The organism is Micromonospora sp. NPDC005707, from assembly GCF_040631005.1.
Lineage (GTDB): Bacteria > Actinomycetota > Actinomycetes > Mycobacteriales > Micromonosporaceae > Micromonospora.
The window spans coordinates 507,465-554,979 of sequence record NZ_JBEXYR010000002.1; the positions used below are offsets into that span (position 1 = coordinate 507,465).

The following is a 47,515-nucleotide window of genomic DNA, read 5'->3' on the forward strand; positions in this document are numbered from 1 at the left end:
AGTCCCGGCACGGGGCGGCCAACAAGGCCACCCTCCGGCCCGACGGCGTCGCCGCGCCGGAGATCGTCGGCGCCCCGCTGGACGGGCAGGGCGGCCGCTCCCGGATCCTCGACACCGACCAGGGGCAGCTCGACCACGACCCGGTCTACGACAAGGCGCTCGGCCCCATGCAGTTCATCCCGAGCACCTGGCAGGAGATCGGCGCGGACGCCGACAACGACGGCGTCAAGAACCCGCACGACATCGACGACGCGGCACTGGCCGCCGGCCGTTACCTGTGCAAGGGCGGCCGGAACATGACCATCCCGGGCGACTGGTGGGGCGCCATCCTCTCCTACAACGATGTACGCCGCTACGCCCAGGACGTCTTCAACAAGGCCGACGAGTACGGACGGCTGAGCGGTACGTGACGTGACCGGTTGCATACATTCGCGGACTGAACCCTTCCCCCGGGCTGCCGTTGACGGCAAGCTAGACGGGTGATGGTGCGCGAGTGGGACCCTCGGACCGCGTCGTCCGCCGAGATCGCGTCGCTCCTGGACACGCTGAACGCGGTGTTGGCGACCGACCTGCCGCAGGATCCGCCCTGGCGGGAGAGTTCCATGCGGGAATATCTCTCCGAGGTGATGCCGGGTGAGCGGCGGATCTCCTGGGTCTACCAGGGCGATCCCGCCCCCGACGGCACTCCGGGCGCGATCCTGGGCCACGTGCACGTGCTGCTGCTCGGCGGCATCGGCGTGCTGGAGGTGCTGGTGCACCCGGCCCTGCGGCGCACCGGGCTCGGCCGTGAGCTGGTACGGGTGGCCGCCCGCCGGGTCTGGGACGAGGGCTTCCAGTCGATCGGCGTCGAGGTGGTCGGCGACACCCCGGCCGTGGCGTTCTACGAGGCACTCGGCTTCACCCGGGAATACGTCGAGACCCGCAGCGTGCTCGACCTGGGCGCGGTGGAGTGGCCGGTGCTGGCCGAGATGGCCACCGAGGTGGGTGCCGGCTACCACGTCCAGTTCTGCCCGGGCGGGCCGCCGGACGACCTCATCGAGGCGTACGCGCGGGCCAAGGCCGAGGTGCGCGACGTGGACGACGGCGAGCTGCGGCCCAGCTCCTACGACCCGCAGCGGCTGCGGGACAGCCTCGACACGTTGCACCGGCGGGGCATGAAGCCGTACATCGTGCTGGCCCTGCACGAGCAGACCGGCGAGGTGGCCGGGCTGACCGAGGTGGTGGTGCCGGCGCAGCACCCGACGCGGGCCGACCAGTACGACACCATCGTGGTCCGCGATCACCGGGGCTACGGCATCGACCGGGCCATCAAGGCCCGGATGCTGCTGGAGCTGCGTTCCGCCGAGTCGGAGCTGGCCGAGGTGCAGACCTGGAACGCGCAGGCCAACGAGGCGATGCTGAAGGTCAACGCGGAGCTGGGCTACCGCCCCGACCGGGACTGGTGCGAATACAGCGTGGACGTGGCCGAGCTGGTGCACCGGCTCGACAGCCAGCGCTGACGGATATTCATCAAACGGCTGCCCGGGGGATGGACGGCGGACCGGGAGGGCACTTAACGTGCGTTAGTTCCTGTCCACCCATCGTGGAGGCTCCATGCGCCCGCGCCGCACCCTCGCCGCGCTCGCGACCACCGCCGCCGTCTCCGTCACGGCCATCGGGATCGCACCCCCCGCGGCCAGCGCCGCGCCCACCGACCTGTTCATCTCCGAGTACGTCGAGGGCTCGTCCAACAACAAGGCCGTCGAGCTCTACAACGGCACCGGCGCGCCGATCGACCTGGCCGCCGCCGGCTACCAGCTCCAGCTCTTCTTCAACGGCGCCACCACGTCGACCAACGTGCCGCTGACCGGCACGGTCGCCACCGGCGACGTCTTCGTCTTCGCCGCCTCGGCGGCCGTGCCGGCGATCCTCGCCCAGGCCGACCAGACCTACAGCGGCTCGCTCTACAACGGCGACGACGCGATCGTGCTGCGCAGGGGCACGACGGTGGTCGACTCGATCGGCCAGGTCGGCGTCGACCCGGGGAGCGAGTGGGGCACCGGGCTCACGAGCACCGCCGACAACACGCTGCGCCGGCTGCCCTCGGTGAGCGCCGGCGACACCGACCCGTCGAACGCGTTCGACCCGGCCGTGCAGTGGGAGGGCTTCGCCACCGACACTTTCGACGGGCTGGGCAGCCACCGCATCGACGACGGCGGCCCGGTCGACCAGGCGCCGACGCTGAACTGCGGCGGCACGCTGGTCCTGGAGGCGGGCGCCACCGCGACCCGCCAGGTCACCGCCACCGACGCCGACGGCACCGTCACCGACCTCGCGGTCACCGCGGTCGACCCGGCGCCGGCGAGCGGCTCGATCAGTCGTACCGCGTTCACGCCGGCCGCCGCGGCCGGCGGCACGGCCACCGCCACGCTGACCGCCACCGGCCTCCCGGCCGGCGCCTACTCGGTCACCGTGACCTCGACGGACGCCGAGGGCGGCACCGCGACCTGCACGCTGACCGTGCAGGCCACCACCGTGCTGTCGGTGGGCGAGGTGCAGGGCCGCACCGGTGACGACGAGGACGGCCGCACCGACCGGTCGCCGTTCGCCCCGGCCAGCGGCAACGGCACCAGCTCCACGCTCTACGACGTTCGCGGCGTCATCACCCAGAAGTCGCTGACCCGCACCTCCGCGGGGGCCGACCAGTGGGGCTTCTACCTGCAGAGCCGCACCGGCACCGAGGACGGCGACGCGCTCACCTCGGACGGCATCTTCGTCTTCATGGGCTCGTTCACCACGCTGATCGGCGGCTACGCCCCGACCGTCGGCGACGAGGTGGTGCTGCGCGGCCGGGTCTCCGAGTACTTCAACCAGACCCAGCTCTCCAGCGCCTCGCTGGTGCGCAAGCTCGACTCCGGGCTGGACGTGGACAGCGCCGTACGGGTGGACGACGCCCGGCCGCCGGCCGACGCGGCCGCCGCCGGGCTGTTCTGGGAGCGGCACGAGGGCGAGCGGATGCGCGTCCGTTCCGGCAGCGGGGTGTCCGCCCCGCGGCACATCTTCGCGTCCACCCTGGACTCCGAGATCTACGTGCTGGACCGCGAGGACCCGATCATGAAGCGGTCCGACCCGTACGCCCGCCGGGTGTTCCGGGACGCGCACCCGCTGGACGACATCCCGGGCACGCTCTTCGACAACGGCAACAACCAGCGGATCCTGCTGGGCGCCGGCGGGGTGAAGGCTACCGCCGGGGAGTCGACCGCGCTGCTGCCCGAGGCACGCACCTACGACACGCTGACCGAGGACGCCTACGGCGCCATCTCGTACGCGTTCAGCAAGTACAGCGTGCAGCCCGAGCAGCTCACGCTGACCGGCGGCGCGGACCCGGCGGAGAACAACCCGCCGCGGCCGGCCGACCGGGGCAGCGAGGTCGCGGTCGCCACCTACAACGTGGAGAACCTGTACGACTACCGGGACGACCCGTTCGACGGCTGCGACTTCGCCGGCAACTCGGGCTGCACCGGGGTCAACCCGCCGTTCGACTACGTCCCGGCCAGCGAGGCGGCCTACACCGAGAAGCTGGGTGTGCAGGCGCGGCAGATCACGGGCGCCCTGCACAGCCCGGACCTGGTGCTCGTGCAGGAAGCCGAGGACCAGGACATCTGCACGGTGACCGACGGCAAGCTGGTCTGCGGCGACACGAACAACGCCGACGGCGCGCCGGACACCGTCCAGGAGCTGGCGCTGGCCATCGCGGCCGCCGGCGGCCCCGCCTACGCGACGGCGTACGACCGGACGGGCGCGGACGCCCGGGGCATCGCCTCGGCGTTCCTCTACCGCACCGATCGGCTGACGCTCGACCAGGCGAGCGCCGCGGACCCGCTGCTGGGCTCGGCGCCGACCGTGCAGTACCGCTCGGCTGCCCTGCCGTCGAACGCCGACGTGCAGAACCCGAAGGGGTTCAACGCCGTGCTGCCGGCCGACGTCGACCGCTCGACCGGGGTGGACGGCAACAACGTCTACACCCGGGCGGTCCAGCTGGCCAGGTTCACCGTGGCGGCGGCGCCCGGCTCGGCGGAGCACTTCACGCTCTGGGCGGCCACCAACCACTTCTCGTCCGGGCCGGACAGCCGGGTCGGGCAGCGGCGGGAGCAGGCCGCGTACGGGGCGGCGCTCGTGCAGGCCGTCGAGGCGGCCGACCCGAACGCGCGGGTGATCTACGGCGGTGACCTGAACGTTTTCCCGCGCCCGGACGACCCGATCGCCACGGCGGCGAACCCGACGCCGTCGGACCAGCTCGCCCCGCTGTACCAGGCCGGCCTGCACAACCTGTGGGACGACCTGGTGGCGGACGTGCCGGCGGCGGCGTACTCGTACACCTTCGACGGGCAGGCCCAGACGCTGGACAACCTCTTCGTCAACGGCCCGCTGCACGAGGACCTGGTCCAGGTCCGCACGGCCCACATCAACGCCGACTACCCCACCGACGCCGAGGGCCTGGGTGACCGGGGTGCCAGCGACCACGACCCGCAGGTGGCCCGGTTCCGCTCCCGCGCGTCGCTGCGCGTCTCCGACGCGGCGGTGTCCGAGGGCGACAAGGGCGACACCACCATGACGTTCACGGTGACCGTCTCCCGCCCGCTCTCGGCGCCGGCCCTGATCTGCGCCACCACCTACGGCACGACGGCGCAGGCCGGGTCGGACTACGACCCGTACGTGGGCTGCAAGGTGCTGGCCGCCGGCCAGACGTCGCTGACCTTCCCGGTGACCGTCCGCGGTGACCGGAAGCGCGAGGCGGACGAGCAGCTCAAGCTGTACGTGGCGGGCGTGCCGGGGCTCCGGCTCGCCGACGTGACCGGCGTCGGCACCATCCGCAACGACGACTGACGGCGGTATCGCGAAGCGGCCCGTCGCCCGGCTCACCAGCCGGGCGGCGGGCCGTTGCGGTAGCCGCACCGCTGCCGGTCGGGCGGCGGCGGCACGCCCCGGTACTTGGCCACCCGCACCTCCCACTGGCTCCGCCTGCGGAGGTCGTCGCGGTGCGCCCGGTCCCGGTAGAAGGTTTCCGGTGGCCGGGCCAGCCCGTACCGGTCGGCCCACCACTCCCCCGGCTCCGGATCGGCGATCACGTCCAGGTGGGACGGGTACCGGCGCTCGGCGCCGTCTCGCAGGTCGTCGCGGTCGCGCATCGGGCTGAGCACACGGCCGAACTCGTCGACCACGGCGAGCCGGAACCCGGCCACGCCGATGATCCGGCGCAGCATGGCGATGCTCGGGGTCAGCGTGCCGGCCTCGATCCGCCCGATGGTCGTGGGATGCACCCGGGCGACCCGGGCGAGTTCCCGCTGGCTGACGTCGGCCCGGCGGCGGACCGCCCGAACGATGCCCGACGCGGGCCACGGGATGTTGAAGGGCTCGGTGAGCATCGTGGGCGGCTCGACAGGTTCATCGGTCGTGACCGCCGGTTCGTCAGGGGTGGCCGGGGCGCTCATGGACCCAGGCTCTTTCCACGCGCCTGAACGCGGCAACCCCGACCGGCCCGGCTGTGGACAGCCGAGGCGCCTGTGGACAGGTCGCGCCTCGCCGGCGGTCTGTGCCGTCCCCTGCCGGTACGCATGCTCATTCGCGTGGCCGCGCGAGGCGGGCGGGCCGGCGGGCGCCAGTAGTCCCGGCTCCTCTGGCGAGGCCGGATGCCGTGACCGAGCGTAAGGGGAGCGGCGCGTCACTCAACGTAACTCGACCTCGCTGCCGGTCGGCGCAGCCCCGGCGAAGAAAAGCCCTCTCTACGGACAAAGGAGGCACGAGCGCCGCGGCGGCCGCACCCCCTCCACCCCGCTTTGCTCTGCAGCCACATAGGCACCGGACACGGACGGTTGCTGCTGCGCCGGTGGCTGCAGAGCAAAGCCGGCGTCGGTGGGCGGTCGGGGTCGCGCAGGCTCGGTACGCACAGTGACAATGGCGCGCGGCGGCGCCGAGCGAACCGGCTCGGATACGGGCACCGGCCGATCCCTCCGTGCGACAACCCGGGAACGAAATCCGCCTCCGGAGCGTGTACCGGACATGGGAAGCCACCTCTCGGCCCCGCCCGGTCCGCCGGACGTGCTGCCGCGCGACCGCGACACGTCCCCGCACCTGCCGTTCGAGCAGTTCTACCGGGACCACGTGGACCGGATCCACCGCGCGCTCGCGCTGGCCGTCGGGGACACCGCGGTGGCCCGGGAGGCGACCGACGAGGCGATGGTTCGGGCGTACGCCCGGTGGGACCGGGTGCGCCGGCTGGACAACCCGGGCGGCTGGGTCTTCCGGGTCGGGCTGAACTGGGCCACCTCGTGGTGGCGGAAGGTGCGCCGGGAACGGCCGCCGGCCGAGGACCGGCACCCGGCGACGGCGGCGCCGGACCCGGCCGGGCTTGCCGCCCGGTCGGCCCTGGAGCGGCTGCCCGTCGGCCAGCGCACCGTGGTCGTCTGCCGCGTGCTGCTGGACCTCTCCACCGCCGAGACCGCCGCCGTGCTGGACCTGACCGAGGGCACCGTCCGCAGCCGCCTATCCCGTGGGCTGGCCGAGCTGCGGGCCGCGCTGGCCGAGGAGGAGTGACCGTGGACGTCGTACCCGAGGACCTGGCCGAGCTGGTCCACCGCGCCGCTCGCGCGACCGCGCCGTACCCGGCGGATCTGGCGGCGCTGCGCCGGCGGGCCCGGGTCCGCCGGCGCCGGCGGACCGCGACGGCCGTGGCGGGCCTGGTGGTCCTGGTCGCGCTCACCGGCGGCGCCGTGCCGCTGCTCGCCGGCGGGCACCGGACGGCGGCACCCCTGGCCGCGCCGTCCCCGTCGCCGGCCGTTCCCGGCGCGCCGTCGCCCACCGTCTCCGGCTCGCCGCCGCCGGCCTCCAGGCCGGCGCAGCGGCTGCTGCTCAGCGGCGATGGCGGCACCGTGGGACCGCACCGGGCCACCCCGGAGATCGGCCTGGTCCCCGGCGTCGCGGACGAGCTGCGCGGCGACGGCTCGGTGGTACGGCACCGGGTGCCCGCCGGCTGGGAGGAGACCGTGGCACTGCCCGACGGACGGCTGGTCGGCCTCAAGCTCACCGACCTCATGCCCGGCGTACGGCGGACGGACGGCCCGGGCGTGGCCGGCCTCTCCATCAAGCTCGTGGTGCTCACCGCCGACGGACGCGCCGAGGTCAGCCGGGAGGTCCGGGTCAGGGGCCAGGCCCTCGGACTGGCCGGCGCCGACGCGCGGTACGCCTACCTGGTCCGGGACGGGGTGGGCCTGGTGTCCCACGAGCTGGCCACCGGCCGAGAGAAGACCCTGATCCGGGTGCCGAGGAAGGTCGACGGCGAGCTGCCGTTCCGCGAGGCCGACGTGGCGGCCGGCCGCGTGGTGTCGGTGACCGGGGCAGCCGACATGACCCGCTGCCAGCTCGACGTACGCCGGCTGGCCGGTGGGAGCCGGATGTCGCGGCTGACGGTGGCCGGCGAGTGTGCCCCGTCGGTCCGGCTCTCCCCGGACGGCAGCCTCGTCGCGGTCCCCTACCGCCGCCCGAACGGCCGGAACCTCGATTACCGGCTGGCGATCCTGGACACGGCTACCGGTCAGCGCCGGGCCGACCAGCCACTCGGAACGGCCAGCCCGACCTACGGCCTGACGGGCGGCGGGACCTGGGGCGCCGCCTGGGTCGACGACACCACCGTGCGTGTGGTGTGGGCGCAGCTACCGGACCCGCCCCGGAAGGTCTACCGCGTGGCGGAGCTGGCCCGGGTGGTGACCGTCAGCGTTCAGTAGCGCTGGCGGAGCAGCTGGGCCGCCTCGACCGCCCAGTAGGTGAGGATGATCTGCGCGCCGGCCCGGCGGATCGAGGTGAGCGTCTCCAGGATCGTCCGCTCGCGGTCGATCCAGCCGTTCGCGGCGGCCGCCTCGACCATCGCGTACTCGCCGGAGACCTGGTAGGCGGCGACCGGGACGTCGACCGCGGCCCGGACGGCCGCCACCACGTCGAGGTAGGGCAGGGCCGGCTTGACCATCACCATGTCGGCGCCCTCGGCGACGTCCAGCTCGACCTCGCGCAGCGACTCCCGCAGGTTCGCCGGATCCTGCTGGTAGGTGCGCCGGTCGCCCTCGAGGGCCGACTCGACGGCGTCGCGGAACGGCCCGAAGAACGCGGAGGCGTACTTGACGGCGTACGCGAGCACCGAGACGTCCTGGTGCCCGGCGGCGTCCAGGGCCCGGCGGACGACGCCGACCTGGCCGTCCATCATCCCGGACGGCCCGACCACGTGGACCCCGGCGTCGGCCTGGGCGACCGCCATCCGGGCGTACTCGGTGAGGGTGGCGTCGTTGTCCACGGCGCCGTCGGGGGTGAGCACGCCGCAGTGCCCGTGCGAGGTGAACTCGTCCAGGCAGAGGTCGCTCATCACCACGGTGGCGTCGCCGACCTCGGCGATCACGTCCCGGATGGCCACGTTGAGGATGCCGTCCGGGTCGATGCCGCCCGACCCGGTCTCGTCCCGCGTCGCCGGCACCCCGAAGAGCATGATCCCGCCGACCCCGGCCTGGACCGCCTCGACGGCGGCCTTGCGCAGCGAGTCCCGGGAGTGCTGGAGCACCCCCGGGAGCGACGCCACGGCACGCGGCTCGGTCAGCCCCTCCTTGACGAACATCGGCACGACCAGCTCGGCCGGGTCGACGCGGGTCTCGGAGACCAGCCGCCGCACGGCCGCGTTACGGCGCAGCCGGCGGGGCCGGATCTCGGGGTACGACATGAGGAGCCTCCTGTCAGCGGAACCTCAGGGCGGTCGGGCCCTGCACCTTCGAGCCCCGGCGCTGCTTGGCCGGCATGGCGGCGAGCTTCTCGCGCAGCTCGACGGCGTAGGCGGCGAGCGCCTCCACCAGGTCGGGGACCGAGGCGTGCGGCGGCTGCACGTCGACCCGCAGGCCGAACTCCGTCGCGGTCTCCGCCGTCTTGGGCCCGATAACGGCAACAACGGTACGCGCGTGCGGCTTCCCGGCGATGCCGACCAGGTTCCGGACGGTCGAGGACGAGGTGAAGAGCACCGCGTCGAAACCGCCCGACTTGATCGCGTCGCGGATCTCGGCGGGCGGCGGCGCGGCCCGGACGGTCCGGTACGCGGTCACGTCGTCGACCTCCCAGCCCCGCTCGGTGAGCCCGGCGGCCAGGGTCTCGGTGGCGATGTCGGCGCGCGGCAGCAGCACCCGGCCGACCGGGTCGAGGATCTCGTCGTGCGGCGAGAACTCGGCCAGCAGGCCCTCGGAGGACTGCTCCCCGGAGGGGATGAGCTCCGGCTGGATGCCGAAGGCACGGACCGCCTCGGCGGTGGCCTCGCCGATGCAGGCGATCTTGACGCCGCCGAAGTGGCGGGCGTCCAGGCCGTGCTCGGCGAACTTCTCCCAGACCGCCCGGACCGCGTTCACCGAGGTGAAGATCACCCAGGCGTACCGGCCGTCGACCAGGCCCTTGACCGCCCGCTCCATCTGGGCCGGGGTGCGCGGCGGCTCGACCGCGATGGTCGGCACCTCGCACGGGATCGCCCCGTACGCGCGCAGCCGCGCGCTCATGGCGCCGGCCTGCTCCTTGGTGCGGGGGACGAGCACCTTCCAGCCGTACAGCGGCCGGTTCTCCCACCAGCTCAGCTTGTCCCGCTCGGAGACGCCCGCGCCGACGGTGAGCACGACCCGGCCGGTGAAGCCGAGCGCCGCCGCGACGAAGGAGTCGACGGTCGACGTGGTGGTGTACTGCGTCTCGCCGGTGCCGTCACCGGTCACCCCGACGGCGGTGGTGCCCTCCACTCCGGCGGCCAGCAGGCCGTCCCGGATGGCGGCCAGGTCACCGGCGTCCACGGCGACGGCCAGGGAGCCCCGGGCCACGGCGGCGGCCAGCGCGTCGAAGTCCAGCGTGGTGACGTCCTCGACGTCGGCGGCGGTGCGCACCCCGGGCAGCGGCACACCGGCGTAGGTGGCCACACCCTCGGCCTGGCCGACGCCCGGCACCACCTCGAAGTGCGCGGCGGTACGCGCGACCGCCTGCACCTCCTTGACCACCGAGTCGTGGCCGAACGGGTCACCGGCGACCAGGTGCACGGCGTTCTGGCCGGACCGGGCCGCCGAGATCAGCACCTTCGCCACATCCCCCGGCACACCCTCGGCGGGGCTGAACTCGGCGTCGGGCCTGGCCTGGGCGCGGACGTGCTCGAGCAGCGACTCGGGGACTCCCCGGTCGTACACCACCTGGTCGGCGTCGACCAGGGCGTCCAGCGCCCGGCGGGTCAGCAGGCCCGGGTCGCCGGGACCGGCCCCGACGAACGCGATCCGGCCTACGGGCTTACGGGTGCGGGTCATTCTGTGCTCCCAAATTGCTGGGTCCCCGGGCCGGCGTGTCCTTCTTGGCCGAGGATCGAGTCGGCGCCGAGTTCGAGGAGTTCGGCGGCGAGTGCCTTGCCGATCTCCGCCGCGTCGGCGGGCGTTCCGGTGCGGGACAGCCGGAGGTCACGGGTGCCGTCCGGGCTGATCACCGCCCCGCGCAGGTAGATCTCTTCACCGGCGTCCCCCTCGGCGAGTTCGCCGTAGGCGGCGACGGGTGCGCTGCACCCGGCCTCCAGGGTGGCCAGCAGTGCCCGCTCCGCGACGACCGCGGCGCGGGACGGTGCGTGGTCGAGCACGCCGAGCAGCTCGACCAGGTCCTGATCGTCGATCCGGCACTCCACGGCCAGTGCGCCCTGGGCGGGCGCCGGCAGCATCAGCATCGGATCGAGCGTCTCGGTGATGGCGTCGGTCCGGCCGATGCGGGCGAGTCCCGCCCGGGCCAGCACGACGGCGTCGAGGTCGGCGTCCGGGCCGAGCACCCGGCCGAGGCGGGTGTCGATGTTGCCCCGGATCGGGGTGACCTCCAGTTGCAGGCCGAGGGCGTGCAGCTGGGCGATGCGGCGCAGCGCGCCGGTGCCGACCCGCGCGCCGGGCGGCAGCTCGGCGAGGGTGCGGCCGTCCTTGGCGATCAGCGCGTCCCGCGGGTCCTGCCGGGTCGGCACGGCGGCGATGTGCAGGCCGGGCGCCGCCGCGGTGGGCAGGTCCTTGTACGAGTGGACGGCGAAGTCGATCTCCCGGGCGGTCAGCGCGTCCCGCAGCGCGGAGACGAAGACGCCGACGCCGAGCCGGTGCACCGGGGCCGTGGAGCGGTCGCCGGCGGTCACCACCTCGACCAGCTCGACCGGGCGGCCGGTGGCCGCGGTGAGCGCCTCGGCGACGTGGCCGGACTGGGCCATCGCCAGGGCGCTGCCCCGGGTGCCGAGGCGCAGGGGGGCGGTCATCGCGCACCTCCGGTGGGCGGGGTGGTGTCGGCCGGCAGGACGATCTCCGCCTCCACCACGTCGGGGACGGTGTCGACCGGGGAGGTCTGCGGCACCTCGAGGTCGAACAGCTCACGCAGCAGGGCCGCGTACTGGTCGCCGCCGGGCTCGGCCGCGAGCTGGCGGACCCGGACGGTGGGCTGGTGCAGCAGCCGCTGGACCACCCGGTGCACGGTGCGGGCGACCTCGGCGCGCTGGTCGTCGGTGAGGTCGGGGCGGCGCTGGGCCAGCCGGCGCAGCTCGGCGGCGACCACGTCGTCGGCGCGCCCGCGCAGGGCCGCCACGGTGGGCGCGACGTCGGCGCCGCGCAGCCAGCTCAGGAACGCCTCGACCTCACCGGCCACGATCCGGGCCACCTCGGCGGCGTCGGCGGCGGCCGGGCCGTCGGCGAGGATCCCCGCCATCCGGTCGATGTCGATCACCTCGACGCCGGGCAGCTCGGCCACGCCCTCCTCGACGTCGCGCGGGACGGCCAGGTCGAGCAGGACCAGCGGGCCCCGGGCGGCGTCCCGGCGGGCCAGCGCCCGGGTCACCACCTCGCGGGTGAGGACCGGCTCCGTGGCCGCGGTGGCGGCCACCACGATGTCCACCGTGGTGAGCGCGTCGACCAGCCCGGCCATGGGCACGGCGGACGCGCCGTAGGACTCGGCCAGCCGGACGGCCCGGTCGGCGCCCCGGTTGGTGACGGTGAGCGGGCCGGCGCCCAGCCGGGAGAGGGTGGCGACGCCCAGCGAGCCCATCGCACCCGCACCGACCACCATGGCGGGCCGGCCGGTCAGGTCGCCGTCGAGCAGGTCCGCGGCCAGGTCGAGGGCGGCGGTGACCACGCTCTGCCCGGCCCGGTCGATGTTGGTCTCGGCGTGCGCGCGCTTGCCCACGCGCAGCGCCTGCTGCATCAGCTCGTGCAGCAGCCGGCCGGCGGAGTCGGCGCCGCTGGCCGAGTGGTAGGCGTCGCGGAGCTGGCCGAGAATCTGCGCCTCGCCGACCACCATCGAGTCCAGCCCGGTGGCCACCCGGAAGGCGTGGTCCACGGCGGCGGCGTCGTAGTGCACGTAGAGGTGGGGGGCGAGCGCCGCCGGCGGGGCGCCGGCCTGGTCGGCCAGGACCGCGCAGATGTCACCGAGGCCGCCGTGGAAGCCGGTGACGGCCGCGTACACCTCGACGCGGTTGCAGGTGGAGACCAGCACGGCCTCGGCGACGTACGGCTGGGCGACCAGGCGGTCCAGGGTGCGGGTGAGGTCCGCGGGCGGGACCGCCAGCTGCTCCAGCGTGGCGACCGGGGCGGTGCGGTAGGACGCGCCGACGACGAGCAGTTTCACGTGCCGATCGCCTCCTGGGTGTCGGTGGCCGCGAGCCCGCCGGGTAGCGCGGTCAGCGACGCCTTGCGGTGTTCGTGGAAGGACAGGATCTGCAGCTCGATCGCGAGGTCGACCTTGCGCACGTCGACCCCCTCCGGAACCGAGAGTACGCAGGGTGCGAAGTTGAGGATGCTCGTCACGCCGACGGCGACGAGCTGATCCGCGACCGCCTGGGCGGCCGGCGCCGGGGTGGCGATCACGCCGATCGAGATCGACTCCTCGACGGCGACCCGGGGCAGCTCGTCGACATGCCGGACGACCAGCCCGTTGATCTCCTCGCCGACGCGCGACGGGTCGGCGTCGAGGAGCGCGGCGATCCGGAAGCCACGGCTGGCGAAGCCGTCGTAGCCGGCCAGGGCGTGACCGAGGTTACCCACGCCGACCAGCGCGACCGCGCGGCACTGGGTGAGGCCGAGCACCGACTCGATCTGCTCGATCAGCAGCGTGACGTCGTAGCCGACGCCCCGGGTGCCGTACGAGCCGAGGTGGGAGAGGTCCTTGCGGAGCTTCGCCGAGTTGACCCCGGCGACGTTGGCCAGCCCCTCGCTGGACACCGTCTCGTGGCCGGTGTCGGCGAGCGCGTGCAGGGCGCGGAGGTATTCCGGAAGCCGCGCGACGGTCGCCTCGGGCAGGTCCGGGAGCGCCGGTACGGCACCGGCGCGGCCGGGCGCGCCTGGGTGACGGTGCTGACTCATGAGACTCCGTGCGGTGCGATCCTCGACCAGCGACGGTGACCGGTCGTTCCGGGACTCCCGCTGGCGACCGTTGTTGCCGGCTGTGCTAGCAGGGCGCGTCGGAACTACAGAGTAGGCGCTTGTGAAGAGGTGCACAAATCGCGATCTTGCTAGCTCGCGACGCGCCTCCACCTGCCACTCCATTCCCGCAAGATCGATAGACGGAGCTCCCTCGGCACCGCGTGGCGATTATTGCTCAATCCCGACTTCTCTGACCAATCGCGCGCGCCCGGTAGCGCTGTGTCATCGCCGGGGAGAGGCGCGCATCACTCGGACGGTAGGGAGAACCCCACCCCGGAGAGACCCGCGCACGGGATGGGTCGGGCCGCCCCGGGCTCATAGCCTCGGAGCATGACCGCCGTACCGCTGGGCGCCGCGCCCACCCCCACCACACCCGTCCGGGGCCTCGTCGGCCAACTCCTGCGCGACTCCGGCTACGTGCTCTTCAGCCTCCCGCTGGCGCTCGTCGGCTTCGTGCTGGCCGTGACGGGGATCTCGCTCACCGCCGGCCTGCTGGTCACCACGCTCGGCCTGCCGGTCCTCGCCGGCACCCTGTACGTGGCCCGGGGGCTGGCCGACCTGGAGCGGCTGCGCCTGCGCGCCGTGCTGCGCCAGCCCCGGGTCCGCCCGGTCTACCTGACGCCGGAGCGGGGCGCCGGCTTCTGGCGGCGGGTCCTCACCCCGATGCGCGACACGCAGTCCTGGCTCGACCTGCTGCACGCCTTCGTCCGGCTGCTGGTGACCCTGCCCACCTTCGTGGTGGTGCTGGTCTGGTGGGCGCTGGCGCTGACCGGCACGCTCTACGGCGCGTACGACTGGGCCATCCCGCGCGGCCCCGACGACCAGGACCTGAGCCAGCTCCTCGGGATGGGCGACGGGGCCGGGGCACGGATCGCCCTGAACACCGCGATCGGGCTGTTCGCCCTGTTCACCCTGCCCCTGGTGGCCCGGGCCTGTGCCCGGATCCAGGGCGCCGTGGCGTACTCGCTGCTGACCGGGGTGGCCGAGATGCGGCAGCGGATCACCACGTTGGAGGAGCAGAAGCGGGCCGCCGCGTCCGCCGAGGCGTCCGCCCTGCGCCGGCTGGAGCGGGACATCCACGACGGGCCGCAGCAGCGCCTGGTCCGCCTCGCCATGGACCTCAGCCGGGCCCGCCAGCAGCTCGCCGCCGACCCGGAGGCGGCCCGGCGGACCCTGGACGAGGCGGTCAGCCAGACCCGGGACACCCTCGACGAGCTGCGCGCCCTGTCCCGGGGCATCGCCCCGCCGATCCTGGTCGACCGGGGCCTGCCCAGCGCGCTGGCCGCGCTCGCCGCCCGCGCCCTGGTCCCCACCGAGCTGCTGGTCGACGACGAGCTGGGCACCAGCGGCGGGCGGCTCGACCCGGCGCTGGAGAGCACCGCCTACTTCGTGGTGGCCGAGGCGCTGACCAACGTCGCCAAGCACAGCCGGGCGGACGCCTGCCGGGTCGAGGTGACCCGGAAGGTGGGCCGGCTGGAGATCACCGTGGTCGACGACGGGATCGGCGGCGCCCACCTGGCCAAGGGGCACGGGCTGAGCGGCATCGCCGACCGGGTCCGGGCCGCCGGCGGGACGCTCGAGGTGGCCAGCCCGACCGGCGGGCCGACCCGGATCCACGCGGAACTGCCCCGGTGACGCCGGACGGCCGAAACCCGGCCGCCACGCCGCCGTACGGCGCTCCGGACCCGGTAAGGGCCGCCTCGTGGATCCAGGACGTGATAGACACCGGACCCATGCGGGTGGTGATCGCGGACGACGCCGTGCTGCTCCGGGAGGGGCTGGTCCGGCTGCTGACCGAGTCGGGACATGAGGTGGTGGCCGCCGTCGGTGACGGTGACGCCCTGGTCGAGGCGGTGGTGACACACCGGCCGGACATCTCGGTGGTGGACGTGCGGATGCCGCCGTCGCACACCGACGAGGGGCTGCGGGCGGCCGTGGAGGCCCGCCGGCGGGTGCCGCGTACGCCGGTCCTGGTGCTCTCCCAGTACGTCGAGGTGTCGTACGCCGACGACCTGCTCGCCACCACCGGCGGCGGGGCCGGCGGGGGCGGGATCGGCTACCTGCTCAAGGACCGGGTGGCCGCGATCGACGAGTTCCTGGACGCGCTGGCCCGGGTGGCGGGCGGCGGCACGGTGCTGGACCCGGAGGTGATCAGCCAGCTCCTGGTCCGGCGCCGCCGGAACGACCCGCTGGCCGAGCTGACCCCGCGCGAACGCGAGGTGCTCGCCCTGATGGCCGAGGGCCGCTCCAACACCGCGATCGCCCGCGCCCTGGTGGTCAGCGACGGCGCCGTCGAGAAGCACGTGCGCAACATCTTCACCAAGCTGGACCTGCCGCCGGACGCCACCAACCACCACCGCCGGGTCCTGGCGGTCCTCACCCACCTCCGCGCCTGAGGCCGCCCGCGCCGATCAGAGCGCCCGGGCGAGGGTGACCGCCTCGGTGAGCGTGTCGGCCACCGGGTGGCCGGAGGTGCGCAGGCGGGCCGGGTCGGAGAGGCCGCCGGTGTAGAGGACGCAGCGGGCGCCGACGGACAGCGCGGCGTCGGCGTCGTCGAGCGAGTCACCGATGAGCACCACGTGCCGGCCGTCGAGACCCAGCTCCGCGAGGTGCTTCTCCAGCCACTCCGCCTTCGGGCCGCCGCCGACCGCGGCGCGCAGCCCGTCCACCCGGCTGAAGTGCGGGGTCAGCCCGTAGGTCCGCACCGTGGGCACCAGCTCGTCGTGGAACCACATGGACAGCAGCGACTGGCTGCCCGGCCAGGAGGCGATCGCGGCGGTGGCGTCGGCGGCCAGCGCGCAGCTCGTCAACCCGGCCCGGTACGCCTCGTGGAAGACCCGGTCGAGCCGGCCGAACGCCTCGTCGTCGATGGCCTGGCCGAGCATCTCGGCGTAGTAGTCGGCGATCGGGCGGCGGAACCGCACCCGGTGCTCGTCGGCCGTGACCGCCGGGCCGCCGGCACTGGCGAAGGCGACGTTGGTGGCCCGCACCACAAGGTCGAGGTCGTCGAGGAGGGTTCCGTTCCAGTCCCACACCAGGTGGCGGCGCGCAGCGGTCATCGGTGCACTGTAAGGGGCCGTTCAGAGCTGCGGGGTGGTCAGGTCCCGCAGCAGCCGCTCCTCCTCCACACGCCAGTAGCCGTGCTCCTTGCCGTCGAGCAGCACCACGGGCAGCCGGTCGCCGTAGTCCCGCTCCAGTTCGAGGTCGCCCGTCACGTCCTTCTCGACCCAGCGGTCGCCGGTCACCGCCACCACCCGGTCGAGCGCCGCCTTCGCGTCCTCGCAGAGTTGGCAGCCGGGCCGGGTGATGAGGGTGAGCCGGGGGTCACTGGACATCGGATACCTCCGTGCGGATCTGGGTCGGCGACGCGGGCGCGGGCACCGGACGCGCCGCCGGGCGGAGCTCGGTCTTGCGTACCTTGCCGATCGCCGAGTGGGGCAGGTCGTCGACGAACTCGACGGCGGTCGGGCACTTGAACCGGGCCAGGTTACGCGCGCAGTGGCCGAGCAGCTCCTCCGTCGTCACCGTCGAGCCGGCCGCCCGCACCACGTACGCCCGGACAGTCTCGCCGGTCCGCGGGTGCGGCACCCCCAGGACGGCCGACTCGGCCACCCCGGGATGCGCCTGGAGCACCTGTTCCACCTCGTGCGGGTAGACGTTGAAGCCGTTGACCAGGATCAGCTCGCCGAGCCGGTCGACCAGGAAGAGGTCCCCGTCGGAGTCGGCGTACGCCACGTCGCCGGTGGGCCACCAGCCGTCGGGGTCGGGGCCGCCGCGCCCGTCCGGCCAGTAGCCGTCGAAGAGGTTGGCGCCGCGCACCACGATCTGCCCCGGGTCGGTGCCGGCCGGGTCGTCGGAGAGGTCCAGCTCGTCGTCGTCCTCCTCGGCCGCGGGTACCCCGTCGCGCCACAGCTCCGCGCCGTCGGCGCCGACCAGGCGCAGCTCGACGCCGGGCAGCGGGCGGCCGATGGAACCCGGCTTCGGCTCGCCGCCGACCAGGGTGGAGGTGAGCACCGGGGCGGTCTCGGTGAGCCCGTAGCCGACGTGCACCGGGTGCCCGGTCATCTCGGTGAAGCGTGCCCCGACGGCCGGCGGCAGTGGCGCCGCGCCGCACACCGCCACCCGCACCGAATCCAGCGCCGCGGGCCGGTCGCCCGCCGTGTCGGCCCAGGCCAGGAACATCGACGGTACGCCGACGAGCACGCTGACCCGGTGCCGGCCGATCTCGTCGAGCGCCCCGGTCGGGCCCGGCTCGTCGACCAGCACCCCGGTCGCGCCGTGGTGCACGACGGCCCCGAGCCCGGAGTTCAGCCCGTACGCGTGGAAGAGCGGCAGGGCGAGCAGCACGGTGTCGTCGGGGCCGACCACCGGCGGGTCGATCCGGTCGACCTGGGTGTGGTTGGCGGCCAGGGCCCGGTGCGACAGCATGGCGCCCTTGGGCCGGCCCTCGGTGCCGGAGGTGTAGAGCAGGACGGCGAGGTCGTCGCCACCCCGGGCCGGGAACCCGGCCGCCCCGTCACCGTCGGTGACCGGCGGGGTGGTGTGCACGGCGGTGAGGTCGGGCAGGTCGCCGGCGGCCACCCGGCCGGCCACCTCCGGGGCGGCGACCAGCACGGCGGCTCCGGAGTCGGCGAGCACGTGCCGCAGCTCCCGGGCCGTGAAGCCCGGGTTGACCGGCACCGCCACCAGGCCGGCCCGGAGCACGGCCAGATAGGTGATCACGAAGTCCGGGGTGTTGCCGAAGGCGATCGCCACCCGGGCCGGCCGGCGGGCCGGAGCGGACGGCGGCGCCGCCGCGGCCAGCGCCCGGGCGGTCGCGGTGACCGAGGTGTCCAGGGCCGACCAGGTCAGCGTCCGGTCGCGCCAGTGCAGCGCGGGACGGTCACCGTGGGCGGCGGCCGCCCGGCGGAGCCGGTCGGCGAGGTTCGGCGCGGAGCTGTCGGCTGCGTCCTGCACGGTGGCTGAGTCTGGCACAGCCGCGTCCGCCCGGCCACGCCCGAACGGCGGGCCGGTGCCGTGTGGCGGCGCACCCGCCCGCCGGACACGCCGGACACGCGTCCCCTGCACGGGACTGTCCACCCCGGCACTCGGGAATCCCGAATGTGGGAAGGTGGCCTCCACCGGTCGGCCGAGGGGGTCCCCCGGGCAGCCGGAACCGCCCCGGCCGGGCCGCCGCCACGACACGCCGAGGGCGCAAGAAAGTTGGCTCCGACCAGGACTTTCCACTCCGGACCAGGGATCGGCGCGAAAGTCAACCACACACGACGGACAAGGCGTCCGCCATCTGTGCGACGGGACCGGAAATACTTCCGCTCTGTGTAACGGACTTGCCACGCGCGGGTGACGTTGGCCCTATCATCACTCGGGTCGGCTCACCCCATTTGCCGTGAGTCGACACCCCTCAGCCCGAGGAGGCCCCCGTGCCTGTGAGCGCATTGGACCAGCACCTCAAGCGGACGTGCCGCCCGTCGGCACGTCCCGGAACCGCCGCGCCCGGCCGGGGCGTACCCGGTCCCGCCGCGACGCCGCGGCGGCCGGTGCGGCCCTGCCCCGTCTGGATCGGGGAGGCGCGGTGACCACCTTCGGTTACGCGGAGCGGCCGGCCGGCGTGACCGGCCCGACCCAGCGAACACCCCTCAACGAGCGCCTGGAGCCCGCTCCACGGGCGGCCGCCGACGGCACCCGCGGTCTCGCCGTACGCGGTGAGGGGCGGCGTGTCCGCAACCGCACGCACCACAACGAGGCGCCCCCGCGTCCGGCCGTGCCCGGCGGCAACGCGAAGCCCGCCGCCGGCCGCCTCGGCGCCCCGTCCCGGCCGACCATGCCGGCCCAGGGCCGGCGCGGCGAGGCCGCGGCGAACAGCGAGCCCTCGGCCGCCGAGACCGCCGTGCTGCCCGCGGTGACCGCCGGCGACACGGCCGTGCTGCCGGCCGTCCCGGCCACCGCCGCCCCGGCCACCGGCTTCCCGAGCCGCCCCGACCCGTCCGACCCGGCCACCGAGGTCTGGGCGCTGGTCGAGCGGGCGCAGGCCGGCGAGGCCGAGGCGTTCGGCCTGATCTACGACCGCTACGTCGACACCGTCTTCCGGTTCGTCTACTTCCGGGTCGGCAACCGGCAACTCGCCGAGGACCTCACCTCGGACACCTTCCTCCGGGCGCTCAAGCGGATCGGCAGCTTCACCTGGCAGGGCCGCGACCTGGGCGCCTGGCTGGTCACCATCGCCCGCAACCTGGTCGCCGACCACTTCAAGTCCGGCCGCTACCGGCTGGAGGTGACCACCGGCGACGTGCTCGACGCCGACCGGGAGGACCGGGGGCCCGAGGGCAGCCCCGAGGCCGCCGTGGTCGAGCACATCACCAACGTCGCCCTGCTCACCGCGGTGAAGCAGCTCAACCCGGAGCAGCAGGAGTGCATCGTGCTCCGCTTCCTGCAGGGCTTCTCGGTGGCCGAGACGGCCCGCACCATGGGCAAGAACGAGGGCGCCATCAAGGCCCTGCAGTACCGGGCGGTACGGGCCCTGGCCCGGCTGCTGCCCGACGGCTTCCAGCCCTGACCCGACCCGTCCCACCCGCCCGGCGACCCCGTCCGGGCGCGGACGAACGCGCCCTCCGCGACTCGTGACCGCGATCACTCTTGGTGATTTCGCCACCGACCGGGCCGTAACCGGCGACCGTCGCGAACCGTTTCTCCGGGTGCGACCAGTGGTTGTCCCGGCGTCCCCCGGGCCACCCGGTCCGGCGGGTCAGGTCGGCCGTCCCGGTCGACCCTCGGCCTCACGCTGCCACCGGTCGCTGGTGACGACGACGGCCAGCGCGGCCGTGACCAGCGAGAGGGGGTGCCTGCGGTGGACAGCGACCTCTTCTCCCGTCGGCGTGCCGAGCGCTTCGCGCAGCTCCTCGACGAGGCCAACGGCGGCCGGCGGCACCACGTCCGTTCCCGGGCCGACGACGAACTCACGGCGCTCGTCGCGGTGAGCCGGCGACTCACCGCCGACCGGCCCGACGTCGAGGTGGACGGCGAGTTCCGCACCGGGCTGCGGGCGATGCTCGTGGCCACCGCCGAGCGCGAGGGCGTCGGCGCACCGGCGAAGACCGGCACCGCCACCGGCGTCCGCGCTTCGCTGCTGCCGGCGATGACCGGGCGACGGGCCCGGGCCCGGGGCGCGATCCTGGTCGGCGTGGCCGCCGGCGCGATCGCCCTCTCCGGCATCTCCGCCGCCAGCGAGAACGCGCTGCCCGGCGACGCCCTCTACGGCATGAAGCGCTCGACCGAGCGCGCCCAGCTCGCCCTGACCAGCTCCGACATCAGCCGGGGGCAGCTCTTCCTCGACTTCGCCCGCACCCGGCTCGACGAGGCCGCCACGGTCCGCGACGACCGGCTGGGCTTCAGCGCCGTGCTCGACGACATGGACGCCGACACCCGCCAGGGCGTACGCCTGCTGACCACCGTGGCCGCGCAGCGCACCGACCCGGCGGCGCTGGACGCCGTCGACACGTTCCTCGGCGGCCAGCGCCGGGCGGTCAGCGGGCTGCTCGACCGGTCCGACCACGCCGACCGGGACCGCACCCGCCGCTCGCTCGCCCTGCTCGACGCGGCCGGCCGGCGCGCGGACGCGCTCCGCGAGGCGATCGCCTGCGGGCTGCCGGCCCCGACGGCCAGCGACGCGCTCGGGCCCGCGCCGGCCGCCTGCCCCGTCGACCGCTGAATCCGGGCGGAAGAGCCGTCCACGCCACACTTCTCCCGCCGGACACCCGTCCGTCACATCCCGCCGGATAGGCTCGGATCTGGCGTACGTGGTCGTCGAGGGGAGGTCGTCGTGACCCGGGACCGGAAGGTGACGGTCAGCACCGACGTCCACGGGCACACCGCCGGCTGGGCGGAGACTCCCGAGGCGCCCCCGGCCGCCGCCACGCCCGACCCGACGGCCGCCGCGTTCTTCGACGTGGACAACACGATGATGCAGGGCGCGTCGATCTACTGGTTCGCCCGCGGGCTGGCCGCCCGGAACTACTTCACCACCGGTGACCTGGCCCGGTTCGCCTGGCAGCAGGCGAAGTTCCGGCTGCTCGCCACCGAGCACGCCGGGGACATGTCGCAGGCCAAGGAGGCGGCGCTCGCGTTCGTCCAGGGCTGGCGGGTGGACGACGTGGAACGCCTCACCGAGGAGATCTTCGACGAGCTGATGGCCCCGCGCATCTGGGCCGGCACGCGCAAGCTGGCCCAGCGCCACCTCGACGCGGGCGAGCGGGTGTGGCTGGTCAGCGCCGCGCCGGTGGAGATCGGCCGGGTCATCGCCGCCCGGCTCGGCCTGACCGGGGCGATCGGCACGGTGGCCGAGGTGGTCGACGGCGCCTACACCGGCCGGCTGGTCGGTGAGCTGATGCACGGGCCGGCCAAGGCCGAGGCGATCACCCAGCTCGCCGCGGTGGAGGGGCTGGAGCTGAGCCGTTGCGCGGCCTACAGCGACTCCGCCAACGACCTGCCGATGCTCTCCACGGTGGGGCGCCCGGTGGCGGTCAACCCGGATCCGGCGCTGCTCCGGCAGGCCCGCGAGCGGGGCTGGGACGTCCGCGACTTCCGCACCGGGCGTCGGGCCGTGAAGATCGCCGTGCCGTCCACGGCCGCCGCGGGGCTGCTCGCCGGCGCGGTCACCGCCGGGCTGGCCCTGCACCGCCGCCGCCAGCGCGTCGACTGACGCCCACCCGCGGGTCAGGGGCCGAACGGGTCCGGGCGGCGTTCGAGCAGCCGGTGCAGGGTCTGCTGGATGGTCTCCCGCACCTGGTCGGCGAGGTTGAACACGACCAGCGGATCGTCGGCGGAGTCGCGCAGGTGTGCGGTCGGGATCGGCGGGCAGAACTCGATCAGCCACTTGCTCGGCAGCGGCACCATGCCCAGCGGCCCCAGCCACGGGAAGGTCGGCGTGACCGGGAAGTAGGGCAGCTTGAGCAGCCGGGCCAGCGGCTTGATGTCGGCGAGCATCGGATAGATCTCCTCGCCGCCGACGATCGCCACCGGCACGATCGGCGTGCCGGTGCGCAGCGCCGCCGAGACGAAGCCGCCCCGCCCGAAGCGCTGGAGCTTGTAGCGGTCGGCGTAGAGCTTGCCGACCCCCTTGAAGCCCTCGGGGAAGACGCCGACCAGCTCACCGTTGCCGAGCAGCCGTTCCGCGTCGGGATTGCAGGCCACCGTCCCGCCGGTCTTGCGGGCGATCTCGGAGACGACCGGCATCCGGAAGACCAGGTCGGCGCCGAGCAACCGCAGGTAGCGGCGCGCCGGGTGCTGGTCGTGCAGCGCCGTGGCGAGCACCAGCGCGTCGAGCGCCACCGTGCCGGAGTGGTTGCCGACCACGAGGCCGGCCCCGTCGGCGGGCACGTGTTCGACACCGCCGACCTCGGTGCGGAACCAGTCCCGGTAGAGCAGCCGGACGAGCGGGTGGACCACGGCGTCGGTCAGGTCCGGGTCGAAGCCGAACTCGTCCACCTCGTAGTCGCCGGCCAGCCGCCGCCGCAGGAAGGCGAGCCCCTTGGCGACCTTCCGGTCCCAGTGGTCCCCCGGCCGGTCGGCCACCGCCGGCCCGGGCGGGGCCGGATCGCCCGCCTCGGATTCGTCCGGCCCGTCCGCCGGCTTCTCGGCGGCTGCCTTCTTGGCGACGGCCTTCTTGGCGACGGCCTTCTTGGCCATGGCCTTTTTCGCGACCGGCGTCGTCGGGGCGGCATCGCCCGCCCTCGGGGCCGGCGCCGGCTCGTCGGTGGAGGTGTCCGGCTCGTCGCCGGCCGCCGGCGCCGCCGTCATCGCCGGCTCGGCGGCGGCCGCCGCGGCGCGCCGGTGCCCGTTGCGCCGCGCCGGCTCCGCGTCCGGCCCGGGCACGGTCAGCGGTACGTCGTAGCGCGCGTCGCCCCGCTCCTCGGCCGCGCTCACGGGCGCTCCCGCACGGCCGCCCGGACCTGCCGGATGCCCTCCAGCACCAACTGCTCGGCGGTGGCGAGCTGGTCCCGGGTCACGACCACGCCGCCATGGTGCGCACGGATGAAGTCCTCGAAGGCGGCCGCGGTCGAGCGGGGCGTGAAGCCGTACTCGCGCTCGAGTCTGGTGGTGTCCACCACCCGACCGTGCACGAAGAGGTCGACCTGGTCCAGCCCGTAGCGGCCGAAGCCCATGCTGCGGGCGATCGCGGCCACCCCGGCGAGGCCCGGCTCCAGCACCGGCAGGGCCACCCGGCCGGACCGGCGGATGGCCTGGGACAGCGAGAGCACCCCCGGCCCGGCGACGTTGTAGGTGCCGGCGTGCTCCTCGGCGACCGACCGGTGCAGCACCTCCAGGGCGTCGTCGAAGTGGACGAACTGCAGGCGCGGGTCACGGCCGAAGACGGTGGGCACCACCGGCTGGGCGAAGTATCGGGTGAGCGTCGTGTCGGCGGTCGAGCCGATGAACGGCGCGAAGCGCAGCACGGTCGCGGTGACGTCGGCCCGGCGGCGGCGGAACCCGCGGACGTATCCCTCGATGTCGAGGATGTCGCGGCCGAAACCGCCGCGCGGCACCTCGCGTGGCTCGGTCTCCTCGGTGAAGACGGCCGGATCCCGGAACGACACCCCGTACGCGGCGGTCGACGAGCGGACCACGAGCTTGCGCAGCCGGGGCGCCCGCTGGCAGGCGGCGAGGAGCTGCATGGTGCCGATGACGTTCTGTTCCTTCATGGCCGCCCGGCCGCCCTGCTGGGGGTCGGGGGCGGTGACCAGCGCCAGGTGCACCACGGCGTCGACGTCGAGGTCGGCCAGGAGACCGCCGAGCGAGTCGAGGTCGAGGCGGACCCGCTCGACCCCGGACAGCAGGTCGGCGAGCTCGGGGTTGGGGGTGGCCGGGTCGACCCCGATGACGCGGTCGATGCGCGGGTCGGCGGCGAGCCGGGCGGCGACGTGCGCGCCGAGATAGCGGCCGACCCCGGTCACGACGACGACCCCCGGAGCACCTGGGGTGCCACCGGGGGTCATGCCGTGCGCCTTGGCCGGCAGGCCGGATCGAGCCGGGACGTCCGCGGCCTGATCACCTGAGCCTCCGGGGGTCGACAGAAGGCAAGTGGTGCCGGTTGCCGGGCCGAGGCCCGGCCCCGGTCACTTGCCGAGACGGCGACGCTGGACGCGGGTCTTGCGCAGCAGCTTGCGGTGCTTCTTCTTAGCCATGCGCTTGCGGCGCTTCTTGACCACCGAGCCCATACGACAGCCTTTCGATGCAACGTGCGGGGCGGACCGGAAGACACCACGGGGGGTGGTGTCGGTGACCGCTTGCGGACAACGGACCGGACCAGCGTGGTGGGCAGGGCACACCAGGGTGCGGTCACGGTCGGGGTCCAGGGTAGCCGGAGTGCGTCAGCAGGACCAACGCGCCCCCGTCGATGCCCGTTACGTCGCACTCGCCGGCCTGGCCGGCGACGTGTCAGGCGGTCTCCTGGAAGGCGCCCCGGAGGTATTCGTGCACGGCGTGCTCGGGCACCCGGAACGACCGGCCGACCCGCACGGCGGTCAGCTCACCGCTGTGCACGAGACGGTAGACCGTCATCTTCGACACCCGCATGACCGTCGCCACCTCGGCGACGGTCAGGAACCTGACATCCGACAGTCGAGCGTCGGACTGCGACCCGGCCATGGCTCACCGACCCATTCCCATGCCCGGCGCGTGCCGCCGGACAGGTTGCTCCCGCCACGACGAGCGACGCGCGTGTTACCAGTACGGTAGCGGGACGGCTGTGACCGGCGCGATCCCTTCCTCCCTTTGATCATGGAAGGCGCCCCGTTCACCCCGTGTTGAGCTGGTCTTTTTCGCCCGGACGGGTGGCCCGTCCTGTTCACTCGGCGCGCAGCGCCACCACCGGGTCGAGCCGGCCGGCGCGCTGGGCGGGCACCACGCCGAAGACGATGCCGACGGCCGCCGAGACCCCGAAGGCGAGCGCCAGCGACCACCAGGTGATGGCCGCCGGGATCGGCGAGACCGCGTCCACCAGCAGCGCGGTGCCCACGCCGAGCGCCATCCCGGTCAGCCCGCCGATCGAGGTGAGCAGCACCGCCTCCAGCAGGAACTGGACGCCGATGTCCCGGGGGCGCGCGCCGACCGCCTTGCGCAAGCCGATCTCGCGGGTCCGCTCGCGCACCGAGACCAGCATGATGTTGGAGACGCCGACGCCGCCGACCAGCAGCGAGATGCCGGCGATGGCGGCCAGCACCCCGGTGAGCACGCCGAGGATGTCGCCGAGCACGCCGAGGATCTGCTGCTGGGTGACCGCGCTGAACTCGGTGTCCGGGTGCCGGCGGGACAGCTCGGCGACGATCCGGTCGCCGAGCTGGTCGATCCGCTCCCGGTCGGGCGCCTTGACCGCGATGCCGTCGATCCGCTGGGTGCCCCAGAGCCGCTGCGCGGCGGTCACCGGGATGTGCACCTCGTCGTCCCGGTCCACGCCGAGGCTCTGGCCCAGCGGGGTGAAGACGCCGATCACCCGGAACCGGACCCCGGCCAGGGTGACCTGCTGGCCGAGCGGATCCCGGTCGGGGAAGAGCGCCCTGGCCACGGACGCGCCGAGCACCGCCACCCGGCGGCTGGTGTCCACGTCCGCCCCGGTCAGGTAGCGGCCGCGGGCCAGCGAGCGGGTGAAGACCGCGGGGGTGGTCTCCAGCACGCCCTGCACGGTGGTGAAGTCGGACCGGGTGCCGGCCCGGGCGGTCGCGCCGGAGGCGATGGTGACGGCCACCCGGCCGGGGTCGCCGACCACCCGGGAGACGGCGTCCACGTCCTTGAGGTCCAGCGGCGACACCACCGGCGCGGTGCCGACGTCGAGCTTGCCGGGCACCACGAGGAGCAGGTTCGAGCCGAGGCCCTCCACCTGCTGTTCGACCTTCTGCTTGGTGCCGGTGCCGATGGCCACCAGGAGCACCACCGAGGCGACCCCGATGATCACGCCGAGCATGGTCAGCGCGCTGCGCATGCGGTTGGCCCGCAGCGCGTCCAGCGCCACCCGCCAGGCCTCGGCCAGCCTCACGCGGCACCCCCGGGCGTGCCCGGCCCGCCGTCCCGCGGAAGGCGTCCGGTGGCTCCGGTGGCGCCACCGGAGCCACCGGACGGGTGCCCCGGGCCGCTTCCGGACGCGGACCGGGGCTCCGCGCTGGGAGCGGCGTCCAGTGTCGCAGGTCGACCGTCGCCGCCCGACAGCGGTCGATCATGAACGGTGTCGGAGCGGATCAGCCCGTCCCGGACGGCGATCCGCCGGCGGGCCCGCGCCGCCACCTCCGGGTCGTGGGTCACCATCACGAGGGCCACACCGGACTCGGCGTTGAGCTGTTCCAGCAGCTCCAGCACCGCCTCGCCGGTGGCGCTGTCCAGGTTGCCGGTGGGCTCGTCGGCGAGCAGCACCGCCGGGTCGGTGACCAGGGCCCGGGCGATCGCCACCCGCTGCTGCTCGCCACCGGAGAGCTGGTTGGGGCGGTGGCCCAGCCGGTGCCCCAGCCCGACCCGGCCGAGCATCGCCGCGGCCCGTTCCCGCCGCTGCCGCGCCCCGACGCCCCGGTAGACCAGGGGCAGCGCCACGTTGTCCACCGCGGACGTGCGGGGCAGCAGGTGGAACGCCTGGAACACGAAGCCGATGGTCTCGTTGCGCAGTGTCGCCAGCTCCGGCGCGGTCAGGGTGGCCACGTCCCGGCCACCGATCACGAGCCGGCCGCCGGTGGGCCGGTCCAGCCCGCCCAGCAGGTGCATGAGCGTGGACTTGCCCGAGCCGGAGGGCCCGATCACCGCCACGTACTCGCCCTGCCCGATGGTGAGCGACACCCCGCGCAGCGCGGGCACCGACACCCCGTCCAGCTCGTACGTGCGGGACACGTCGACCGCCTCGACCGCGGCGACGGTCACCGGAGTTCCTGGCCGACGTGGACCTGGTCGGCGCCGCGCACCACGACCCGGTCGCCGGCGCGCACCCCGCTGACGATCTGCACGAGGTCCTGCCCCTGCACGCCCACGGTCACCGGCACCCGGTCGGCCTTCCCGTCCCGCAGCAGCCAGACCGCGTCCCGCCCGTCGGCGGAGAAGACCGCCGACGCGGGCACGGCCACCGCGTCGGCCGCCTCGCGGACCCGAAGGTGGACCACAGCGTTCATGCCGGGGCGGGGCGTCGGGGCGGCCTCCCCCTCACCGAGCCGCCCCGCGCCCAGCCCGAGGCGCACGCGGTAGGTGACCCCGCCCCGGGCCGAGCTGGTCGGCAGCACGTCCACCGAGCGGACCGTGGCGTCGTACGCCGCGCCGGTCACCGCGTCCAGCTCCACCGACGCGGTCAGCCCGGCGCGGACCAGCAGCACGTCGGTCTCGTCCACCTCGGCGAGCAGGCCCAGCTGCCCGGTGTCCACCACGGTCAGCACCGGCGTGCCGGCGGTCACCCGGCCACCGGCCGGCACCGCGTCGTCCACCCCGGCCGGCGGGCCGCCCTGCCCGGCCCCGCCCAGGGCCGACGGGTCGAGACCGGGCACCCCGCCCCCGGCCGCGCCGAGCAGCCCGCTGAGGTCGGTCGGGGTGGCCGCCCGGGTCCCGCCCGGCTGCACCACCCCGGCGACCGGGGCACGCAGGGTCAACGCGTCCACGGTCGCCTTCGCCAGGTCGTACGCCTGCTGGGCCTGGAGGCGCTGCGCGGTCGACAGCGCGCCGACGGCGCTGTTCAGCCCGGCCACCCCGCGCTGCACGGCGCTGACCGCCCGGTCGGCGGCGCGGGCGGCCGACGCGTACTGCTGCTGCGCCGACTCGACCTGGAGCAGCAGCGCGGACCGCAGCTGGGGATCGCCGACCTTCCCGGCCGCCTTGCGGGCGGCGGCGAACGCCTCGTCGGCGGCCCGGTCGGTGTCCCGCCGGCTCCCGCCCAGGTCGCCGGCGCCGACGCCCCGGCCGGCCCGCTTCGCCGCGCGCAGCGCCTCGCGGGCCTGCTTCAGCCGGTCCCGCGCGGCCGGGGAGTCGATCACGGCGAGCACCTGCCCTCGGGCGACCCGCTGTCCGGGCTGGACGCGCAGGCTGGCCAGGGTGCCGTCGGCGGGAGCGGTGAGGGTGGCGGCGGCGCGGGCGGTCACCGTGGCCGGCGCGTCGATGACCTCGGCAACCGGGGAGCGGCCCACCTCGGCCACGGTGACCGCGGGCGGGTCGTCGCCGCACGAGGCGGCGGTGGTGCCGGTCAGCGCGACGACGGCGAGCAGGGCGACGAGGAGGCGCGGGCGGCGGGCCGCGGGCAGCCGCGGCGAGGGGGTGCGGGCCACCCGGCCCATGCTACGACCCGTCGACCAGCGTCGACGTCTCAGCCGGTGGCCGCGCGGAGGTAGGCGACGCAGTCGTCGTGCAGCCCGGACCAGGGGTCGCCGAACACCTCGTCGGCGGCCTCGGCCATCGACCGCCGCTCGTGCACCACGGCCCGGAAGAAGTCCAGGACCCGCTGCTCCCCGTACCGGTCGACCAGGTGGCGCACCGCCAGGTAGCCGATGCCGTAGGCCCCGCCGACCCGGTCGTCGGCGGCGTCGTCGGCCGGGGCGAGGGCGTCGAGCCGGCCGTTCCACCCGCCGCGGACGAGCTTGCGGACCTCGGCCAGGCCCTCGTAGCGGTCGACCGGCTGGCCGTCCGCGCCCGCGTACTCGGCCAGCCCCTCCACGAGCCACCAGCTCGACCGGTCCGCGTAGCCCCGGTCGGGCAGCGAGGCGGCGTGGGTCAGCTCGTGCCGGAGCAGGTCGTCGACGCCGGTCGGGGTCAGGCTCTGCGCGTTGAGCACGACGTCGTGGTGCCCGCCCCCGACACCGACCGCGTATCCGGCGGTCCACTTCGGCCGGCCACCGCCGTACCACCGCTGCCACTCGGCCCGGCCGGCGTAGTAGACGAGGTAGCGGTCCGGGGGCGCGCCGGCCACCGCGTAGAGGTCGGCGACCTTGGCGGCGGCCTCGGCCTGGGCGAGCAGGCCGGGCAGCTTGGCCCGCAGCGCCGGGGTGGTGGCGACCACGGCCCGCTTCCCGACCGCCACGGCCAGGTCGCTGACCTCCCACGGCCGCGCGCCGGCCGGGGTCGCCCCGGACTCCTCGACGGCGACCAGCCGGGGCTCCGCCCCGTCGCCCGTCACCCGCCACCGCGTGCCCAGCTCGACGCTGCCCGGCGTGCAGCCCGGCACCACGAAGCAGTAGCCGACCGTCACCGCCAGCCGCCACTCCCCCGGCCGCCGGTCCACCGCCACCGGCACCCCGTCGGCCGCCGGCCGCCACGCGGTGACCCGGAGCGCGCGCAGCGCCGCGTACCGGCGGATCAGCGCGGGTCGGGCGGCGGGCTCGGCGACGGCGAGGAAGCCGGCCCGGTCACCGTCGAGCAGCGCGGCGGCCTGCCGGTCGAGCTGGGCCGCCATCCGCTCGCCGAGGCGGCGCTCGGCCGCCGTGCCGCGGCCGTCCCGCTCCGCCGCCGGCCGCCCGGCCGCGTCCCGCACCAGCCCGAGCAGAAGTACGCCGGGAACGCCGCACGCCACCAGCACGAGAACCAGCCCGACGGCGGCCCAGAGCCGCCACCGCCGGCCTCGCGTGGCCGGAAGCTGCGGCACGCCCTCCGGCGGCGGCCCGTCACCGCCGACGAGCGGGTGGACGCCGGCCGCCCTGGGCAGGTCATCGGTCGGGCGCGTCCCGGTGGCGGAGTCGCCGGCCCCGACAGCGGTCGGCTGCTCCGCCGAACGGTCGCCGTCCCGCGGCGCCGTGGCCGGCTGGTCGTCGCCGCTCGCCGCCGGCCCGGCGGGCTGCTCGTCACCGTCGGTCACCGGCGAAGGGTACGACCAATCGGGCGATCCGGGAAGCGCCTCGCGCGCCACCCCGGTCTCCGCGAGAGATCTTGGTAGGAAGTGGCCCCTATAGGGGCCGAAATCGTCCAAGATCCAGCGGCGACCGCGGCCGGGGCGGGTCAGATCTTTTCGCCGGAGAGGGTGAGGAGGGCCTTGTCCAGGGCCCAGAGGGCCACCAGGATCGCGCCCGGCACCGGCCGCCCGGCCAGGGCGAGCAGCACCCCGCCGGTGACGAAGCAGGCGGCCTGCACGCCCAGCTTGGCCGGTGCGGGCAGCGCCACGCTGGCCCGGGGCGAGCAGAACAGCCCCCAGACGACGGCGATCGCCAGCGGCGCGCCGAGCCCGGCGAGCAGTCGCACCGGCCAGCCGGCGTCGAGGGTGAAGCCCCACCAGCCGGCCGCCGCGAGCAGGGCCAACTCCAGCAGGAAGATGAGCACGGCCAGGGCTGCCTTCACCGGGACCTCCAGTTGCGGTACGCGGTGTCCAGCGCGGCCACCATCTCGTCGAAGGAACGGTCGATGTCCCGGGGCAGCCCGAACCCGCCGGCCGCCTCGAGGGTGATGAAGCCGTGCACGGCGGCCCGGAACATCCGGGTGGCGTCGACCGCGGCGTCGCCGCTGAGGTCGTACCCGCGCAGGATCGCGTAGATGGCGCCGACGGCCCGTTCGGCGGCGGCGAGGTGTTCGGGGTCGTCGGGGTCCGGGGCCCGCTGGGTGGCCGGGTAGCGGCCGGGGTGCCGGCGGGCGTACTCCCGGAAGGCGGCGGCGGTGGCGCGCAGGGCGTCGCCGCCGGCCCGGCCCGCGGCGGCGGTGGTCAGCTCCGTGGCGACCTCGGCAGTCGCCAGCACGGCCAGCTTCTGGTGCAGTGCGTCCACGCCCCGGACGTGCTTGTAGAGGCTGGGCAGCGCGACGCCCAGCCGGGCGGCGAGCGCGGCCAGGGTGAGCCGGTCGTAACCGACCTCGTCGGCGAGCACGGCCGCCTCGCGGACCACGGTCTGCGGGGTCAGGCCGGCCCTAGGCACGGGTGGTCACCGCCAGGAACTCCAGCAGGTCACCGGCGGTGGCCTCGGGCTGGTCGGCGTGCGGGTAGTGACCGGAGTCGGCGATCATGCGCGCCTCGGCGGTGGTGAACTGCCGGCGGGCGGCCCGCGCCTCGGCGCCCGGGTCCGGGAAGTCCGGGTCCTTCGTGCCCATGAGGACCAGCACCGGCTGCCGCACCTCCCGCGCCCGCGCGGTCCAGTGCGGGTCGACCGGCGCCACCACGCCGCGCACCGCGTCCATGCGGCCGCGCAGCCTGGCGACCATCTCCTTCCGGTACGCGGCGTCGTCGGCCGGCCGGCCGCACGGGAACAGGGTGCGGTGGAACATCCCGAACAGCCGCGGGCTGCGCAGCACGACCGCCTGGGCCGCCCGCAGCACCGGGTTCGGCTTCGGCGGGGCGACGAACGGGCTGATCTGCACGATGCCGTTGACCAGCTCGGGGGCGTCGGCGGCGGCGAAGACCACGGGCGCGGCGCTGGACGAGCTGCCGACCAGGGTGGCCGGGCCGCCGCCGAGCGCCCGGACCACGGCGAGCAGGTCGCCGCTCACCTCGGCCGGGGCATAGCTGGGCCAGCGCGGGCTGGAGTCGCCGTGCCCGCGCACGTCGACGGACGCGACCCGGTAGCCGGCCGACACCAGCCGGGGCACCAGGTGCCGGAAGGTCGCCCGGTTCTCCCCCATGCCGTGCGAGAGGACCACGAGCGGCCCGTCGCCGTGCACCTCGTACGCGATGGTTCCGCCGTCCCGCGCCACCTGGCTAATCGTCATAGCCACAAAGCTAATGGCCTTAGCTTTGCCTGTCAAGGATTGACCTCAAGTCGGGTGGAGGTCAGAGGATCTCGCCCATGCCGCTCTCCGCAGACACCCACGTACGCCTTGCCCGCCCCAGCCGCGACCTGGCCGCCGCCGAACGGTTCTGGGCCGACGGCCTCGGCCTGGACGTGCTCTACCGGAGCACCGCCGACGGGCCCGGCACGCACGACCTCGTGATGCTCGGCTGGCCGGGCGCGGGCTGGCACCTGGAACTGGTCGGCGGCGCCCAGCCGGCCGTCGCGCCGCGCCCCACCGAGGAGGACCTGTTCGTGCTCTACCTCGACGGGCCGGTCGACGACGAACTGGCCAACCGACTGGAACGGGCCGGCGGGACCAGGGTCTCCGCCGGCCCGTACTGGGACCTGTGGGGGGTGACGTTCGCCGATCCGGACGGCTACCGGCTGGTGCTCTGCACCCGGACCTGGTCGAACGACTGACTCACTTCTTCGACATCAGCGCGCGGCCGAAGAACACCATGTTGGCCGGGCGCTCGGCCAGCCGGCGCATGAGGTAGCCGTACCACTGGTCGCCGTAGGGGACGTAGGTGCGCACGGTGTACCCGTCGCCGACGAGGCGCTTCTGCTCCTCGGGGCGGATGCCGAAGAGCATCTGGAACTCGAACCGCTCCGGGCCCCGGTCGAACCAGCGGGCCCGGTCCTCGCCGATGGCGATCAGGCGCGGGTCGTGGGTGGCCAGCATCGGGTAGCCGTCGCCGGACATCAGCACGTTCATGCAGCGCACGTACGACTTGTCGACCTCGCGGGCGGACTGGTACGCCACCGACTCGGGCTCCTTGTACGCGCCCTTGCAGAGCCGCACCCGGGAACCGGCGCCGGACAGCTCACGGCAGTCCGACTCGGTCCGCCGCAGGTAAGCCTGGAGCACCGCGCCGGTCGACGGGTAGTCCTTGCGCAGCTTGGCCAGGATGTCCAGGGTCGAGTCGGTGGTGGTGTGGTCCTCCATGTCCAGGGTGACCGTGGTGCCCGCCGCGTCGGCCGCCGCGCAGATCGCCCGTGCGTTGTCGTACGCGAGCTGCTCGTCGAACATCTGCCCGAGCGCGGAGAGCTTGACGCTGACCTCGGCGGCCGGGGTGAGCCCGGCGGCGCCCAGCAGTCGCAGCAGCTTGAGGTATTCGTCCCGGGTGGCGTTCGCCTGCTCCGGGGTGACGGTGTCCTCACCGAGGTTGTCGAGGGTGACCGCTTGGCCGTCGGCGACGAGCGCGCGGGTCGCGCGCAGCGCGTCGTCGGTGCCGGCGCCGGCGACGAACCGGCGGACGACGTCCCGGGTGAACGGGGCCGTCGCGACGAGCCGCTCGACCTGGGATGACCGGGAGGCGGCGAGGATGACGGAACGGAGCATGAGCCGAGCGTAACGCCCGGCGGTGGGCCCGCGCCGGGGGGCGGCGGGCAACGTCACGCAGCGTTCCGGCGGGGCCGCGGGGCGACCCGGCTGGCGGCGATCCGTTACAAACGATCACGTGGAACGACGCCCCCGACGCCGGCTCCGGTCGGCCACCGTGCAGCTCGGCGCCCTGACCGCCCTGGCCCTCGCCCTGTCCGGCTGCAACAACGGTTACGACGACGATGACGACTGCGCCCTGGGTCCGGCGGGCGGGGGCGGCGACACGGTCGCCGTCACCCTGCGGGTCCCCGCGCCGGTCACCGCCGCCCGGGACATCGCGGCGCCGGTCGGCGCGGCGCTGCCCGAGCGCGGCGGCTTCGGCACCCACCTCGCCTCCTGCGGGGGCTGACGTGCGGCGGGAGGCCAGCACGCCGCGCCCGGACTGGGACGCCACCGTCCGGGCCCAGGGCCTGGTGTACGTCGACACCGAGCTGCCCGACGGCGGGGTCATGTCGTACTGGGACGAGACCGCCGCGTACGCCTTCGAGCTGGACGAGGTGCTCCGGCTGGAGGAGGCCACCGAGGAACTGCACCGGATGTCGGTGGCCGCCGCCGAGCACGTGGTGGCCCGCAACCGGTACGCCGAGTTCGGCATCCCGGAGTGGGCCGCCGAGGCGGTCGCCCGGTCGCTGCGGGAGGGCCCGCCGACCCTCTACGGCCGCTTCGACCTCTGGTACGACGGCAGCTGGCCGCCGAAGCTGCTCGAGTACAACGCCGACACCCCGACAGCGCTGGTCGAGGCGAGCATCGTGCAGTGGTACTGGCTGGAGCACACCCGGCCGGACGCGGACCAGTGGAACAGCCTGCACGAGCGGCTGGTCGGGGCCTGGGCGAAGATCGGCGCCGGCCTGCACGACCCGCGGGTGCACGTGGTGTGGTCCGCGGAGGAGGAGTCGGGCGAGGACCAGATCACCGCCGGCTACCTGGCCGAGACCGCCCGCCAGGCGGGGCTGGACGTCACGCTCCTGCCGATCCAGCGGGTCGGCTGGGACGGGCGGCGCTTCGTCGACGCCGCCGACCGGCCGATCAGCACCTGCTTCAAGCTCTACCCCTGGGAGTGGATGCTGGCCGAGCCGTACGGGCCGCCGGCGCTGGCACCGGGCACCCCGACCACCTGGATCGAGCCGGCCTGGAAGCTGCTGCTGTCGAACAAAGCGCTGCTGGCGGTGCTGTGGGAGCTCTACCCGGGCCACGAGTACCTGCTCCCCGCCTACCTGGACTCGCCCCGCGGGATGACCGGGTACGTGGCCAAGCCGCTGCTCGGGCGGGAGGGCGGCTCCGTGCGCATCGTCACCGGCGGCACCGAGATCACCAATCCGGGGATCTACGGCAACGAGGGCTTCTGCTACCAGGAGTTCCGGGCGCTGCCCGAGTTCGCGGGCAGCCGGATGGTCCTGGGCAGCTGGATCGTGGACGGCGAGTCGGCCGGGGCGGGCCTCCGGGAGAGCGAGAGCCTCATCACGGACGGTTACGCGCGGTTCCTGCCCCACTACATCGACGCGCCGCGTACCCCGTGAGTCGTCTACCGTTGGTGCCGTGAACTTCGACGCGTACGCCCGGACCGGTGTTGATCTCGTCAACGCCCGCCTGGACGACCTCGACGACCTGCGGGCCATCTTCCCCGACGACAACGCGTGGATGCGCGACGAGGTCGCCGACCGGGACCTGGCAATCTTCCGGCGGGCGCAGAAGCGCCTGCGCGACGTCTTCGAGTACGGCACCTCGGGCCGGGACGCGGAGGCGGTGACGGAGCTGAACACGCTGCTGGAGGCGTTCCCCGTCCAGCCGCGCATCTCCGGCCACGACTCCTCCGACTGGCACATGCACGTGACCAGCCGAGGCGCCTCGGTCAGCTCCGAATACCTGGCCGGCGCGGTCTGGGGGCTGTCGGTCTGGCTCTGCGAATACGGCAGCGCCCGGTTCGGGGTGTGCGCCGACGAGCGCTGCGGCAACGTCTACCTGGACACCTCGTCGAACTGCTGCCGGCGGTTCTGCTCGGAGCGCTGCGCCACCCGCTCGCACGTGGCCGCGCACCGGGCCCGCAAGCGGGCGGCCGTGGGCGACCAGGTGACCGTTCCGACCCAGCCGGAACCACTCACCCCGGTCAGCTGACCTCCGACGCTCCCCGGGCGTCAGGCGTCGACCGGGGAGGGGGCGGTCAGGTTGGCCCGGGCGAACTCGAGGGACTCGCGCAGGTCCGCCTCGCGGACCGCGCGGCTCTTCGCGCCCCGGGTGGTGACCTCGACCGCCACCGAGCCGGCGAAGCCCCGGCCCGCCAGCGAGCGGAGCAGCTCCCCGCAGGGCTGGCCGCCGCGCCCGGGCACCAGGTGCTCGTCGCGCCCCTCGCCGGTGCCGTCGCCCAGGTGCACGTGGGCCAGGGCGGGCCCCATCCGGTCGGCCATGGCCAGGGCGTCGGTGTGCGAGGCCGCGCAGTGCGACAGGTCCAGCGTGTAAGCGGCGTAGCCCGTGTCGGTCGGGTCCCAGCCCGGGACGTACGGGACGAACTGGCGGCCGGCCATCCGCACCGGGTACATGTTCTCGACGGCGAAGCGCAGCCCGCCGAACCGGCCGGCGATCCGGTCGAGGCCGTCGGCGAAGTTGCGGGCGTAGTCGCGCTGCCAGGTGAACGGCGGGTGCACCACGACGGTGGGCGCCCCCAGCGTCTCGGCCAGCTCGGCGGCCTTGCGCAGCCGCTCCCACGGGTCGGGGCTCCACACCCGCTGGGTGACCAGCAGGCAGGGCGCGTGCACCGACAGGACCGGGACGCCGTAGTGGTCGGCGAGGCCGCGCAGCGCGCCGGAGTCCTGGCTGACCGGGTCGGTCCAGACCATCACCTCGATGCCGTCGTATCCGAGCGTCGAGGCCAGCTGGAACGCCGCCGCGGTCCGCTCAGGGAAGACCGAGGACGTGGACAGGAGCACCGGAACGCGGGAAGTCACGCCCCTCAGGGTAGCGGCACCCGCCACCGCGCATCGGGACGAGCAGTCGCGAAAGACGTAAAACGGCCGCCGGGATCACATCGGCGCCAGCTGATCAAGCCGGCGCAGGATGACCCCCTCCCGCAGCGCCCACGGGCAGATGTCCACGCTGTCCACGTCGAGCCGGCGCAGCACCGCCTCGGCCACCACGGCCCCGGCGAGGAGCTGGTGGGCCCGCTGGGCGCTGACCCCCTCCAGCTCGGGCAGCTGGGCCGGCGGGATGTGCCGGATGAACCCGAGCACCTGCCGCAGCCCGGTGCGGGTGAGGCTGCGCCGCGCCCAGAGCCCGGCTCCGGAGGGTGCCGCGCCGGCCAGCCGGGCCAGCGTCCGGAACGTCTTCGAGGTGGCCACCGGACGCTCCCAACCGACCTCGGTGAGCTGCTCGACCACCGGATCGAGCTGGGCGTCGACGTACTCCCGCAGCTCCTCGACGGCCTCGGGGGACGGCGGGACGGTGCCGGACGCGTCGATCTTCAGCCGCTCCCGGCTCAGCCGCCCCGCGCCCAGCGGCAGCGAGACCGCCACGTCCGGGCCCTCGTCGATGCCGGCCGCCAGCTCCAGCGAGCCGCCGCCGATGTCCATGACGAGCAGCCGGCCGGCGGACCACCCGAACCAGCGCCGCACCGCCAGGAAGGTCATCCGCGCCTCGTCCGCGCCGGAGAGCACCTCCAGGCGTACGCCGGACTCGTCCCGGACCCGGGCCAGCACCTCGCCGGCGTTGGTGGCGTCGCGGACCGCGCTGGTGGCGAAGGCCAGCAGGTCGTCGGCCTCCAGCCCGTCCGCCGCCGCCCGGGCCATGCTGACGGCCTTGACCAGCCCGTCCGCGCCCACGTCGGTCAGCGCGCCGTCCGGGCCGATCTGCTCGGCCAGCCGGAGCACCACCTTCTCCGAGTGCGCGGGCCAGGGGTGGGCGCCGTGATGGGCGTCGACCACCAGCAGGTGCACGGTGTTGGAGCCGACGTCGAGAACACCCAGTCGCATGCTGAGCACCCTAGGGCCAACACGTTTCGCCGGCTCGCCAGCCGGGCGGGGTCACCCCGCGTACGCTGGTCCGGGTGACTGGGCAGATCGAGCTTCACGTGCTGGTGGACGACCCCGACGACCCGCGCAGCCGGGAGGTCGGGCTGGACTTCCCCCGGGAGTGGATCGAGTTCGTCGACCCGGCCGACGCCAAACACCTGGTGCGGGCCGACCTGACCTGGCTGCTCTCTCGCTGGACGTGCATCTTCGGCCAGGGCTGCCACGGCATCGTCGCGGGCCGCGCCGCGGACGGCTGCTGCTCGCACGGCGCGTTCTTCACCGACGGCGACGACGAGAAGCGGGTCCGGGCGGCGGTCAAGCGGCTCACCCCGGAGACCTGGCAGCACTTCCGCCGGGGCTTCAAGAACTGGACCGAGAACGACACCATCGACGGGAAGAACCCCGCCCGGCGGACGGCCACCCGCGCCGTCGACGCGCCCTGCGTCTTCCTCAACGACGCCGACTTCCCGGGCGGGGGCGGCTGCGCGCTGCACGCCCAGGCGCTGCGCGACGGGGTGCACCCGCTGGAATACAAGCCGGACGTCTGCTGGCAGCTGCCGATCCGCCGCGACCAGGACTGGCACAAGCGCCCCGACAACACCAAGGTGCTGATCTCCACGCTCGCCGAGTTCGACCGGCGCGGCTGGGGCGCGGGCGGTCACGACCTGGACTGGTGGTGCACCTCCTCCACCGACGCGCACGTCGGGGCCGAGCCCATGTACATCTCGTACGGCCCCGAGCTGACCGCGCTGATCGGCGCCCCCGCGTACGCGAAGCTGGCCGAACTCTGCGCGGCCCGGCTCCGCCAGGGCCAGGTCGCTCCGCACCCGGCCACCGAGGGCTAGTCAGGCGACCGGCAGCACGACGACGCCGTCGTCGTCACTGTGCACCTCGGCTCCGGGCGGGAAGACGCAGTTGCCGAACGAGACCGGCACGTCCCGCTCGCCGGCACCGGTCTTGGCGCTCTTGCGCGGGTTCGTGCCGAGCGCCTTGATGCCGATCGGCAGGGCACCGAGGGCGACGACGTCCCGGACCGCGCCGTTGATCACCACGCCGGCCCAGCCGCTCTCCGCGGCCGTGCCGGCGATGAGGTCACCCATGAGGGCGGTGTGCAGCGAGCCACCCCCGTCCACCACCAGCACCCGGCCCTCCCCGGGTTCGGCCACGATCGACTTGACCAGGGCGTTGTCCTGGAAGCAGCGCACCGTGACGGCCCGGCCCGCGAAGGCCCGGACACCGCCGAACTGGCGTAGCTGGGTGTCGCACGAGCCGAGGGCGTCGCCGTGCCGGTCGTAGAGGTCGGCGGTCGTGGGGGTCTCCATGGTCGTACCTTCTTTCACTCAGGGATTCGGATCCGCGGGCCGGTGCAGGCGGGTGGCGGCGACGGCCGCGCCGGCCAGGCCGGCGGCGGTGCAGCCGAGGACGCCGGCCGCACCGGTGCCGGCGGCGAGCGCGCCGGCCGCGCTGGGGATGACAACCTGACCGAGCCGGTTGCCGGTGAGCCGCAGCGACATCGCCCGGCCGCGCAGCCCGGGCGGGGCCACCTCGGCCAGGAACGACATGGTCAGCGGCTGGCCCGCACCCAGCCCGAGCCCGGCCACCGCGACCACGACCACCAGGACCGCGAACGGCAGCGGTGGCAGCAGCAGGGCCAGCCCGACGGCGGAGAGCACCACGGTGCCGACCAGCACGACCCGCCGGCCGAGAGCCGCCACCAGCCGGCCGAGCAGCAGCCGGGACGCCATCGAGGCGACCGCCCGGACCCCGAGCAGGATGCCGATCGCACCGGCGGCGATGCCGCGTTCCGCGCCGAGCGCGGGCAGGTAGACCAGGGTGATGTCGACGGCCGCCAGGACGACGCAGCTCACCGTGAGGGCGCGGACCAGGCCGGGCTCGCGGAGCAGGTCGCGCAGCCCACCGGCGCCGGGACCGTCGGCGGCCTGCCGGTGGTGCCCGGACGGGCGCAGGAACAGCGCGACGACAAGCAGTGGCAGCGCCACCACCGTGGCGCCGAGGAAGATGGCCCGGGTGTCGGGGATCGTGCGGTCCCCGCCGAAGAGCACGATCAGGCCGGGGCCGAGCGCCTGCCCCAGCGAGGCCGCGAAGGTGTAGTAGCCGAACGCGGCGTCGTACCGGTGAGCCGGCGTGCGGTTGGCGACCAGCGCCTGCTGGGCGACCACCGCGCAGAGGTGCGCGGTGCCGAGCGCCATGCTGGCCAGGACCAGGCCGGCCACCGAGCCGGCGAGCAGCACGAAGCCGAGGCCGGCGGCGACCAGCAGGGCCGACCCGGCGAGCGCGACGCGGCGCTCGCCGAGCCGGTCCACGGCGTGCCCGGAGGGCACGGCCAGCACCAGGGGTACGACGGCGAAGCTGGCCCCGAGCACGCCCAGCCACGCCCCCGGCACGTCCAACTCCAACGCCCGGTACGCGGACGCCGGCCGGAGCATGAAGGTGACCGCCTGCACCGCGACGGTGTGCGTGAGCAGAAGGCCGGTCTGGGCGCGCCCGGGGACCCCGGGCGCCACTCAGTCGGCCTTCACGGCGAGCACCGGGCAGGGCACCCGGAGCAGGATCTCCTGCGCGGTCGAACCCATGATCAGCTTGCCGACCGGGGTGCGGTGCCGGATGCCGATCACGACCAGCGACACGTCCTCCCGCTCGGCGATCTCGGCGATCTCCTCCGCCGCGTCCCGCCCCCGCATGAGCTGCCGGACGTTGTGCGGCACCCCGGCGGCGACCAGCTCGCGGACCACCCGGTCCAGGTCCGGCTCCTGAGCGAGCCGCGGGTCGACGTACGCGTCGCCGCGCGAGGTGTTCACGACCAGCACCGGCTCGTCGCGGAACCGGGCCTGCTCGATCGCGGCCCGCAGGGCCGCCTCGCCCAGCGGCGAGGGGACGTACCCCACCAGCACCGTCATGCCGTCACCACCCTTCCGCGCAGCGGTCGGACCACGAACCGGCCGATCAGCGGCCAGAGGAGCACCACGGCGATCGTGGCGTAGATCAGCCAGGACACCCAGCCGCCGACCAGCCCGTGCAGCTCACCGCCGGAGAGCTGCAACGCGCGCCGGCCCTGCAGCTCGGCACGCGGGCCGAGGATGATCCCGACGATCAGCGGCAGGATCGGCAGCCCGAAGCGGCGCATCCCGAAGCCGAGCAGGCCGAGGGCGAGCAGCAGGTACAGGTCGAACGGCTGCGCGTTGACCGCGTACGCGCCCATCGAGGCGAAGAAGAGGATCCCGGCGTAGAGGTAGGGGCGCGGGATCCGCAGCAGCCGCGCCCAGGCCGGGGCGAGCGGCAGGTTGAGCACCAGCAGCAGCAGGTTGCCCACGAAAAGGCTGGCGATCAGCGTCCAGACCAGGCTGGACTCCCGGGTGAAGAGCAGCGGGCCGGGCTGGATGCCGTACCCCTCGAAGGCGGCCAGCATCACCGCGGCGGTGGCGTTGGTCGGCAGGCCGATCGCCAGCATCGGCACCAGGGTGCCGGCGGCCGAGGCGTTGTTCGCGGCCTCCGGCCCGGCGACGCCCTCGATCGCCCCCCGACCGAACTCCTCCGGGTGCTTCGTCAGCTTCTTCTCGGTGACGTACGACAGGAATGTGGGGATCTCCGCCCCGCCCGCCGGCACCGCGCCGAACGGGAACCCCAACGCCGTACCGCGCAGCCACGGCTTCCAGGACCGCTTCCAGTCCTGCTTGCCCATCCACGGCTGGCCGACCGGGATCACCTCGCCGGACCTGCGGCGCAGGTGCGCGGCGATCCAGAGCGCCTCGCCCACGGCGAAGATGCCGACCGCCACCACGACCACGTCGATGCCGTCGGCGAGCTGCGGCACGCCGAAGGTGAGCCGCTGCTGGCCGGACTGGTCGATGCCGATCACGCCGATCACCAGGCCGAGCAGCAGCGAGGCGAAGCCGCGTACCCGGGACGCGCCGAGCACCGCGGTGACGGACACGAACGCCAGCAGCATCAGCGCGAAGTAGTCGGGTGCGCCGAGGCTGATCGCGAACTGCACCACCGGCGGGGTGACCACCACCAGCAGCACGGTGGCGATGGTGCCGGCGACGAACGAGCCGATCGCGGCGGTGGCCAGCGCCTGCGCGGCGCGACCCGCCTTCGCCATCTTGTTGCCCTCGATCGCGGTCACCACCGACGAGGACTCGCCGGGGGTGTTCAGCAGGATCGAGGTGGTCGAGCCGCCGTACATGCCGCCGTAGAAGATGCCGGCGAACATGATGAAGGCCTGGGCCGGCTCCATGCCGTAGGTGACCGGCAGGAGCAGCGCCACGGTCATCGCCGGGCCGATGCCGGGCAGCACGCCGACGGCGGTGCCGATGGTCACCCCGATCAGCGCGAACAGCAGGTTCATCGGGGTCAGCACGTTGGCGAACCCGTCGAGCAGATTGGCGAAGTTGTCCATCTACAGGATCCCTTGCAGCACGCCGGCGGGCAGGTCGACGCCGAGCCCGATGGCGAAGGTGTAGAACGTGATCAACGACAGCGCGACGGCGATCAGCAGGTTGCGCACGTAGTGCCGGTTGCCCAGCGCGTACGCGGATCCCCAGAAGAGGATCGTCCCGCTGATCACCCAGCCGAGCCGTTCGATGAGCACGGCGTTGACCAGGAACGCGCCGACCAGCAGCAGCACGGTGCGCCAGTCGATCGGAAGGCTCAGGTCGACGTCCTCGCCGGCCTCCGGCTCGCCGGCGCCGCCGCGCGCCACGTCCACCGCGTAGATCGTCGCGATGACGAGCAGCAGCACGCCGAGCAGGATCGGCACCGGCTTGGGGCCGATCGGGTCGGCCGTGTTGATCGCGCTCCCGATCCGGGTCGTGGCGTCGACGATGACCAACGCGCCGACCAGGGCGAGAAACGCACAGACGCCGTACTGGGCCCGGTCGGGCCGCGGCGCCGGCTCCGCTCCGTCGGCGGCGGCCTCCGGGCCCGGCTGCGCCGGGATGTCCGGTACGGCCGGGGGCCGGGACGGCAGGTCGCCGTCCCGGTCCGGACGCGTCGTCAGGTCGCTCATGCCAACCCGAGCTGCTTGAGTACGTCGGCCACGGCCTTGTCCTGCTCGGTGAGGAAGCTGCCGAACTCGTCGCCGGTGACGAACGCGTCGGTCCAGCCGCGCTTCTTGAGCTCGGCCTTCCACTCCGCCGACTCGTGCATCCTGGTCAGCGCGTCGATCCAGACCTTCTTGTCGGCGTCGCTGATGCCGGGCGGCGCCACGATGCCCCGCCAGTTGGTGAAGACCAGGTCGATGCCGGCGGACTTCAGGGTCGGCACGTCCTTGAGCGCCTCGATCGGCGCCTCGCTGGTGACCGCGAGGACCCGGATCTGGCCGGCCTCGACCTGGTCGAGGAACTCGCCGAAGCCGCTGGCGGCGAAGGCGACCTTGCCGCCGAGGACGGCGGGCAGCAGTTCTCCGCCGCCGTCGTACGAGACGAAGTTGACCTGGCGGGGGTCGATGCCGACGGTCTTGGCGAGCTGCATGGGCAGCAGGTGGTCCGGGCCGCCGGGCGAGGACCCGCCGCCGACCGCGATGCCCTTGGGGTTGGCCTTCCACGCTGCGACCAGGTCGTTGATGGTCTTGTACGGGGAGTCCTTCGGCACCACGATGGCGCCGGCCTCCTCGATCATCTTGGCCAGCGGGGTGGTCTGGGTCAGCGTCGCCGACGACTTGGAGGTGTACGAGGCACCGACCACGCCCAGGCCCATCTGCATGGCCAGCTTGCCGTTGCCCTTCTCGTTCACGGTCCGCTGGAGGCCGACCGTGCCGCCCGCGCCGGGCAGGTTGAACACCTGAACGCCGGTAGCGATCTTGGCGTCCTCCATGACCTTCGCGGCGGTCCGGGCGGTGGTGTCGTACCCGCCACCGGGGGTGTTCGGGACCATGATCCGCAGTCCGCTGACCGGCTTGCCGTCGCTTCCGGAGCCGGCCTCGTCCTTGTCGGCCGTGGCACCACAGGCTCCCAGGGCGAGGGCCGTCGCGGCGGCCACGCCCATGACCAGCAGGTTTCTCCTAGTTGCCATCATGTTTCTCTTCCGTTTCGAATGAGTCCGGCGGCAAGATGATGGCCTTCGGGCGGGTCGCCCGTCTGCGTTGTGTCACCAGCGGAAGTTGAGGTCTTTGTGGTCGCGGTCACGTCCCGGCGCCGTACGCTCGCCGGGCAGCTGCTGATCCTCCAGCTCGCGATCATCGTCGTGGTGCTGGTGGCGGTGGCCGCCGTGTCGCTGGCGCAGTCGGCGGCGACCTTCAACCGGGTCGAGGGACGACGCGTTGCCAACCTGGGCGAACGGCTCGGCGGCAGCCCCCTGCTCCGCGACCAGCTCGACCAGCCCGCACCCGGCGAGGCGATCGCCCCGCTGGTCCGGAACATCCTCGACCAGTACGGCGTCACGTCGGTGACCGTCGCGAACGCGCGGGGCCGGGTGGTCGCCTCGACGAACCCGACCCTGGTGGGCAGCCTGGTGGAGCTCGGCGACCCCCAGGTGGCGCAGGGCCGGAGCTGGTACGGCGAGCTGGAGATCGACGGATCGCGGGAGCTGGTGGCTCAGGTGCCGGTGCTCGGCGACGACCCGAAGACGAAGAAGAACCTCGGCCGGTACCTCGGGGTGGTGGTGGTCGGCGAGGTGGCACCGACCTGGTCGGAGCGGCTGGTGGGAGCCTCGTCCTACCTGCTCACCTACCTGGGCATCGCCTGCGGGCTGGGGGTGGTCGGGTCGTGGCTGCTGGCCCGCCGGATCAAGCGGCAGACCCTCGGGCTGGAGCCCCGGGAGATCGCCGGCCTGGCCGAGCACCGGGAGGCGTTGCTGCACGGCATCGCCGAAGGAGTGATCGCGCTGGACCCGCAGCACCGCATCACCCTGGTCAACGCGGTCGGTCGGCGCCTGCTCGACCTGCCCGAACACTGCCTCGGCCGCAGCCTCGCCGAGCTAAGGATCAACGGTCGGCTGCGGGACGTGCTGGCCGGGGCGGGCAGCGGGCCCGAGGCCCGGGACCAGGTGGTGGTCCGGGGCGGCCGGGTGCTCGTGATGAACCGGATGACGGTCCGCAAGGACGGTCGCCGGCTCGGTTCCGTCACCACGTTGCGAGACCGGACCGAGCTGGCCCGCCTGGAGCAGGAGATCGGTGGCTTCCGCAGCACCACGGAGCTGCTCCGGGCGCAGACCCATGAATTCGCCAACCAGTTGCACACCATCTCCGGGCTGATCCAGATCGGCGAGCACGACGAGGTGGTCCGGTACGTCGACGCGCTGAGCCGGCACCGCGCCTCGCTCGACCTCACGGTGACCAGCCGGATCCACGACACGGCGGTCGCGGCGCTGCTCATGGCCAAGTCGGCGCTGGCCGCCGAACGCCGGGTGGAGTTGCGGGTCTCCGAACGGACCGGGCTGGACCGGCTGCCGCCGGAGCTGGCCGCGGACGTGGCCACCGTGCTCGGCAACCTGCTGGACAACGCCGTCGAGGCGGTGGGTGGCGACCTGTCCGACCGCCCCGCCTGGGTCGAGGTCGAGCTGCGCCAGGACGCCGCCTCGGTGGAGATCGTGGTCCGCGACTCCGGACCGGGGGTCGCACCGGAGCTGGCCCAGGAAGTCTTCACCCACGGTTTCACCACCAAGGCGGCCGAGGGCGGCGAGCGCGGCATCGGCCTGGCGCTCACCCGGCTGGTCTGCCACCGTCGCGGGGGCGAGGTCGCGGTGACCAACACCGACGAGGGCGCGATGTTCACCGCCCGGATGTCGGGGCTCAGCAGCGTGCCGGAGGGGGCGCGATGATCGACGTACTCGTCGTCGACGACGACTTCATGGTCGCCCGGATCCACCGCGGCTTCGTGGAGCGGATCGCCGGCTTCCAGGTGGTGGGCACGGCCAGCACCGGCGAGGAGGCGGTCGCCGCGGTCGACCGGCTCCGCCCCGACCTGGTCCTGCTCGACCTCTACCTGCCCGACATGTTCGGCCTCGACGTGGTGACCCGGCTCCGGGCCGCCCGGCACGACTGCGACGTGCTCGTGATCAGCGCCGCCCGGGAGGCGGAGGCGGTCCGCCGGGCGGTCCGCTACGGCGCGGTCAACTACCTGCTCAAGCCGTTCGGCTTCGACGAGCTGCGCACCCGACTGGAGCAGTACGCGGCCCGCCGTACCGCGCTGCGCGCGGCGGTCGTCGCCGACCAGGCCGACGTCGACCGGGTGCTGTCCCGCAGCGGCTCGCCGGCCGCCATCGCGAGCCTGCCCCGGGGCCTCAGCCCGGAGACCGCCGAGCTGGTGGAACGCGCCCTGCGCGAGCACGCGGGGACGCTCTCGGCCAGCGAGTGCGCCGACCGGGTCGGCATCTCCCGGGTCAGCGCCCGCCGCTACCTGGAGCACTACGCCGGCAGCGGACGGGCCGAGGTGACCCTCAAGTACGGCGCCGCCGGCCGCCCCGAGCGCCGCTACACCTGGCTGGCCTGACCCCGGTACGAGCTGACGCCGGCCGCGTCAGCCGGTGGCGGCCTCGACCAGGGCGCGGGCGGTGCGCTTGGCCGCCTCGGCGACCGCCGGGTCGGCGTCCAGCACCCCACTGGCCAGACCGCCGTCGAGCAGCAGGGTGAGCTGGCGGGCCAGCAGTTCGGGCTCGGCCGCCCCGGCCCGCCGGGCCAGGTCGGTCACCCACGCCCGGACCACGTTCTTGTGCTCGACCGTACGGGCGTGCACCGGGCTGCCGGTCGGTGACTCGGCGGCGGTGTTGATGAACGCGCAGCCGTGGTACCCCTCCCGGCGGCAGGCCCCGACCAGCGCGTCGAACATGCCGACGAGTTGCTCCTGGGGATCGTCGCCGGCCTCCCGGGCGGCGGCCCGCAGCGCGCCGAACCACGCCTGGTCGACCTTGTCCAGGTACGCCAGCACGAGGTCGTCCTTGCTCGGGAAGTGCTTGTACAGGGTGGCCTTGGCGACGCCCGACTCGGCGATGACGGTGTCCACCCCGACCCCGCGCGGCCCGTGGGCGTAGAAGAGCCGGAACGCGGTGTCCAGGATGCGCTCCCGGGCGGATCCAGGGGCCGTACGCGACATCAGTCCCTCCCTCGTGACCAGCAGAGTCTACAGACTGGTCCGTCCACCGCCCCGGTGAGCGCCTGACGGCGCTTGTCAGACCGCGCCCGGGTGCAGTAGACAGACCTGTCTGTTAGTCTCCCCGCATCGAGCGCGGAGCATCGGCGTCGCGCGATCACCGGAGGACGGAACGACATGCGCATCGCAGTACTGGGCACCGGCATGGTCGGCCGGACGATCGCCGCCCGGGCAGCCGAGCTCGGGCACGAGGTCACCGTCGGCACCCGCGACGTGGCGGCCACCAGCGCCGGCGACTGGGCCGGCTGGGCCAGCACCCACCCCGGCGTGGCACTCGCCAGCTATCCGAACGTCGCCGCCGACGCCGACCTGGTGGTCAACGCGACCAGCGGCGACGGGGCACTCCCCGCCCTCACCGCGACGGGCGAGGAGAACCTGGCCGGCAAGGTCCTGCTCGACATCGCCAACCCGCTCGACTTCAGCAAGGGCCTCCCGCCCACCCTGTCGGTGCTCAACGACGACTCGCTCGGCGAGCAGATCCAGCGGGCGTTCCCCCGCACCCGGGTGGTGAAGGCGCTCAACACGCTCACCGCCGATCTGATGGCGTACCCCCGGCAGCTCGCCGACGGCGACCACAGCGTCTTCGTCTCCGGCGACGACGCGGAGGCCAAGAAGGTGGTCACCGAACTGCTGACCAGCTTCGGCCACACCGACGTGATCGACCTGGGCGACATCACCACCGCCCGGGGCACCGAGATGCTGCTGCCGATCTGGCTGCGCCTGTACGGCCGGCTCGGCACCGCCGTCTTCAACGTCAAGGTCGTCCGCTGACGCCCCCCATCCTGCGACCCGAGATCTTGGACAGTTTCCGTTCGCCTCGAACGGAAACTGTCCAAGATCCGGAGACGCCGCTGGGCGGCCCCCCCGGGGGGGGGGGGGCGGGCCCCGGCATGGGGAA

At 74.2% G+C, this 47,515-nt stretch carries 48 protein-coding genes (1 of these 48 running past the window's edge); 18 read left to right on the forward strand and 30 right to left on the reverse strand.

All coding sequences use genetic code 11. The features are described 5' to 3' along the window. The 3 genes from ABZ452_RS04935 to ABZ452_RS04945 all read left to right on the forward strand — a co-directional run. Window positions 1-410, forward strand: partial view of a lytic murein transglycosylase gene (locus tag ABZ452_RS04935; protein WP_357938973.1) — the 3' portion only. The gene continues 943 nt to the left of window position 1, outside the view; the window shows 410 of its 1,353 coding nt (coding positions 944-1,353); its start codon lies off the left edge, out of view; the stop codon is at window positions 408-410. A gap of 72 nt (window positions 411-482) precedes the next feature. Next, complete coding sequence (locus ABZ452_RS04940; protein ID WP_357939107.1) at window positions 483-1,499, forward strand: GNAT family N-acetyltransferase; 1,017 nt, start codon at window positions 483-485, stop codon at window positions 1,497-1,499. A gap of 94 nt (window positions 1,500-1,593) precedes the next feature. Next, entirely contained in the window at window positions 1,594-4,866 is a 3,273-nt protein-coding gene (locus ABZ452_RS04945) for a lamin tail domain-containing protein (protein WP_357938975.1), read from the forward strand. Between the two features lie 32 nt (window positions 4,867-4,898). Here the strand turns inward: ABZ452_RS04945 and ABZ452_RS04950 are convergent, their stop codons facing one another. Further along, window positions 4,899-5,471 (reverse strand): helix-turn-helix domain-containing protein, encoded by a 573-nt coding sequence (locus tag ABZ452_RS04950; protein ID WP_357938977.1) that lies wholly within the window; start codon window positions 5,469-5,471, stop codon window positions 4,899-4,901. Between the two features lie 568 nt (window positions 5,472-6,039). On the opposite strand from ABZ452_RS04950, the gene ABZ452_RS04955 reads away from it, so the two are divergent. Further along, entirely contained in the window at window positions 6,040-6,573 is a 534-nt protein-coding gene (locus tag ABZ452_RS04955; RefSeq protein WP_357938979.1) for a sigma-70 family RNA polymerase sigma factor, read from the forward strand. Between the two features lie 2 nt (window positions 6,574-6,575). Then, a complete protein-coding gene (locus ABZ452_RS04960; RefSeq protein ID WP_357938981.1) occupies window positions 6,576-7,760 on the forward strand; it encodes a hypothetical protein in 1,185 nt (394 codons plus the stop codon). Here the strand turns inward: ABZ452_RS04960 and hemB are convergent. From hemB to ABZ452_RS04985, 5 genes are read right to left on the reverse strand one after another with little or no spacing between them, the layout of a single operon-like run. After that, window positions 7,754-8,737 (reverse strand): porphobilinogen synthase, encoded by a 984-nt coding sequence (hemB, locus tag ABZ452_RS04965; RefSeq protein WP_357938983.1) that lies wholly within the window; start codon window positions 8,735-8,737, stop codon window positions 7,754-7,756. The two genes, ABZ452_RS04960 and hemB, sit on opposite strands and share 7 nt — an antisense overlap. A gap of 13 nt (window positions 8,738-8,750) precedes the next feature. Continuing rightward, complete coding sequence (locus ABZ452_RS04970) at window positions 8,751-10,331, reverse strand: uroporphyrinogen-III synthase (RefSeq protein WP_357938985.1); 1,581 nt, start codon at window positions 10,329-10,331, stop codon at window positions 8,751-8,753. Further along, a complete protein-coding gene (gene hemC, locus ABZ452_RS04975) occupies window positions 10,328-11,296 on the reverse strand; it encodes a hydroxymethylbilane synthase (protein ID WP_357938987.1) in 969 nt (322 codons plus the stop codon). Before hemC ends, ABZ452_RS04970 begins: the two co-directional genes overlap by 4 nt. Next, window positions 11,293-12,654 carry a glutamyl-tRNA reductase gene (locus ABZ452_RS04980; protein WP_357938989.1) on the reverse strand — a complete coding sequence of 454 codons (1,362 nt, stop codon included), beginning with the start codon at window positions 12,652-12,654 and terminating at the stop codon, window positions 11,293-11,295. Before ABZ452_RS04980 ends, hemC begins: the two co-directional genes overlap by 4 nt. Further along, the gene (locus tag ABZ452_RS04985; protein ID WP_357938991.1) at window positions 12,651-13,388 is read right to left on the reverse strand and encodes a redox-sensing transcriptional repressor Rex; all 738 of its coding nucleotides are present in this window, start codon (window positions 13,386-13,388) and stop codon (window positions 12,651-12,653) included. The genes ABZ452_RS04980 and ABZ452_RS04985 overlap by 4 nt, the downstream gene beginning before the upstream one ends. Window positions 13,389-13,778: 390 nt before the next feature. On the opposite strand from ABZ452_RS04985, the gene ABZ452_RS04990 reads away from it, so the two are divergent. Beyond that, window positions 13,779-15,083 carry a sensor histidine kinase gene (locus ABZ452_RS04990; RefSeq protein ID WP_357938993.1) on the forward strand — a complete coding sequence of 435 codons (1,305 nt, stop codon included), beginning with the start codon at window positions 13,779-13,781 and terminating at the stop codon, window positions 15,081-15,083. Between the two features lie 98 nt (window positions 15,084-15,181). Continuing rightward, window positions 15,182-15,844, forward strand: coding sequence for a response regulator transcription factor (locus ABZ452_RS04995; protein ID WP_357938995.1), 663 nt, complete (start codon window positions 15,182-15,184; stop codon window positions 15,842-15,844). Window positions 15,845-15,859: 15 nt separating this feature from the next. Here ABZ452_RS04995 and ABZ452_RS05000 read toward each other — a convergent pair whose 3' ends face one another. From ABZ452_RS05000 to ABZ452_RS05010, 3 genes are read right to left on the reverse strand one after another with little or no spacing between them, the layout of a single operon-like run. Beyond that, a complete protein-coding gene (locus tag ABZ452_RS05000; protein WP_357938997.1) occupies window positions 15,860-16,507 on the reverse strand; it encodes an HAD hydrolase-like protein in 648 nt (215 codons plus the stop codon). 21 nt (window positions 16,508-16,528) lie between these two features. Beyond that, window positions 16,529-16,783 carry a glutaredoxin family protein gene (locus tag ABZ452_RS05005; protein ID WP_357938999.1) on the reverse strand — a complete coding sequence of 85 codons (255 nt, stop codon included), beginning with the start codon at window positions 16,781-16,783 and terminating at the stop codon, window positions 16,529-16,531. Further along, a complete protein-coding gene (locus ABZ452_RS05010) occupies window positions 16,773-18,404 on the reverse strand; it encodes an AMP-binding protein (RefSeq protein ID WP_357939001.1) in 1,632 nt (543 codons plus the stop codon). Before ABZ452_RS05010 ends, ABZ452_RS05005 begins: the two co-directional genes overlap by 11 nt. A gap of 616 nt (window positions 18,405-19,020) precedes the next feature. On the opposite strand from ABZ452_RS05010, the gene ABZ452_RS05015 reads away from it, so the two are divergent. From ABZ452_RS05015 to ABZ452_RS05025, 3 genes are all read left to right on the forward strand, one after another. Then, complete coding sequence (locus tag ABZ452_RS05015) at window positions 19,021-20,001, forward strand: ECF subfamily RNA polymerase sigma factor, BldN family (RefSeq protein WP_357939003.1); 981 nt, start codon at window positions 19,021-19,023, stop codon at window positions 19,999-20,001. Window positions 20,002-20,292: 291 nt separating this feature from the next. After that, window positions 20,293-21,153, forward strand: a complete 861-nt coding sequence (locus ABZ452_RS05020) for a DUF5667 domain-containing protein (protein WP_357939005.1) — start codon at window positions 20,293-20,295, stop codon at window positions 21,151-21,153. A 111-nt stretch (window positions 21,154-21,264) separates the two neighbouring features. Further along, window positions 21,265-22,143 (forward strand): HAD-IB family hydrolase, encoded by an 879-nt coding sequence (locus ABZ452_RS05025; RefSeq protein WP_357939007.1) that lies wholly within the window; start codon window positions 21,265-21,267, stop codon window positions 22,141-22,143. A 14-nt stretch (window positions 22,144-22,157) separates the two neighbouring features. On the opposite strand, the gene ABZ452_RS05030 is transcribed toward ABZ452_RS05025, so the two are convergent. From ABZ452_RS05030 to ABZ452_RS05080, 11 genes are all read right to left on the reverse strand, one after another. Beyond that, the gene (locus tag ABZ452_RS05030) at window positions 22,158-23,015 is read right to left on the reverse strand and encodes a lysophospholipid acyltransferase family protein (RefSeq protein WP_357939109.1); all 858 of its coding nucleotides are present in this window, start codon (window positions 23,013-23,015) and stop codon (window positions 22,158-22,160) included. Window positions 23,016-23,362: 347 nt separating this feature from the next. After that, entirely contained in the window at window positions 23,363-24,436 is a 1,074-nt protein-coding gene (locus ABZ452_RS05035; protein ID WP_357939009.1) for an NAD-dependent epimerase/dehydratase family protein, read from the reverse strand. A gap of 120 nt (window positions 24,437-24,556) precedes the next feature. Continuing rightward, window positions 24,557-24,658: an AURKAIP1/COX24 domain-containing protein gene (locus ABZ452_RS05040; RefSeq protein ID WP_007465623.1), complete on the reverse strand. Its 102-nt coding sequence runs from the start codon at window positions 24,656-24,658 to the stop codon at window positions 24,557-24,559. Window positions 24,659-24,878: 220 nt separating this feature from the next. Next, window positions 24,879-25,088: a helix-turn-helix domain-containing protein gene (locus ABZ452_RS05045; RefSeq protein ID WP_046564428.1), complete on the reverse strand. Its 210-nt coding sequence runs from the start codon at window positions 25,086-25,088 to the stop codon at window positions 24,879-24,881. Between the two features lie 199 nt (window positions 25,089-25,287). After that, on the reverse strand, window positions 25,288-26,472 hold the full coding sequence (locus tag ABZ452_RS05050; RefSeq protein WP_357939011.1) for an ABC transporter permease: 1,185 nt from the start codon (window positions 26,470-26,472) through the stop codon (window positions 25,288-25,290). After that, window positions 26,469-27,338 carry an ABC transporter ATP-binding protein gene (locus ABZ452_RS05055; RefSeq protein WP_357939013.1) on the reverse strand — a complete coding sequence of 290 codons (870 nt, stop codon included), beginning with the start codon at window positions 27,336-27,338 and terminating at the stop codon, window positions 26,469-26,471. The genes ABZ452_RS05050 and ABZ452_RS05055 overlap by 4 nt, the downstream gene beginning before the upstream one ends. Next, window positions 27,335-28,729: an HlyD family efflux transporter periplasmic adaptor subunit gene (locus tag ABZ452_RS05060; protein WP_357939015.1), complete on the reverse strand. Its 1,395-nt coding sequence runs from the start codon at window positions 28,727-28,729 to the stop codon at window positions 27,335-27,337. The genes ABZ452_RS05055 and ABZ452_RS05060 overlap by 4 nt, the downstream gene beginning before the upstream one ends. Window positions 28,730-28,758: 29 nt before the next feature. Beyond that, window positions 28,759-30,240 carry a hypothetical protein gene (locus ABZ452_RS05065; RefSeq protein ID WP_357939017.1) on the reverse strand — a complete coding sequence of 494 codons (1,482 nt, stop codon included), beginning with the start codon at window positions 30,238-30,240 and terminating at the stop codon, window positions 28,759-28,761. Between the two features lie 140 nt (window positions 30,241-30,380). Beyond that, on the reverse strand, window positions 30,381-30,716 hold the full coding sequence (locus tag ABZ452_RS05070) for a YrdB family protein (RefSeq protein WP_357939019.1): 336 nt from the start codon (window positions 30,714-30,716) through the stop codon (window positions 30,381-30,383). Beyond that, window positions 30,713-31,282, reverse strand: coding sequence for a TetR-like C-terminal domain-containing protein (locus ABZ452_RS05075; RefSeq protein ID WP_357939021.1), 570 nt, complete (start codon window positions 31,280-31,282; stop codon window positions 30,713-30,715). The genes ABZ452_RS05070 and ABZ452_RS05075 overlap by 4 nt, the downstream gene beginning before the upstream one ends. After that, window positions 31,275-32,069, reverse strand: a complete 795-nt coding sequence (locus ABZ452_RS05080) for an alpha/beta hydrolase (protein WP_357939023.1) — start codon at window positions 32,067-32,069, stop codon at window positions 31,275-31,277. Before ABZ452_RS05080 ends, ABZ452_RS05075 begins: the two co-directional genes overlap by 8 nt. 77 nt (window positions 32,070-32,146) lie before the next feature. On the opposite strand from ABZ452_RS05080, the gene ABZ452_RS05085 reads away from it, so the two are divergent. After that, a complete protein-coding gene (locus ABZ452_RS05085; protein WP_357939025.1) occupies window positions 32,147-32,551 on the forward strand; it encodes a VOC family protein in 405 nt (134 codons plus the stop codon). Window position 32,552: 1 nt separating this feature from the next. On the opposite strand, the gene ABZ452_RS05090 is transcribed toward ABZ452_RS05085, so the two are convergent. Continuing rightward, entirely contained in the window at window positions 32,553-33,473 is a 921-nt protein-coding gene (locus ABZ452_RS05090; protein WP_357939027.1) for a proline dehydrogenase family protein, read from the reverse strand. Between the two features lie 118 nt (window positions 33,474-33,591). Here ABZ452_RS05090 and ABZ452_RS05095 point away from each other — a divergent pair, with 118 nt between their 5' ends. From ABZ452_RS05095 to ABZ452_RS05105, 3 genes are read left to right on the forward strand one after another with little or no spacing between them, the layout of a single operon-like run. After that, window positions 33,592-33,864, forward strand: a complete 273-nt coding sequence (locus ABZ452_RS05095; protein ID WP_357939029.1) for a hypothetical protein — start codon at window positions 33,592-33,594, stop codon at window positions 33,862-33,864. 1 nt (window position 33,865) lies between these two features. Then, window positions 33,866-35,032, forward strand: coding sequence for a glutathionylspermidine synthase family protein (locus tag ABZ452_RS05100; RefSeq protein ID WP_357939031.1), 1,167 nt, complete (start codon window positions 33,866-33,868; stop codon window positions 35,030-35,032). Between the two features lie 19 nt (window positions 35,033-35,051). Beyond that, window positions 35,052-35,627 carry a CGNR zinc finger domain-containing protein gene (locus ABZ452_RS05105; RefSeq protein WP_151460872.1) on the forward strand — a complete coding sequence of 192 codons (576 nt, stop codon included), beginning with the start codon at window positions 35,052-35,054 and terminating at the stop codon, window positions 35,625-35,627. Between the two features lie 20 nt (window positions 35,628-35,647). Here ABZ452_RS05105 and ABZ452_RS05110 read toward each other — a convergent pair whose 3' ends face one another. Further along, entirely contained in the window at window positions 35,648-36,454 is an 807-nt protein-coding gene (locus ABZ452_RS05110; RefSeq protein ID WP_357939033.1) for a sugar phosphate isomerase/epimerase, read from the reverse strand. Window positions 36,455-36,529: 75 nt separating this feature from the next. Next, window positions 36,530-37,474 (reverse strand): Ppx/GppA phosphatase family protein, encoded by a 945-nt coding sequence (locus ABZ452_RS05115; protein ID WP_357939035.1) that lies wholly within the window; start codon window positions 37,472-37,474, stop codon window positions 36,530-36,532. A 74-nt stretch (window positions 37,475-37,548) separates the two neighbouring features. Here ABZ452_RS05115 and ABZ452_RS05120 point away from each other — a divergent pair, with 74 nt between their 5' ends. After that, window positions 37,549-38,358, forward strand: coding sequence for a hypothetical protein (locus ABZ452_RS05120; RefSeq protein WP_357939037.1), 810 nt, complete (start codon window positions 37,549-37,551; stop codon window positions 38,356-38,358). Here ABZ452_RS05120 and rraA read toward each other — a convergent pair whose 3' ends face one another. The 6 genes from rraA to ABZ452_RS05150 are packed head-to-tail and all read right to left on the reverse strand — an operon-like array spanning window position 38,359 to window position 43,543. Next, window positions 38,359-38,835, reverse strand: coding sequence for a ribonuclease E activity regulator RraA (rraA, locus tag ABZ452_RS05125; protein WP_357939039.1), 477 nt, complete (start codon window positions 38,833-38,835; stop codon window positions 38,359-38,361). An 18-nt stretch (window positions 38,836-38,853) separates the two neighbouring features. Continuing rightward, window positions 38,854-40,038, reverse strand: a complete 1,185-nt coding sequence (locus ABZ452_RS05130) for an MFS transporter (protein WP_357939041.1) — start codon at window positions 40,036-40,038, stop codon at window positions 38,854-38,856. Continuing rightward, entirely contained in the window at window positions 40,039-40,431 is a 393-nt protein-coding gene (locus ABZ452_RS05135) for a universal stress protein (protein ID WP_148430790.1), read from the reverse strand. Then, on the reverse strand, window positions 40,428-41,930 hold the full coding sequence (locus ABZ452_RS05140) for a tripartite tricarboxylate transporter permease (protein ID WP_357939043.1): 1,503 nt from the start codon (window positions 41,928-41,930) through the stop codon (window positions 40,428-40,430). The genes ABZ452_RS05135 and ABZ452_RS05140 overlap by 4 nt, the downstream gene beginning before the upstream one ends. After that, complete coding sequence (locus tag ABZ452_RS05145) at window positions 41,931-42,539, reverse strand: tripartite tricarboxylate transporter TctB family protein (RefSeq protein WP_357939045.1); 609 nt, start codon at window positions 42,537-42,539, stop codon at window positions 41,931-41,933. After that, window positions 42,536-43,543 carry a tripartite tricarboxylate transporter substrate binding protein gene (locus tag ABZ452_RS05150; protein WP_357939047.1) on the reverse strand — a complete coding sequence of 336 codons (1,008 nt, stop codon included), beginning with the start codon at window positions 43,541-43,543 and terminating at the stop codon, window positions 42,536-42,538. The genes ABZ452_RS05145 and ABZ452_RS05150 overlap by 4 nt, the downstream gene beginning before the upstream one ends. A gap of 99 nt (window positions 43,544-43,642) precedes the next feature. On the opposite strand from ABZ452_RS05150, the gene ABZ452_RS05155 reads away from it, so the two are divergent. Then, window positions 43,643-45,289, forward strand: coding sequence for an ATP-binding protein (locus ABZ452_RS05155; protein ID WP_357939049.1), 1,647 nt, complete (start codon window positions 43,643-43,645; stop codon window positions 45,287-45,289). Further along, window positions 45,286-45,960: a response regulator gene (locus ABZ452_RS05160; RefSeq protein ID WP_357939051.1), complete on the forward strand. Its 675-nt coding sequence runs from the start codon at window positions 45,286-45,288 to the stop codon at window positions 45,958-45,960. Before ABZ452_RS05155 ends, ABZ452_RS05160 begins: the two co-directional genes overlap by 4 nt. Window positions 45,961-45,987: 27 nt before the next feature. Here ABZ452_RS05160 and ABZ452_RS05165 read toward each other — a convergent pair whose 3' ends face one another. Continuing rightward, the gene (locus tag ABZ452_RS05165) at window positions 45,988-46,560 is read right to left on the reverse strand and encodes a TetR/AcrR family transcriptional regulator (protein ID WP_357939053.1); all 573 of its coding nucleotides are present in this window, start codon (window positions 46,558-46,560) and stop codon (window positions 45,988-45,990) included. A gap of 174 nt (window positions 46,561-46,734) precedes the next feature. Between ABZ452_RS05165 and ABZ452_RS05170 the strand changes: the two genes are divergently transcribed. After that, window positions 46,735-47,388: an NAD(P)-binding domain-containing protein gene (locus tag ABZ452_RS05170; RefSeq protein WP_357939055.1), complete on the forward strand. Its 654-nt coding sequence runs from the start codon at window positions 46,735-46,737 to the stop codon at window positions 47,386-47,388. Window positions 47,389-47,515: the final 127 nt, after the last annotated feature.

Excerpts from the sequence above, each read along its gene's own strand:
- ABZ452_RS04940 (WP_357939107.1), top strand. The coding sequence starts at position 483 with ATGGTGCGCGAGTGGGACCCTCGGACCGCGTCGTCCGCCGAGATCGCG.
- ABZ452_RS04945 (WP_357938975.1), top strand. The coding sequence starts at position 1,594 with ATGCGCCCGCGCCGCACCCTCGCCGCGCTCGCGACCACCGCCGCCGTC.
- ABZ452_RS04950 (WP_357938977.1), bottom strand. The coding sequence starts at position 5,471 with ATGAGCGCCCCGGCCACCCCTGACGAACCGGCGGTCACGACCGATGAA.
- ABZ452_RS04955 (WP_357938979.1), top strand. The coding sequence starts at position 6,040 with ATGGGAAGCCACCTCTCGGCCCCGCCCGGTCCGCCGGACGTGCTGCCG.
- hemB (WP_357938983.1), bottom strand. The coding sequence starts at position 8,737 with ATGTCGTACCCCGAGATCCGGCCCCGCCGGCTGCGCCGTAACGCGGCC.
- ABZ452_RS04970 (WP_357938985.1), bottom strand. The coding sequence starts at position 10,331 with ATGACCCGCACCCGTAAGCCCGTAGGCCGGATCGCGTTCGTCGGGGCC.
- hemC (WP_357938987.1), bottom strand. The coding sequence starts at position 11,296 with ATGACCGCCCCCCTGCGCCTCGGCACCCGGGGCAGCGCCCTGGCGATG.
- ABZ452_RS04985 (WP_357938991.1), bottom strand. The coding sequence starts at position 13,388 with ATGAGTCAGCACCGTCACCCAGGCGCGCCCGGCCGCGCCGGTGCCGTA.
- ABZ452_RS04990 (WP_357938993.1), top strand. The coding sequence starts at position 13,779 with ATGACCGCCGTACCGCTGGGCGCCGCGCCCACCCCCACCACACCCGTC.
- ABZ452_RS04995 (WP_357938995.1), top strand. The coding sequence starts at position 15,182 with ATGCGGGTGGTGATCGCGGACGACGCCGTGCTGCTCCGGGAGGGGCTG.
- ABZ452_RS05000 (WP_357938997.1), bottom strand. The coding sequence starts at position 16,507 with ATGACCGCTGCGCGCCGCCACCTGGTGTGGGACTGGAACGGAACCCTC.
- ABZ452_RS05005 (WP_357938999.1), bottom strand. The coding sequence starts at position 16,783 with ATGTCCAGTGACCCCCGGCTCACCCTCATCACCCGGCCCGGCTGCCAA.
- ABZ452_RS05035 (WP_357939009.1), bottom strand. The coding sequence starts at position 24,436 with ATGACCCCCGGTGGCACCCCAGGTGCTCCGGGGGTCGTCGTCGTGACC.
- ABZ452_RS05040 (WP_007465623.1), bottom strand. The coding sequence starts at position 24,658 with ATGGGCTCGGTGGTCAAGAAGCGCCGCAAGCGCATGGCTAAGAAGAAG.
- ABZ452_RS05045 (WP_046564428.1), bottom strand. The coding sequence starts at position 25,088 with ATGGCCGGGTCGCAGTCCGACGCTCGACTGTCGGATGTCAGGTTCCTG.
- ABZ452_RS05060 (WP_357939015.1), bottom strand. The coding sequence starts at position 28,729 with ATGGGCCGGGTGGCCCGCACCCCCTCGCCGCGGCTGCCCGCGGCCCGC.
- ABZ452_RS05080 (WP_357939023.1), bottom strand. The coding sequence starts at position 32,069 with ATGACGATTAGCCAGGTGGCGCGGGACGGCGGAACCATCGCGTACGAG.
- ABZ452_RS05085 (WP_357939025.1), top strand. The coding sequence starts at position 32,147 with ATGCCGCTCTCCGCAGACACCCACGTACGCCTTGCCCGCCCCAGCCGC.
- ABZ452_RS05090 (WP_357939027.1), bottom strand. The coding sequence starts at position 33,473 with ATGCTCCGTTCCGTCATCCTCGCCGCCTCCCGGTCATCCCAGGTCGAG.
- ABZ452_RS05115 (WP_357939035.1), bottom strand. The coding sequence starts at position 37,474 with ATGCGACTGGGTGTTCTCGACGTCGGCTCCAACACCGTGCACCTGCTG.
- rraA (WP_357939039.1), bottom strand. The coding sequence starts at position 38,835 with ATGGAGACCCCCACGACCGCCGACCTCTACGACCGGCACGGCGACGCC.
- ABZ452_RS05135 (WP_148430790.1), bottom strand. The coding sequence starts at position 40,431 with ATGACGGTGCTGGTGGGGTACGTCCCCTCGCCGCTGGGCGAGGCGGCC.
- ABZ452_RS05140 (WP_357939043.1), bottom strand. The coding sequence starts at position 41,930 with ATGGACAACTTCGCCAATCTGCTCGACGGGTTCGCCAACGTGCTGACC.
- ABZ452_RS05145 (WP_357939045.1), bottom strand. The coding sequence starts at position 42,539 with ATGAGCGACCTGACGACGCGTCCGGACCGGGACGGCGACCTGCCGTCC.
- ABZ452_RS05150 (WP_357939047.1), bottom strand. The coding sequence starts at position 43,543 with ATGGCAACTAGGAGAAACCTGCTGGTCATGGGCGTGGCCGCCGCGACG.
- ABZ452_RS05160 (WP_357939051.1), top strand. The coding sequence starts at position 45,286 with ATGATCGACGTACTCGTCGTCGACGACGACTTCATGGTCGCCCGGATC.
- ABZ452_RS05165 (WP_357939053.1), bottom strand. The coding sequence starts at position 46,560 with ATGTCGCGTACGGCCCCTGGATCCGCCCGGGAGCGCATCCTGGACACC.
- ABZ452_RS05170 (WP_357939055.1), top strand. The coding sequence starts at position 46,735 with ATGCGCATCGCAGTACTGGGCACCGGCATGGTCGGCCGGACGATCGCC.